This window comes from Methylobacterium nigriterrae (genome assembly GCF_037106235.1).
Taxonomy (GTDB): domain Bacteria; phylum Pseudomonadota; class Alphaproteobacteria; order Rhizobiales; family Beijerinckiaceae; genus Methylobacterium; species Methylobacterium nigriterrae.
The window spans coordinates 1-56361 of the sequence record NZ_JBAWTG010000023.1 but is presented as its reverse complement, the minus strand read 5'-3'; the positions used below and the strand labels follow the sequence as shown (position 1 = coordinate 56361).

The following is a 56361-nucleotide window of genomic DNA, read 5'->3' as shown; positions in this document are numbered from 1 at the left end:
GTGCTTCGCGCTGTTCGCGCTCGCCTTCAACCTGCTCCTCGGCTACGGCGGCCTCCTGAGCTTCGGGCACGCCGCCTATTTCGGGATGGCGAGCTACGTCAGCGCCTACGCGGCCAAGACCTGGGGCTTGAACCCGGAAGTCGCGATCCTGTGCGGGACGCTCACCGCCGCGCTTCTCGGCCTCGTCTTCGGCTCGCTCGCGATCCGGCGCCAGGGCATCTACTTCTCGATGATCACCCTGGCGCTCGCGCAGATGGTGTTCTTCTTCTCCCTGCAGGCCAAGATGACCGGAGGCGAGGACGGCATTCAGGCCGTGCCGCGCGGCAAGCTGTTCGGCCTCGTCAGTCTCGCCGACGACCGGGTGCTCTACGTGCTCGTGGCGCTGATCTTCTTCGGCGGCATGCTGCTCATCTACCGGATCATCCACTCACCCTTCGGACAGGTGCTCAAGGCAATCCGCGACAACGAGCCCCGGGCGGTCTCGCTCGGCTACCGCACGACCCGCTACAAGCTCGCGGTCTTCGTCCTCTCGACGACGCTCGCGGGGCTCGCCGGTGCCACCAAGGCGATTGTGTTCCAGCTCGCCTCGCTCACCGACGTTCACTGGTCGATGTCGGGCGAGGTGGTGCTGATGACACTCGTCGGCGGGATGGGAACGGTGTTCGGCCCGATCGCCGGCGCCTTCGTGATCGTCGCGATGGAGAATTACCTCGCGGAGTTCGGCGCCTGGGTGACGATCATCCAGGGCTTCGTCTTCGTGGTCTGCGTGCTGCTTTTCCGCGAGGGCATCGTGGGCCTGATCGCGCGCAAGATCCGCAAGCCGCTCTAGCAAGGGCGCCCCCTGCCCGTGGCGGCCGAAACACGTCGCGAACAAGCGGTTGAGCGATGAAGATCGACGGCAGCACCATCCTTGTCACCGGCGCGGCCTCCGGCCTTGGAGAGGCCGTCGCGCGGCGTCTCGTCGGCCTCGGCGCCCGTGTCGTCGCGACCGACATCGACGAGCGTGGGGTATGGGCAACGGCCGAGACGCTCGGACCCAACATCCGCGTGGTGCGCACCGACGTGACGAGCGAGGATGACGGGCGCGCCGCCGTCAGCGCCGCCCTCGACGCCTTCGGCCAGCTCTCCGGCCTCGTGAACTGCGCCGGCATCGCCACGAGCGAGCGCGTCCTCGGCCGTTCAGGACCGCACGCGCTGGCGAGCTTCGCGCGGACCGTCCAGATCAACCTCGTCGGCAGCTTCAACATGATCCGCCTCGCGGCCGAGGCCATCGCGCGCGGCGAGCCCGGTCCCGAGGGTGAGCGCGGCGTCATCGTGAATACGGCCTCGGTCGCGGCCTTCGACGGGCAGGTCGGCCAGGCGGCCTACGCGGCATCGAAGGGCGGGGTCGCCAGCATGACCCTGCCGCTGGCGCGCGAGCTGTCGCGCTTCGGCATCCGGGTCGTCACGATCGCGCCCGGCGTGTTCGAGACGCCCATGATGGCAGCGATGCCCGAGGACGTGAAAGCCTCGCTCGGCGCCTCCGTTCCCTTCCCGCCCCGCCTCGGCCGCCCGGACGAGTACGCGTCACTCGTTCAGCACGCCATCGAGAACCCGATGCTCAACGGCGAGGTGATCCGCCTCGACGGCGCTCTCCGGATGGCGCCGCGCTGACCGACAGGAGACCGCCATGCAGGATCCAATCGTCGTCGTGGGGGCGGCCCGGACCCCGATCGGCGCGCTCCAGGGGGCCTTCGCGGACCTGCCGGCCCCGCGCCTCGGCGCGGCCGCGATTCAGGCGGCGCTCGTGCGCGCCGCGCTGCCCGCGGACGAGGTGGACGAGGTCGTGTTCGGCTGTGTGCTCCCGGCGGGCCAGGGCCAGGCCCCGGCGCGCCAGGCGGCGCTGGGCGCCGGGCTCCCGCTCGGTGCGGGCGCGACCACGATCAACAAGATGTGCGGATCCGGCATGAAGGCGGTCATGCTCGCCCACGACGCCATCGCGATCGGCAGCACGGGCATCGCGGTCGCGGGCGGCATGGAGAGCATGACGAACGCCCCCTACCTCCTCGACCGCGCGCGCGCCGGCTACCGCATGGGCCACGGCACAGTCCGCGACCACATGTTCCTCGACGGCCTCGAGGACGCCTATGACCGCGGACGCCTGATGGGGACCTTCGCGGAGGATTGCGCCGAATCCTACCAGTTCACCCGCGAGGCCCAGGACAACTACGCCCTCGCCTCCCTCGCCCGGGCCCGGGAGGCGACCGAGGTGGGACGCTTCCGGGACGAGATCGTGCCCGTGAGCGTCGGCGGCCCGAAGGCCGACCGCGCGATCGCCGAGGACGAGCAGCCGGCAAAAGCGCGTCCCGATAAGATCCCCTCACTCCGTCCGGCCTTCCGCGAGGGCGGCACCGTGACGGCGGCGAACTCGAGCTCGATCTCGGATGGCGCGGCGGCGCTCGTGCTGATGCGGGCGTCGGAGGCCGAGCGCCGCGGGTTGACCCCCCTCGCGGCGATCCGTGGCCACGCCTCGCACGCGCAGGCCCCGAACCTGTTCACTACGGCCCCGGTCGGCGCCATGCGCAAGCTCCTGCAGCGGGTCGGCTGGACGGCCGGGGATGTCGACCTCTACGAGATCAACGAGGCCTTCGCGGTGGTCGCCATGGCGGCGATGCGCGACCTCGACCTCGCCCACGACCGCGTCAACGTCCACGGCGGCGCCTGCGCGCTCGGCCACCCGATCGGCGCCTCGGGCGCGCGCATCCTCGTGACGCTGCTCGCCGCGCTGAAAACCTACGATCTCAGGCGCGGCATCGCCAGCCTCTGCATCGGCGGCGGCGAGGCGACCGCCGTCGCGGTCGAGCGACTGACGATTTAGCACGATGTCGCGGTGGCTCACCGCATCGTGCCTGGATCGGAGCGGACGCCCTCTCTCCCGGTTCGGGAGATGGAGCGCAGCGCGAGCTCGCCTCGCCGAGCGCGCTGCGTGAGCGCGCAAGCCTCGCAGGTCGCCTGAACGGCTCGCTACGTCTTCTCCTGGCCTTCGCGCAGCTCCGGAAAGTCGGACTGCTTGAAGGCGATGCCCCGATAGACGTCCTCGGTACGGCCCTCGTGCTCGAGGCGGCGGAGTTGAACGCGACGGATCTTACCCGAGATGGTCTTCGGCAGTTCCTCCACGAACTCGATGCCGCGCAGGCGCTTGAACGGCGCGAGACGGGCGTTGGTGAAGCGGAAGATAGCGAGTGCTATCTCGCGGCTCGGCTCGGCGCCCCCGACGAGGGAGACGAAAGCTTTCGGGATGGCCGAGCGGATCACGTCCGGCGCCGGGATCACCGCGGCCTCGGCGACCGCCTCGTGCTCGATGAGCACGCTCTCGAGCTCGAACGGGCTGATGCGGTAGCCCGACGACTTGAAGACGTCGTCCGAGCGCCCCACGAAGGTGAGGTAGCCGTCCTCGTCGAGGAAGGCGACGTCGCCGGTGCGGTAGACCGCGCCTGCAACGGGCGCGACCCCACCGGTCTCCGTCTGATAGCCCTGCATCAGGCCGGCCGGCCGGTCGGCGCCGAGCGCGAGGCAGACCTCGCCTTCCTGCGCCGGGTGGTCGTCGTGGTCGAGAATGCGCACCCGGTAGCCCGGCAGCGGCCGGCCCATCGCCCCGACCGTAACGGGCTGGCCCGGTGAATTGGCGATCTGGGCGGTGGTCTCGGTCTGGCCGTAGCCGTCCCGGATGGTGAGACCCCAGGCATGACGGATCCGCTCGATCACCTCGGGATTCAGGGGCTCGCCGGCCGCGCAGACCTCGCGCAGCGCCAATCTGTCCGCGGTCAGGTCCTCCTGGATCACCAGCCGCCACACGGTCGGCGGCGCGCACAGCGTGGTGACGCCGCAGCGAGCCATCACGGCGAGCAGGGCCTTGGCGCTGAACGGCGCCTGGTTGCAGATGAACACCGTGGCGCCGGCATTCCAGGGCGCGAAGAAGCAGCTCCAGGCGTGCTTCGCCCAGCCGGGGGAGGAGACGTTCAGGTGCACGTCGCCGGGTCGCAGGCCGAGCCAGTACATGGTGGAGAGCGCGCCGACCGGATAGGAGCGGTGGCTGTGGCGGACGAGCTTCGGCTTCGCGGTAGTGCCCGAGGTGAAGTAGAGGAGGAGCGGTTCCTCGGCCCCGGTCGGCGCGTCCGGCGTGAAGCGCTCCGAGGCCGCGTCGGCCTCCGCGTAGGCGTGCCAGCCCGGCGCCGCCGGGCCGGTCACGACCCGGATCACGCCCTCGGTGTCGAGCGCGTCGCATTTCGCGACCTGCTCGGGACCCGCGACGATCATGCGGGCCCGGCCGCGATCGAGCCGATCGGCCAGTTCCTCGGCGGTGAGCAAGGTCGTGGCCGGGATGACGACGACGCCGAGCTTCATCGCCGCCAGCATCGTCTCCCACAGGGGCGGAACGTTGCCGAGGAGCAGGAGCAGGTGGTCGCCGCGCTCGAGTCCGAGCGACCGCAGGTGATTCGCCACCCGGTTCGAGCGCGCGCTCATCTCGGCGAAGCTGACCTTCGTCTCGGCACCCGAGGCCGCATCGACAATCCAGAGCGCCGCACGGTCGCGACTCTCTGGATTCCCGGCGAGGTCGGCGTCGAACCAGTCGAGCGCCCAGTTGAACGCGGCAGCGTCCGGCCAGCGGAAACCGTCATAGGCGGTCTCGTAATCGGTGCGATGCGTCAGCAGAAAATCGCGCGCCTCACGAAAGCTCGGCATGGCCGTTCTCCCAGATCTTTTTTGGATATTATTGCATCAATTCATCGCATCATGTCTGCTCTCGAAGCAGTCTCGGTCCCTCGGAATCAGCACAATCTCAGGCGTTCCGGAACTTCGGCTGGCGCTTCTCCACGAAGGCGGCCATGCCCTCCTTCTGATCCTCGGTGGCGAAGGTGGCGTGGAAGACGCGGCGCTCGAAGCGGATGCCCTCGGTGAGCGTCGTCTCGTAGGCGCGGTTGACCGCCTCCTTGGTCATCATGGCGATCGGGAGCGACATCGAGGCGACGGCCTCGGCCGTGCGCATCGCTTCGCCGAGGAGCTCGTCGGCCGGCACCACGCGGGACACGAGGCCCGAGCGCTCGGCCTCGGCCGCGTCCATGTTGCGGCCCGTAAGGCACATCTCCATGGCCTTGGACTTTCCCACGAACCGGGTCAGCCGCTGGCTGCCGCCGATCCCCGGCATCACGCCGAGCTTGATCTCGGGCTGGCCGAACCGTGCGGTGTCGGCGGCCAGGATGAAGTCGCACATCATGGCGAGCTCGCAGCCGCCCCCGAGGGCGTAGCCGGCCACCGCCGCGATCACCGGCGTGCGCAGGGCCGCGAACCGCTCCCAGGCCGCGAAATGGTCGCTCGCGTACATCTGCGCGTAGCTCGCGTCCTGCATCTCCTTGATGTCGGCGCCGGCCGCGAAGGCCCTGTCCGAGCCCGTCAGGACGATGCATCCGATATCCGGGTCGGCGTCGGCCTCGCAGGCGGCCGCGATGAGTTCCTCGGTGAGCTGCCGGTTGAGGGCGTTGAGCGCCTTGGGGCGGTTCAGCGTGATCAGCAGGACGCGCCCGCGCGTCTCCGTGAGGATCGTCTCGTAGGCCATCAGCCCTGGTCTCCCGTGTCGCGGCCCCGGAGCAGGTTGATGATGGCGGAGAAATCGTCTCCCCCGTGCCCGAGGCCCTCGAACAGAGCGTAGAGTTGCGCGGCCTCCGCGCCCAGCGGTGTCGAGGCCCCGGCCGCGCCGGCCGCGGCCTGGGCGAGGCGCAGGTCCTTCAGCATCAGGCTCGCTGCAAAGCCCGGCCTGTAGCCGCTATTGGCGGGTGAGGTCGGAACCGGCCCCGCCACCGGGCAATAGGTGGTGAGCGACCAGCACTGTCCGGACGAGACCGACGCGACGTCGAACAGGGCCTGGCGCGACAGGCCGAGCTTCTCGGCCAGAGCGAAGGCCTCGCAGACGCCGATCATCGAGATGCCGAGGATCATGTTGTTGCAGATCTTGGCGGCCTGGCCCGCGCCGGCCCCGCCGCAATGGAAGATCGCGCGGCCCATCGCCTTGAGGATCGGCTCGGCCCGCGCGAAGGCGGCCTCGGAGCCGCCCGCCATGAAGGTCAACGTCCCGGCCTTTGCGCCGCCGGTGCCGCCGGAGACCGGCGCGTCGATCGATGGACAGCCGCGCGCGTCCGCCAGCGCGTGCGCCCTGCGGGCGCTGTCCACGTCGACGGTCGAGGAATCGATGAGCAGCGTGCCGGCCGGCAGGTTCCCGGCGAGCTGCGTCCAAACCTCGACCACGTGCCGCCCGGCCGGCAGCATGGTGATCACGGTCTCGGCGCCCTCGGCCGCCTCCAGCGCGGAGCCCGCCACCGCGATCCCGGCTCCGCGAGCGGCCTCCAGCGAGGCCGGCGCGAGGTCGAAGCCCCGTACGGAGAATCCCGCCTTCGCGAGGTTCGCCGCCATCGGCCCGCCCATGTTGCCGAGCCCGATGAACCCGATGGTCCCAGCCATCCCTTGTCCTCCCTGCTACGTCGTGTGCGCCTCCCACCGACGGCCTGATCCCGAGGTGCCGTCGCGCAGCGGGCCTCGAAGGAATCCTCCTGACATCGCGCGCCCGCTGGAGCCCTCCTTCGAGGCCGGCTGCGCGGGCGCCTCCAGGATGAGGGCGCGGGTCCTGAAGTCGGTCTCCCGTCAGATCGGTCCGGTACGCGCCTTTGAAAACACCGGCTCGGCCCGCGGCTCCAGCCAGCGCGCGATCCGGGCCGGGTCGACGGCGCCCAGCGTCGCCGGCGACCAGCGGGGCCTTCGGTCCTTGTCGATCACCGCGGCGCGGATGCCCTCGCGGAAGTCGCCCTCGGCGAGAAGCGCCAGCGAGGCGTGGAACTCGCGCTCGAGGCAGGCTTCGAGCGAGGGCGCCCCTCGCCCAAGCCTGAGCAGGCAGAGCGTCAGGACGAGGCTCGCGGGGGCCTTCGTGAGCAGCGTCTCGCGGGTGCGGAGGGCGAAGTCCGATCCGTCGGCGGCGAGCGCGCTCAGGATCTCGTCCACCGCGTCGTAGGCGAAGCAGCGGTCGATCAGCGCGCGGGCCTGCGCGAGCGGCGCGGGACCGGGCGCCTGCGCGTGATCGTCGAGAAGGGCCCGCACGCCGTCATGGCCGGCGTCCGGGGAGAGGCGCGCGAGCGCCGCGACCAGCTCCGGCAACGCCGCGCCCGGCACCATCAGGTCGGCGAGGCCCGCGTAGAGGGCATCGGCCGCGCCGGCCGGCTCGCCGGTGAGCCCGAGATAGGTGCCGACCTCGCCCGGCGCCTGCGGCAGCAGCCAGGTCGCGCCGACGTCGGGCAGGTAGCCGATGCCGGTCTCCGGCAGCGCGATCCGCGAGCGCTCGGTGACGACGCGGTGGCGGGCATGGGCCGAGACGCCGACGCCGCCGCCCATCGTGATCCCGTCCATCAGGGCCACGAAGGGCTTCCCGAACCGGGCGATGCGGGCATCGAGCCGGTACTCGTCGCGCCAGAAGTCTTCCGCGAAGCCCGTGCCCTCGCTCTCGTAGAGGGAGCGCAGGTCGCCGCCCGCGCAGAGGCCCCGCTCGCCCTCTCCGCTCAGGAGCACGGCGCCGATGGCGGGATCCTCGGCGAAGCGGTCGAGGGCTGCGTCGATGGCGCCGATCATGGCGTGGGTGAGCGCATTGAGCGCCTTCGGCCGGTTCAGGCGGATGCGCCCGAGGCTCCCCGTCGCCTCGACGATGACGTCCTGGCCCATCAGCGCCCCCCGAGGAGCGAGCGGGCGATGATCACCCGCATGATCTCGTTCGAGCCTTCCAGGATCTGGTGGACGCGCAGATCGCGGACGATCTTCTCGATGCCGTATTCGGTCAGGTACCCGTAGCCGCCATGGAGCTGTAGCGCCTCGTTGGCGACCGCGAAAGCCGCGTCGGTGACGAAGCGCTTCGCCATGGCGCTGAGCCGGGTCACGTCGGGCGCCGGGCTCCCGGAGGTCTTGGCGTCGAGCGCCGATGCCGCGCGCCACAGGAAGGTGCGCGCCACTTCGAGGTCCGTCGCCATGTCGGCGAGGCGGAATTGCAGGGCCTGGAACTCCGCGAGCTGCCGCCCGAAGGCGCGGCGCTCGGCGAGATACGCGACCGACTTGTCGAGGGCCGCCTGCGCGCCGCCGAGCGAGCAGGCGGCGATGTTGAGGCGCCCGCCGTCGAGCCCGGCCATGGCGTAGCGGAAACCCTCGCCCTCGGGTCCCAGGCGGTTCTCGGCCGGCACGCGGGCGTCGCTGAAGATCACCGCGCGGGTGGGCTGCGCGTTCCAGCCCATCTTGTGCTCGTTCGCGCCGAAGGAGAGGCCGGGCGTGTCCTTGGGCACGACGATCGCCGAGATGCCCCTCGGTCCCTCCCCGCCAGTGCGCACCATGCAGAGGTAGAGATCACTCGCGCCCGCGCCCGAGATGAACTGCTTCTCGCCGTTCAGGATGTAATTGTCGCCCCGCCGCTCGGCCCGCGTGCGCAGGCTCGCCGCGTCGGAGCCGGAGCCCGCCTCGGTGAGGCAGTAGCTCGCGATCGAATCCATGGACATCAGGCCGGGCAGCCAGCGCCGGCGCTGCTCGGCGTCGCCGAAGACGTCGATCATCCAGGCGCACATGTTGTGGATCGACAGGAAGGCCGCCACCGTCGGGCAGCCGCTCGCCAGCGCCTCGAAGATCAGCGCCGCGTCGAGGCGGGTCAGCCCCGAGCCGCCGTGCTCCTCGCCGACGTAGATGCCGGCCATGCCGAGCGCCGCAGCCCGCCGCAGGGTATCGACGGGGAAGTGGCGCGCCCGGTCCCATTCGATGGCGCGCGGCGCCAGTTCCTCCGCGGCGAATCCGGCCGCCATCGCGCGGATCGCGGCCCTGTCCTCGTCGAGCTCGAAATCCACGGCACGCCTCCCGTATTCGTTCAGCGCATGGTCGGGATCGAGAACTCGGCGCCGCTCTTGATGCCGGAGGGCCAGCGCGACGTCACCGTCTTGGTCTTCGTGTAGAAGCGGATCGCGTCCGGCCCGTGCTGGTTCAGGTCGCCGAAGCCCGAGCGCTTCCAGCCGCCGAAGGTGTGGTAGGCGATCGGCACCGGGATCGGCACGTTGACGCCGACCATGCCGACATTGACCCGGGCGGTGAAATCGCGCGCCGCGTCGCCGTCCTGGGTGAAGATCGCGACGCCGTTGCCGTACTGGTGCGTCGAGGGCAGCGCCAGCGCCTCCTCGTAATCCTTCGCCCGCACCACCGAGAGGACCGGGCCGAAGATCTCCTCCCGGTAGATCGTCATGTCGGGGGTGACGCGGTCGAACAGCGAGCCGCCCATGTAGAAGCCGTTCTCGTAGCCCTGGAGCCTGAAGTCGCGCCCGTCGACCGAAAGCTCGGCGCCCTCGCGCAGGCCGGTGTCGATGTAGCCGCGCACGCGCTCCACCGCCTCGCGGGTGACGAGCGGGCCGTAATCGGCGGACGCATCGTGCGAGGGGCCGATCTTCAGGGACTCGACCCGCGGGATCAGGCGCTCCATCAGCCGGTCGGCCGTGGCCTCGCCGACAGGCACCGCGACCGAGATCGCCATGCAGCGCTCGCCGGCCGAGCCGTAGCCGGCCCCGATCAGGGCGTCGACCGCCTGGCCCATATCGGCGTCGGGCATCACGATCATGTGGTTCTTGGCGCCGCCGAAACACTGGGCGCGCTTCCCCGTCTGGGCCGAGCGCACGTAGATGTATTCGGCGATCTGGGACGAGCCCACGAAGCCCACCGCCCGGACGTCCTCGTCGTCGAGGATCGCGTCGACGGCCTCCTTGTCGCCGTTGACGACATTGAGGATGCCCGGAGGCAGCCCCGCCTCCAGAAAGATCTCGGCGATCCGGATCGGCACCGACGGGTCGCGCTCGGACGGCTTCAGGATGAAGGCGTTGCCGCAGGCGATGGCGGGCGCGCATTTCCAGAGCGGGATCATCGCCGGGAAGTTGAAGGGGGTGATGCCGGCGACGACGCCGAGCGGCTGGCGCATCGAGTAGACGTCGATGCCGGTCCCCGCCCCTTCCGTGTACTCGCCCTTGAGGAGGTGCGGGATGCCGGCCGCGAACTCCACCACCTCGACGCCGCGCTGGATGTCGCCCTTGGCGTCCGGCACCGTCTTGCCGTGCTCGCTCGCCAGGAGTTCCGCGAGGGAATCGATCTCGGCGCGGATCAGCTCGAGGAAGCGCATCATGACGCGGGCGCGCTTCTGCGGGTTCTGCGCGGCCCAGGCGGGTTGCGCCTGCGCGGCATTCTCGATCGCCGCCCGCATCTCCCCGGCGCTCGCCAGCGCCACGCGAGCCTGGACCTCGCCGGTGGTCGGGTAGAACACGTCGGCGTAGCGCCCGCTCGTCCCCTCGACCTGACGGCCGCCGATGAAATGCCCGATCGCGCGCATGGCCGCGCTCCTTCTGCCGTTTCCCCGGACCCGGGCCGATCGTGCGGCCCGGTTTTACGTGAGAGGGTAGCAGCAATCCGCGCACGATAAAGCGCGTCCGCTTCCCATCCATTGTGCATCGATGCACAGTGCCGGCCCGAGCCGACATGGTCCGTCATGGATCGACGAGGCACCGATGAGCAGCCGGAAGCCGGGCCACAACTGGGACGACCTGCGCTTCTTCCTGGCGGTGGCACGTGCCGGCACGCTGACGGCCGCGGCGGTGCGGACCGGCACCGAGCACACCACGGTAGCGCGGCGCATCCTGGCGCTGGAGGAGCGCCTGAACAGCCGCCTCTTCCACAAGAGCCACGTCGGCTACGCCCTGACGGAGGCCGGCGAGGGCCTGCTCGCCGCGGCGGAAGCGATGGAGAGCGCCTTCGTGTCGGCCACCGCGGCGGCGGGCAGCACCGGCCGCACGATCGTGGGCACCGTGCGCATCGGCGCGCCGGACGGCTTCGGCAGCATGTTCCTGGCGCCCCGGATGCACCGCCTCGCCGAGCGGCATCCGGGGCTGGAGATCGAGATCATGGCGACTGCCCGGATCTTCAGCCTGTCGAAGCGCGAGGCCGACATCGTGATCAGCCTGTCGAGCCCGGACCAGGCGCGGGTGGTGGCGCGCCGCCTCACCGACTACCGGCTCTTCGTATACGGGGCGCGCCGCTACCTCGACGCGGCCCCGCCGATCCGGACGAGCGCCGACCTCGTCCGGCATCCCTTCGTAGGCTACATCGAGGACATGCTGTTCGCCCGCGAACTCAACTACCTCAACGTGATCGGCCCGGACGTGTCGGCCCGCCTGCGCAGCACCAACCTGCTGGCTCAGGTCTACGCCACGCTCGCGGGCGCCGGCCTGTGCATCCTACCGGCCTTCATCGCGGCATCCCACCCGGACCTCGCCGTCGTGCTGCCGGAGTCGCTCTCCCTGACGCGCACGTTCCACATGCACATCCACGAGGACCACCGGAAGGCCGCCCATATCCGCGAGGTCGCGGCCTTCATCGGCGCCGAGGTCGCGCAGGCGCAGGCCCTCTTCGCCTGGCCGAGGGGATGACGCCGCGCGGCGCGCGCGGCGCTCCCGTCCGCGGGCGTTTCAGCGCGCCGACACCGTCAGCGGGCAGCCGCTCTCCTCGGCCTTGGCGAAGGCCTCGGCGCCCGGAATCGTGGCGAGGTGCTTGTAGAGATCCCACTCGCCCTTCGATTCGGCGGGCTTCTTCACCTGGAACAGGTACATGTCGTGGACCATGCGCCCGTTCGGCAGGACCTTGCCGCCATGCGCGAAGACGTCGTCCACCGGCAGCGAATGGAGTTGCTTGTTCACGGCGTCGGTCTCGTCGGTGCCGGCGGCCTTCACGGATTTGAGGTATTGCAGCACCGCCGAGTAGGTGCCGACATGGACCATGTTCGGCATCTTGCCGGTGCGCTTCATGAAGCGCTGCCCGAAGGCGCGGCTCTCGTCGGTGAGGTCCCAGTACCAGCCCTCCGTCAGGGTCAGCCCCTGGGCGACCTTGAGGCCGAGGCCGTGCACCTCCGCCAGGGTGAACAGGAGCGCGGCGAGGCGCTGGTTGCCCTCGGTGATGCCGAACTCCGAGGCCTGCTTGATGGCGTTCGCGGTGTCGTTGCCGGCGTTGGCGAGCCCGATCACCTTCGCGCCCGAGCCCTGCGCCTGGAGCAGGAAGGAGGAGTAATCCTGCGCCGAGAGCGGGTGGCGCACGCTGCCCAGGATCTTTCCGCCCTTCGATTTCACGTAGCGGCTCGTCTCCTCCTCGAGCGAGTAGCCGAAGGCGTAGTCGGCCGTGAGGAAGAACCAGGTGTCGCCGCCCTGCTGCACCAGGGCACCGCCCGTGCCGACCGCGAGCGCGCGGGTGTCGTAGGCCCAGTGGAAGCCGTAGGGCGTGCATTGCCTGCCGGTGAGCTCGCTGGTGGCCGCGCCCGTCACCATGGTGATCTTCTTCTTCTCCTTGGACAGGCCCTGTACCGCGAGCGCCACCGAGGAGGTCGTCAGATCCACGATCGCGTCGACCCCGTCCCGGTCGTACCAGCTGCGCGCGATCGAGGAGGCGATGTCGGGCTTGTTCTGGTGATCGGCCGAGAGGATCTCGATCGGGATGTCGTTGAGCTTGCCGCCGAAATCCTCCACCGCCATCTTGGCCGCCTCGACGGAGGAGCGCCCGCCGAACTCCGCGTAGGTGCCGGACTGGTCGTTGAGGACGCCGATCTTGATGGTGCCGCCCGAGAAGGCCGGATCCTGGGCCGCTGCCGGAAGCGTCGTCGCCGCCGTTCCCGCCAGCATCGCTGCGAGCGCCAGGCCATTGCGTCGTGTCATCGTGAAAGATCCTCCCATGGCTGCCCGGGGCCTCGGCTCGCGCGAACGCGGTTCGGGCGGTCGCCGGGAACGGTCCTGAGGATCGTCCCCGGGGCGTCGGCCACCCGCGGGCGGGTCCGGCGGCTCTCGTTTCAGGCTGGCCGCCGGGGCGTGATCTTGGCCTGCGGATCCGCGAGCGACAAGGACGAGAATTATTAATACAGCAAATCCGGCCTGGCGCTGTAACCCGACGCAGCCGAGACTCGCGACAGGCGACTTGCTCGGTCGGTCGGCGACCGGTGCAGCCTCGGTCGGACAGCTCCGCACGACTGTCCGGACCGGCCGAGTCGGCGGATGATCACGCGCCGGGAACGCCGTTCTACTTCGGCGTACTCGCGTTCGCCCGCACCCGTCCTCAAAAATGCAGATGAGATCCATTCCTGCCGCGTCCGAAGGCAGGAGATCCGCGGGCGTGATCCTCGTCACAGCCGCCGGGGCGCGATGGCGCGATGCTCGCGGCATGGAAGAGGAGATGGCGATGACGCTCACCATCATTGACCCCCGCGCCGGCACGCACGTGAAGATCTGGTACCCGGACCTGCCGCCCGTGCGCCAGGCGAGGCCGGCCATCGTGGTCCGCCATCCCCGCTTCGCCGTTCCTCACGGGAGCGGCCATTCCGCCGGCGAGGAGAGCGCCCGCGAGCGGCATCAGAACGCCTGAGCCCGGCCGCTCAGAGCCCGAACGGGAAGGTCTCGGGCGTGCCTGCCCGGGTCTCGGGCCCCAGCGGCGTGACCGCCCGCGTCTCGGCGAACCAGATCCAGGCGTCGAACTGCTCGGGCGCGGAGGCTTCGAGGTAGTGGCTCCAGCGCTCGGTCTCGGGCCGGTAGATCACCCCGATGAAGCGCTGCAGGCGCGGATCGAGCAGGCGACGGCGGAGGGCCTCGTGCCGCCCCGCGCGCAGGTCGAGCAGGAAGGACGGCTCCCCGGATTCGCGGCACAGGGCCTCGAAGCTGTCGCGCAGGGCCGGGCGCACGCGCTTGATCTCGAGGATGCCGTCCCAGTCCGACGCCGCCGCCACGGTGCCCCGATCGGTCCCGAAGCCGATCAGCGCGGCATCCCGGCCGAAATGCTCGCGGCAGCATTGGCCCAGATTGATCTCGTCGCGGACCACGCCCATCTCGGTCGCGGCCGCGTTGCCGATATGCGAGTTGTGGGCCCAGACCACGGCCCGCGCCTCCGTTCCGCCGGCGTCGAGCAGGTTGCGGAGCGTCTCGAACATGTGGCGGTCGCGCAGGTTCCAGGATTCGTCCGAGCCGTAATACATCGCGCGGTAATAGTGCTCGGCCGCCGCGATCAGGCGCGCGTTCTGGGTCGCGTCGAACAGGGCCTCGCGCGCGGCCTCGGCCTCCTCCAGCCGGCGGGCGAGGAGATCGCGCAACGCGGCGACGACGGCTTCCTCGCAGAGCGCGTAGCCCGCGCTCAGGGCGGCGCGGCCATAGGTCGAGGGATCGTGCTGCCAGCGGGTCAGGCACCCGTAGCGTTCGCGGGCGACGCGGGCGGCCTCGGAATCATGCTCGTCGAGGTAGGCGAGCACCGCCTCGATCGAGGCCGAGAGACTGTAGAGGTCGAGCCCGTAGAAACCCGCGCGCAGCGACGCCTCGGGCATCGCGAAATTGTGCTCCCGCAGCCAGCCCAGGAAATCCCGAACCTCCGCATTGCGCCACATCCAGGTCGGGAACCGCCCGAAGGGAGCCGGCCCGCCCCGGCGCGGGCGCCCCCGTACGTAGGCGTCGACGGTCGCCGCGTCCGGCCAGTCGGCCTCGACCGCCACGATCCTGAAGCCGTGCGCCTCGACGAGGCGCCGGGTGATGGCGGCCCGTGCCCGGTAGAACTCGGAGGTTCCGTGGGTCGCCTCGCCGAGGAGCACGACGCGGGACCGCCCGAAGCGGTCGATCAGCCGGCCGAAGGCCGGATCGTCGAGGTTCGGCAGCGGCTCGGCCGCCTCTCGGATGAGCTCGGGCAGCGGCGCGGCGGGCACCGGCCCGCGCCGCGCCCGCCTTGCCTGCATCGGTTCGGCGCGCGACGGCTCGGCCGCAATGCCGTCGCTCCAGCCGTGGGCGCCGATCAGCGGGACGAAGCTCACCGGCCCGAGAGATTCCTCGGCGAATGCATCCTCGCCCAGACGCACCACCTTGACGAGGGTCTGGGCGTGCTCGCGCGAGCCGACCGGCATGACGAGGCGCCCGCCCAGCCGGAGCTGGCGGCGCAGCGTATCCGGCACGGAGGGTCCGCCGGCCGCGGCCACGATCGCGTCGAAGGGCGCGTCCTCGGGCGCGCCGAGGGTGCCGTCCCCTTCCCGCACGGTGGCGTTGTCGTAGCCGAGCCGGGCCAGGCGCCCGCGCGCTTCCTCGGCGAGCACCCGGTGCCGCTCGATCGCCAGGACGCTTCCCGCCAGCCGGCTCATCACGGCGGCCGCGTAGCCAGAGCCCGCTCCGATCTCGAGGACGCGGTCATCCGGACCGATCTCGGCGGCCTCCAGCATCAGGGCCACGATGTAGGGTTGCGAAACGGTCTGGCCGGCCGCGATCGGCAGCGGGCCGTCCTCGTAGGCGAATTCCCGCATGTCCTCGGGTACGAACGCCTCTCGGGGCACCGCGCGCATCGCGTCGAGCAGGCGCCTGTCGGCGATGCCGCGCCCCTCGATCTGGCGCGCCAGCATGCGCTCGCGCGCGCGGGCGAAATCCGCCACCTGCCACTCCCGTCGGCCGCGTTCCGTCGCGTGTCACAGGCGCAACGCGCGCGGACGGAAACCTGTTTCGGAAGAGGTCGAAATTACGCCGATCGATCTTCAGCGGATGAACTTATACTCACGCTTTTCTGCGGCTCTACTGTATCGACCGCACTCCCCTCGACGTGACCCTCCTCGGTCCCGCGGGCAGGAGTTGGCGGTGGGGCGGTGCAGGAGACGCCGCCGAGCCTCGCGCCGCGCTTGCCGGACGCCTCTCGCCCGCCCGCGCGGATCAGGGCGCTGCCGCGCCCATGCGGGTCTCCTCGACGAAGCGCTCGCTGGCGTCGTCGAGCGAGGCCCGACCCCTCCGTCCCTGCGGCGGGTGGATGTAGAGCGCGCGCGGGTCGATCTTGGCGACCGCCTGGGCCGGCGGCGGCCGCATCGCGTAGCGCACCTCGCGGGCGTGATCGGCAAGCTGCAGGCGCGGGTCGAACACGCTGTTGAACTTCCACAGCATCCGCAGGAAATTGGTCTGTCCGCGCATGAGGTGGCGCGCCGAGATGCCGGCGGTGGCGGCGAGCGCGCGCCAGCCGAGATGCTTCCGGTTGAGGACCTGCTGCGTCTTGACGAGCTCGGCGTAGAATTCGTGCAGCGGCAGCTTCGTCGGCAGCACCGCGTGCTGGATGTCGTAGAGCCGGTAATCGAGGCTCTGCAGGGGCCGCGTCTCGGTGCGCCAGATCTCGGTGCCGGGATAGGGCGTGTTGACGCTGATGTTCACGATCTCGGGGATCTCCAGGCACCATTGCCGGATGGTCTCGAAACGGTCGTGGTCCCAGTCCGGGTCGGCGATCAGGTTGATCGCCACCGTGATTCCGAGGGAGCGGGCGAATTCGAGCGCCTCGAAGTTCTTGTCGAGCGCGATCCGCTTGCGGAACTTCTTCAGGCCCTCCTCGTCCACCGCCTCGAGCCCGATGAACATGTACTTGAGCCCGATCGTGCTCCAGAAGCGGAACGCCTCCTTGTTGCGCAGGAGCACGTCGCCCCGGGTCTCGAGGTAATATTCCTTCTTGATGCCGCGCCGCGCGAGGCCCTCGCCGATGGCGAGCCCGTGCTTCTCGTGAACGAAGGCGACGTCGTCGACGAGGAAGATGCCGGGTTCGGCGATCGAGGCGACCTCGTCCACGGCGCGCTCCGGGCTCATCGCCCGATAGGAGCGGCCGTAGAAGGTCCAGGCCGAGCAGAAGGTGCAGTCCCACGGGCAGCCGCGCGCGAACTCGACGGAGGCGCAAGGATCCAGCACGCCGATGAAGTACTTGCGCCGGTGGCGCAGCAGATCGCGCGCGGGCCGGGAATCGTCCAGCGAGGCGACGAAGCCGGGGGCCGGGCCCTCGCCGTCGAGGGTGACGGCGCCGGGCACGCTGGAGACCGCCTTGCGGTCGTGCTCGACGGCCTCCAGGAAGGCCGGCAGCACCGCCTCGCCCTCGCCCTTCAGCACGCAATCGACCGCGCCCTGCGCGTGTTCGAGGAGTTCGTGCGCGGTGAAGGAGGCGCTGTGGCCGCCGATGAAGACGAAGGCGCGCGGCACCTCGTGCTTGGCGGCCTTGGCGAGGTCGATCACCTCGGGAACGTTCGCGAGGTAATTGCACGAGAAGGCGATCACGTCCGGCCGGAAGGAGCGCACGAGGCGGTGGAAATCCGCGTGCGTCTCGACCTGCAGGTCGATCAGCCGGACGTCGTGTCCGGCGCTGCGGGCCGCCCCGGCGACGATCTCGAGACCCAGCGGCTCCAGGCGCAGGAAAATCTTCGTGTACATCAGGCCGCTGGGATGGACCGCGAGAACCTTCATTCCGCTCACTCCTCGCCAAGGGGCCGAGCCCCCGAGACCAGGGACGCCCGGGCATCGCATGTTCGCCCAGGCGTTCCGCCGATGGCAACCGCGCCGCCGGAGGCCGGTCTCCGGTCGCCGGGACCGTACGGAAACGGACGGCGGGCGCCGCGGCGAACGAACCCCGCCGAAGCGGTATGGCCGGCGGCGAGGCCGGCGGGCGGGCGTAACGACCGAACGGATCCGGGCGAATGCCAGTTGGCACGAGCCACCGGCCCAGCGCGCTGGTAGGATGCGCACGTGCTGTGCGGAGGATCTTTCCGGATCGCCGGGCGGCTCCTGAACGGTCCTGAGCGATGCTGACCCTGACGCCCGGATTCGCCCCGTTCCACTACGCGGACCTTCCGGCCTTCACGCGCTTCGACGAGGTGCTCGACGAGGCCCTCTACCGGCCGCTGCCGGACGACTGGACGATCGGGCTCTGCGACATCGTCGGATCGACCCGGGCCATCGAGGCGGGGGCGTACCGCTCCGTCAACTACGCGGCGGCCGCCGTCATCGCGGCGGTGAAGAACGCGCTCCCGGGCACCGACCTCCCCTTCGTGTTCGGGGGCGACGGCGCGAGCGTCCTGCTCGCGCCCGGCGAGGACGACGTCGTCCGCCCGGTCTTCTCCGCCTGCATCACCTACGTGCGCGAGCGCCTCGGCCTCGACCTGCGGGCGGCCCTCGTGCCGATGCGGACGGTGCGCGCGGCCGGCTACGACGTGCGCGTCGCCCGCTACGCGCCATCGCCGGATGCCGCCTACGCGATGATCCGGGGCGGCGGGCTCGCCTGGGCGGAGGCCGCGATGAAGCGCGGGCTCGAGGCGCTGCCGCCCGCGCCGCCCGGAACGGAGCCGGACCTCACCGGCCTGATGTGCCGCTTCGAGGCGACGCGAGCCCGGAACGGCGTGATCCTGTCGCTGATCGTGGTGCCGGAGGCGGGCGCCGACCCGGCGGCTCTGCGGCAGGCGATCGGCGCGGTGATCGATCTCGTCGAGGCGGATCCCCGGATGGGCCATCCGCTCCCCGACCGCGGCCCGCGCCTGGGCTGGCGGGCGCGGCGCGTCGCGCTGAAGGACGGGCCGGCCCGGCCCGCCACGCTGAGCCGCCTCGCCGAACCGCTCCGGCGCGTCGCCCGGACGCTCGCCTCCACCGCCCTCTTCCGGACCAGCCTGTCCCTGCCGGGCTTCTCGCCCCGCCGTTACCTGCGCGAAGTCGTGGCGAATTCCGATTTCCGCAAGTACGACGACGGCTTGCGGATGACGGCCGATTGCACGCCCGGGACGGCGGCGCGGATCGAGGAGCGGCTCGCGGCGGCGGAAGCCGCGGGCCTCCTCCGCTTCGGCCTCGTGCGCCAGGATTCGGCGGTCGTCACCTGCTTCAGCCCCGCCCGCCTCGGGCCGGGCCACCTCCATTTCGTCGACGGCGGCGCGGGCGGCTATGCCGGGGCCGCCACGGCACTGAAGCGCAAGGCCGCGGAGTTGGTCGGATGAGCGGCGCCGACACCCTGATGCGCGCCGCCTACCGCGTCCCCTTCCTCGACGGGCTCGACGACGCGACGGCCGAGGCCATCCGGCTGCGGCTCGAACCGCTCGCGATTCCGGGCGGACGCATCCTGTTCAAGGAGGGCGAGGAGGCCGACAGCCTCTACGTGCTCGTTTCGGGGGCGATCGGCGTCGCGAGCCACGACCCGGCCACGGGTGCGGCCCACCGCATCGCGCGGCTGCGACCGCCCGAGACCGTCGGCGAGGTGGCGCTCCTCTCGAACGGGCCGCGCTCGGCCACCGCCACGGTGCTGCGCGACTCCCTTCTCCTGCGCCTGAGCCGGGACGCCTTCGACGATCTCGCCCTGCGTCATCCCGGGGCGATGCTCTACTTCGCCCGGCTGCTCGCCGACCGGCTGCGCCGCGGTGCGGCGGCGCGGCCGGCGCTTCACGCCCCAATGACCTTCGCGGTGATCGGCGTGACGCACGGCGTCTCGGCCGTGCGCTTCGGCCAGGCCCTCGCGCGGGCGCTCGGAGCCCGCACCGGCTGGCTCGCCGCCTGGCCGGACGGGGCGGACGAGACCTGGTTCCACACCTTCGAGACCGAGCACGCGCGCGTCGTCTACGCGGCCGACGATCCGGTCTGCGCCTGGACCCGCCTCTGCCTGCGCCGGGCCGACCACGTCCTCCTCCTCGCCGCCCCCGGAGAGCCGCCCTTCCCGGCCCTGAAGGGCACCGACATGGGCTCGCCGGACGGCTGGCGCCGCTGCGACCTCGTGATCGAGCAGGCCGCCGACGCCCCCTCGCCGCGCGCGGCCGACCCGGCGATCGACGCGCTCGCCGTGGCGATGCGCCATCAGGTCCGGGCGGGCCATGCCGGCGATCACGAGCGCGTCGGCCGGCTCGTGAGCGGGCGGGCGCACGGCCTCGTCCTCGGCGGGGGCGGCGCGCGGGGCTTCGCCCATCTCGGCGTGCTGCGCGCACTCGCGGAGGCCGGGCACGCCATCGACTTCGTCGGCGGCACCAGCATCGGCGCCGTGGTGGCCGCAAGCCTCGCGATGGGCTGGAACACCGACGAGATCCAGAATCACATCCTGCAGGCGTTCGTGTCGAGTTCGCCGCTCAACGACTACACCCTGCCGGTGCTGTCGCTGACCCGAGGGGTGAAGGTCGACACGCGCCTGCGCCAGCATTTCGGCGACGTGCGGATCGAGAACCTGTGGCTCCCCTTCCTGTGCGTCTCGGCGAACCTCACGACGGGCTCGGCCATGGTCCACACCCGCGGCGATCTCGTCCGGGCGCTGCGCGCCAGCATCGCGATCCCGGGCCTGCTGCCGCCCGTGATCACGGATGACGGCGTCCTCGTCGACGGCGGAACCATGAACAACCTGCCGGCCGATCTCCTCGCCGACCTCGAGCGGGGCGCGGTGCTCGCCGTCGATGTCGGCAGTGACCTCGCCTTCGAGAAGATGCCGATGCGCAGCTGGCGCGGGCGCGCGATCCGGCGACTTCTCGGCGCATCCGAGGCGACACCCGGCATCGCGCAGCTCCTCCTGCGGGCCGCCACGGTCTCGAGCGACGCGCAGGCGGCGATCGCGCGCGAGCGTGCCGCCGTCGTGATCCGCCCTCCCCTGGCGGGCATCGACCTGCGCGACTGGGCGGCCTACGCGATGGTGGTGGAGATCGGCTACCGGCACGCGGCGCAGCGTCTCGCCGTCGACGGCCTGCGCCCCTGGGCGGATGCCGCTGAGTGCGGACGGTCAGGCGATGCCGTCGATTCGGATCTCGAGCCCCGCGGGGCCGCGCAGGGCCGCCCCGGGCCGGTAGGGCGGCGGGTCCTCGGCGAGGCGCGGCCCGATCAGGCGCCGGCATAGGCTCACCAGGGCGATCTCCACCTCGATCCGCGCGAGCGGGGCGCCGACGCAGTAGTGCAGGCCGCCTCCGAAGCCGAAATGCTGGTTGTCCTCCCGGTCCGGGTCGAACCGGTCCGGATCGCGGAAGCGCTCCGGATCGCGGCTGCCCGCCGCGAGTGCCAGCACCACGGCCGAGCCCTTCGGGATCGTCTCGCCCGCGATCTCGATGTCGCCGGTCGCCTTGCGGGTCCGGAAATGCACGGGCGGCTCGTAGCGCAGCAATTCCTCGATCAGGCGCGGCGCCCGCTCGGGGTCGGCGCGCAGCCGCTCCAGCTCGTCGGGATGGCGCAGGAGCGTCAGCATGCCGTTGGTGATGAGGTTCACGGTGGTCTCGTGGCCGGCCACGAGGAGCAGGACCGCGGTGGCGATCAGGTCGTAGAGCCCCATGCGCTCGGTCGCCGGATCGGCGTGGTTGGCGAGGCCCGACAGCATGTCGTCGGCGGGCCGGCGCCGTTTCTCGCGGATGAGGGAGCGCATGTAGGCCGAGATCGCGTCGAAATTCGCCGCGTTGGCGCGTCGCGTCGCCTCGTCCCGCCTGGCGTCGGGCTCGAGTGCGGTGGAGAGCTGCGTAGCCCAGGCCTGGAATTGCGGCTCGTCCGTCTCCGGCACGCCGAGCAGTTCGCAGATCACCGCGACGGGCAGCGGGTAGGAGAGATCGTTGACGAGGCAGACCCGGTCGCGCCCGCGGCAGCGCTCGATCAGAGCGTCGACGACCGTCTCGATCCGGCGGTGGCTCGCCCGGACCCGCTCGACCGTGAACTGATTCATCACGAGGTGGCGCAGGGCGTCGTGCGCCGGCGCGTCGCGGAAGATCAGGGGACGGTGCGCGTTGGAGATCCGGTCCTTGATGCGGTTCAGGACCCAGTCCCTGAACGGGTTGCCTGTGTTCGGGCGGCGCGACGGCGGGATGTCCTCGGAGCTGAGGCGCGGGTCGAACAGGAGGCTGCGGATCGCCGCGTGGCGGCTGACCACGTACGTGCCGTCGCGCTGGCGCGACACCGGCGTCTCGCGCAGGCGGGCGTAGAGCGGATACGGGTTGGCGCGGTTGGCCGGGTCCATGACCTGCGCGAACAGGGTGTCGTCAGGCATGGAGCCCTCCCGGTGCGGGCGCCATCCGCATCGCTCTCGGCGGCGGGAAGCCCGGCGGCAGCGCCTCGATCCCGGGCTGGTCGGTGGCGTCGAGGATCGGCGGGAAGGCCGCGCCCGCCGCGATGCGGCCGGCATAGGACGGCAGCCAGCGCGCCTGGTCGAAGGACACGGCCGCGATGCTGTGCCCGGCCCGCCCGTAGACGGCGAGGAAGCGACCCGAGGCGCGCGAGCCCTGCACGATCGTCACCGCGTCCGCCCCCTCGGTCAGCCCGACGGCCTTGATGTTGACGCCGAACTGGCTCGACCAGAAGGCCGGCAGGTGCGCGTAGGGCGCCTGGTCCTCCGGGCCTGACAGCATGTTGCGGGCGGCGTGCTCGGCCTGCTCGACGGCGTTGCCCCAGTGCTCGACCGATACGAGGCGTCCACCGTAGAGCGGGTTCGGCCAGCGCGCGACGTCGCCCGCCGCGTAGATGTCCTCGGACGGCGTCCCGCCCGCGTCGAGCACCCGGCAGGCGCCGTCGCAGGTCACGCCGCCCGGATCGGCCATGAGGCCGGCGCCCGCGAGCCAGCCGGTGCTGCGCACGGCGCCGAGGGCCACGATCACGAGATCGGCCTCGATCGCGCCGCCGCCCGCGAGATGCGCCCGGCGGACATGGCCGGACGCGTCCCCCTCGAGAGTCTCAACCTGGATTCCGGGGCGGAACGCGACGCCCGCCCTCGCCATCAGCGCGACGACGGCGCCGCCGATCGAGGCGCCGAGGGAGCGGGCGAGCGGCGTCGGGTTCGGATCGGCCACCGTCACGGCCAGCCCGAGATCGCGGCAGCAGGAGGCGGCCTCGCAGCCGATCAGGCCGGCGCCGATGATGAGGATGCGCTCCGGTCCCCGCACGAGCGCGGCCCGGAGCGCGGCCGCATCGTCGCGACCGCGGAGCGTGAACACGCCGGAGAGCGCGCCGCCATCGGCCTGCGGCCAGGGCCGCGCCCGCGCCCCCGTCGCCACGAGGAGCCGCGCGAACGGGATCTCCGCCCCGTCGGCGAGCCGGATGCGGCGCGCCTTCCGGTCGAGCCCGACCGCCGCCTGCCCGAGGCGCCATCGCGCCCGGAGCGGCAGGAGGTTCGGCAGGCCCGTCGCGTCGGGCCGCAACTCGCCGGCGAGGACGTGCTTCGACAAGGGCGGCCGGTCGTAGGGGCGGTGCGGCTCGTCGCCGACGAGCGTGAGCGGTCCCGCGTAGCCCCGGCGGCGCAGGGCCTCGGCGCCGCGCAGGCCCGCGAGCGAGGCGCCGACGATGACGATGCCGGCCTCGTCGCCGGGCTCCGCCGACGCGCTCACGGCTCGGCTCCGGGCTCGGCCTCGGACAATTGGGCGCTGATGGCGCGGACCGGGCAGGCCTGGACCGCCCGGGCGATCTCGGCCCGCTTCTCGGCCGGGGGCTCCGGATCGTAGAACAGGATCTCGTGCCCGCGCAGGACGAAGTGCTCGGGCGCCGCGTAGCAGCACTGCGCGTAGCCCTGGCACCGGTTCAGGTCGACGACGACGCGCATGGCAGCCAGATCCCCTGCGGTGTTGCTCGGCGGCACGGCCCGAGACCGGCGCGCAGCCGCCTGCAACTCGCGGGCCGCGCGCGAAAGTTACGCGGCCCGGCAGTGTGGACGAGGGGCCGCGCGCTGGCGAGGCCGCGTCAGCAAGAAGACCCTCGCGCGGATCCTCCCCGGCGGCCGCTCTCAGCCCCGCGCCTCCGGGTCGTTTTCCAGCACGATCGGCTGCCCGTGCGGCGTCGCGGCGGCGGCACGCGCGAAAGCGGCTCGGCGCCCCGCCAGGGCCTCCGGGCTCGCGATGCCGCGGGCCGACAGAAGGCCCTCGATCGTCGCGAGCCACGCCGCGTAATCGGCCGGCCGGCCGCTGCGGCGGGTCTCGGCGCCGAGGGCCCGCGCCCACTCGCTCCAGCCGAACAGGCCGCGATCATGCAGCGCGACCACGAGCGCGAAGGCCTGCGCCTCCCAAGGCTCCGCGAAGACCGGCTCGGCCAAGGGCGGATCGGCCAGGATCGGATCGGCCAGGATCGGATCGTCCAAGGGCGGCTCGCCGCTCACGCGGCCGGCTCCAGGTAGCTCTCGAAGGCGTTCACCGAGACGGCGAGGCCGGGCTCGGCCGCCTCGCCCCAGATGGCCGCGCCGGAGAAGCGCACGGTGTAGAGCCATTGCGGCGCCTCGCCCGCGAGCCGAGCGTTCGAATCCGGGAAGACGAAGCCGCCGTGCACGCGCTCGACCGTGCCGACATGCCCGCGGACGTAGCGCGGCAGGCGGGTGTGGCCGCTCGGGTGGACATTTCGGGCCCGCACGCTCTCGCCGACGCCGAACCGGGGCTCCGATCCGACCGGACGGTCGCTCGGGAAGCCGCGGGCGAAGAGCGGGGCGACCTCCTCGCCCCGCAACACCCGCGCGACCGGCGCCGGCGGCGCCGAGACCGTGCCGGTGGCAAGCTCCTCGGGGCTGGCGAGGCCATGGGCCTGCACCTGCCGCTCGAGCGCCCTCAGCCAGATCGCGTAGTAGCTCGACGTCAGGTACTCGCCGGGCGGCAGCGATTCCCGGGCGGCGCGGCTGGCGTCGAGGTTCCAGGTGCCCGTCAGGCCCATCGCCATGGCGAGCCCGAAGACCCTCTTCTCCCAGGCCGCATGGAAGCGCGGCTCGTCCGCCTCCGGCGCGATGGGGCCGAAGCCGTGCATGCCGCCGAGATCCTGGCCGCCGTTCATGCCCGGATCTCGGGACGGCGCGGAAGGCCGGTGCCGATCATGGCGTCGCGCGTGACGAGGGCGGCGAGCGCCGCCTCGTCGAGCCCCTCGGTGCCGGGCGGGCGCATCGGCAGCACCATGTAGCGCAGCTCCGCGGTCGAGTCCCAGACCCGGATCCGGGTCTCCGGCGGCAGGCTGAGGCCGAACTCGGCCAGCACCGCGCGGGGCTCGATCACCGCGCGCGAGCGGTAGGGGGGCGCCTTGTACCAGACTGGCGGCAGGCCGAGGACCGGCCAGGGATAGCAGGAGCAGAGCGTGCAGACGACGAGGTTGTGCTCCTCGGGCGTGTTGGCGACCACCACCATGTGCTCGCCGCCGCGCCCCCCGACATCGAGCTCGCGCATGGCCGGCGTCGCATCCGCGAGGAGGCGCTCGCGGAAGTCGGGGTCGACCCAGGCGCGGGCGACCACCCGGGCACCGTTATGCGGCCCGACCCTGGTCTCGTAGGTCTCGATCAGCGCGTCGAGGGCCGCGGGGTCTACGTAGCCCTTCTCGACGAGGATCGATTCGAGCGCGCGCACCCGCAGGTCCATGGGCGACAGCGTGCTGCCGTGCTCGTGGTCTTGCTCGTGATGATGCGCCATGCCACGCCTCCCGGCCCGGAGAGTACGGCTCGGGCGACCCGGCGTCACCCCGGGATACGGGTCGCCAGAGCCGTCGCGGGGGCAGGCGCCGATCGGCGAGATCAACGCCCTTCTCTGCCGGAACGAGGCGAACCTCGAACCGGCGCGCGCCCGCCTCGCCAAAACCCGCCCACGGCCTCAAGGCGCCGCGGCCGTCGCGTTCCTGAATCTCTGGCGCCGAACGGACGAAACCGTACCTGGCAGCGGATTCGGGCTTCCGATCAGCCTCGGACGGGCCGAATCGTAGGGCGGCACGCTCGACCTCACCCGATCCGATTCTGGCGGCCTGCGGGCTGCCTGACGCTTCCAGCCCGGGCGCGGCCGCCCTCGTCGAGCCGGGAAGGACCTCATTGCATCTTGATGATCAGCCACTTAGGCAGATGAGACCCGCGCCGGAGCCGGAGCCGGGCCGGCCCGCCGTCGACGCCCGCCGGCCGCGTGAAACGCAACGGTTCAACGGCCGGTAGCGCATAATGAATACCGGTCTCACGAAGCGACTATCGATCCATCAATTGTTAGACACATCGTTTGATGAGGCTATTGCTTCTGAGCACTTCTTGTGCAAATAAGGGCCGTCCGTACACGGCTATACGAGAGAGCCCAGGCCGACCCCGGTCGGTTATGGCGTCGACGGAGCGACCGCCCCCGGAAGCTCCGAGGCACAATCCCGTATCGCTGGACGATCTGGAGTTCGGGCGTACGCCACGCCCGCCTAACGAGTCGGTCTCGTTCGCCTCCCGGCGAAGGTGACGGGCTCCCAGGTAACCGCGACAGATGGGGGCAGCCGAAATGCTAGAGCGGGCATTTCGTAGCCCGCCTGTCGTGGGAGTACGTGATGAGTTCCGACGAATTCTCCTATGATTTCGATGCACCGGACTCGGACTGGAATTACGAGCCGAGCCGAGCGGAACTGTTCAGGCAGATCGACGCCGCCCTCTACACCACCGATGCGCAGGGCTGGCTGACCTACTACAACGAGGCCGCCGCCGAACTCTGGGGCCGCCGCCCGGTCATAGGGCGGGAGCGCTGGTGCGGCTGCTGGCGCATCTTCCGGCCCGACGGCACGCCGCTCCCGCACGCCGAATGCCCGATGGCGGTGTCCATGCGGGAGGGCCGCGCGATCCGGGGCGAGCAGGCCGTGCTCGAGCGGCCGGACGGGACCCGGGTGCCCTTCATGCCGTATCCGACGCCGTTGCGCGACCGGTGCGGCCGGATCGTCGCCGGCTCGAACGTGCTGCTCACGATCCGGCGTCCGCCGCCGGTGCCATTCTCCGCCTTGGGCGCGCCGCGCCTGCGCGAACCCGCCTTCTGCTGACGCGGATCGGGCCGCCGTCGAACGGGTACGGGCTCAGCCCTGCCCGTGGCCCGCGCCCGTGCAATCCCGGTGCTCGGGCAGGGTCAGGCCGAAATGGCTCACCAGGTCCTGCACCTGCTGCGGGCTCAAGCTGCGCGGGTTGAGGTTGCGCAGCAGGAGGTAGAGCCGCGCGGTCTCCTCAAGCTCCTCGGTGGCGAAGACAGCGTTCTCCAGGCTCGTGCCGGCCACGACGGGGCCGTGATTGGCCAGCAGCACCGAGGCGTAGCGCCCGGCCAGGCCCCGGATCGCGTCGGCGACCGCCGGATCGCCGGGGCGGAAATAGGGCACGAGGGCGGTGCCGCCCGTGCGCATCAGGTAATAGGGCGTCAGGGGCGGCAGCACCGCCTTCGGGTCGATCTCGGGCAGCATCGAGACCGCGACCGCGTGGGTCGAGTGCAGGTGCACGATCGCCCGCGCCTGCGCCCGGCTCTCGTAGAGGGCCGCGTGCAGCGGGATCTCCTTCGTGGGCGCGTCGCCCGAGACGAGATTGCCGCGCGCGTCGAGGCGCGCGATCCGGGCGGGGTCGAGAAAGCCCAGCGACGCGTTGGTCGGCGTCACCAGCCAGCCGCCGTCGTCGAGGCGCAGCGAGATGTTGCCCGATGAGCCCGGCGTCAGCCCGCGCTCGAACAGCGAGCGCCCGTAGCGGCAGATCTCCTCGCGCAGCTGGCTCTCGCTCATGCGGTCGCTCCCTCGATCAGCTCGAAGCCGAGATCGACCGTCTCGGCGGGACCGCCGGCGCCCAGCCGCTCGGCCGCGACCTCGCCGATACGCAGGCGCGGCGTCCGGACCGTCGAGAGCGGCTGCGGCATCGCGGCGGTGATGTCGAGACCGTTATAGCCGAACAGGGCGAGCCGTCCCGGCACCGGCAGCCCGTCCGCGAGGCAGTGGAAATAGCCGCCGAGCGCCATGTCGTCGTTCGAGAAGTAGACGGCGTCGAGATCGGGGGCGCGGGCAAGGAGGCGCGCGAGCGCCGCGCGGCCCGCGGCCGCAGAGGAGGGGCAGGCCTGGATCTCGCTGGCCGCGAGCGGGTACCCCCCCGCCCGCAGCGCCGACTCGAACCCGGCGAGGCGCTTGCCCGCGCGCAGGTCGCGGTCGAGATCGTGGCCGACATAGCCGATCCGGCGATAGCCGCGCCCGAGGAGATGGCGGGCGCTGGCGCGGCCGACCTCGCGATTGGAGAAGCCGACCACGATGTCGATGCCCGGCCCGTCCGTATCGATCATCTCCGCGACCCGGACCCCGCTCCCGCGCAGGCGCGCCACCGCGCCCGGCGTGTGCTCGAGTCCCGTGACGATCAGACCGGCCGGCCGCCACGACAGCAGCGCGCCGAGAAGCGCCTCCTCCCGCTCGGGATCGTAGTCGCTGACGCCGATCACGCTCTGGAAACCCGCCCGGTCGAGCACGGCCGTGATGCCGCGCAGCAGGTCCGGGAAGACGATGTTGGTGAGCGACGGGATCACGATGCCGACGAGCTGCGACCCGGCCGAGGTCGACGAGCCCGCGAGGCTGCCGGCCAGCCGGTTCGGCACATAGCCGAGGCGCGCGACCGCCTCCGCGACGCGGTCCTGCGTGCCCTTCGAGAAGGAGCCGTGCCGGCGCAGCACCCGCGACACGGTGCTCTCGCCGACCCCCGCCTCCCGGGCGACGTCCGCCAGGGTCACGAGGCGCTGGCGCGGCTGATGGACGTTCATGACGGCGCGTCTCTCAACATCACGGGACGTCCACGACGTCCGAGCACATACCAAGCTTTGCATCCTCGAACAACATGATTGGCAGCGCTGCCAAACTCTGATACGCAAGATGCAAGCGCTGCCAAAATGCGCCACAACAAGCATAAACGCCAGCTTCGGCCCGTACGGGCCGGATGCGGAGAAGGAGGAAGCCTGATGACCGTGCAAGCCGCCCGGATGCCGGGAGCTGCCGCTCCCCCCGCCGATCTCGTCGAACAGACCTACACGAAGGTGTTCTGGCGGCTCGTTCCGTTCCTGATGCTCTGCTACGTGATCGCGTATCTCGACCGCGTGAACGTCGGCTTCGCCAAGCTGCAGATGTCGCAGCAGCTCGGCTTCAGCGAGACCGTCTACGGCCTCGGCGCCGGGGTGTTCTTCATCGGATACTTCCTGTTCGAGGTACCGAGCAACGTCATCCTGCACAAGGTCGGCGCGCGCGTCTGGATCGCCCGGATCATGATCACCTGGGGCCTGATCTCGGGCGCGTTCATGTTCGTGAACTCGGCCACGAGCTTCTACATCATGCGCTTCCTGCTAGGCCTGGCCGAGGCCGGGTTCTATCCGGGCATCATCCTGTACACGACCTCCTGGTTCCCGGCGCACCGGCGCGCCAAGGTCATCGCCGTGTTCATGTCGGCGATCCCGATCTCGGGCATCTTCGGCAACCCGCTCTCCGGCTGGATCATGGACGCCTTCAACGGGGCGAACGGGCTCGCCGGCTGGCAGTGGATGTTCCTGATCGAGGCGGTGCCCGCAATCGTGGTCGGCGTGGCCGTCTACCTCTACCTCGACAACCGGCCGGCGGACGCGCACTGGCTCACCGATGCCGAGAAGGCGGTGCTCGAGCGCGACATCGCGCAGGACAACACCGGCAAGGAGAAGAGCCCCCACTCGATCGCCAGCGTGTTCCGCGATCCCCGGGTCTGGTTCATGAGCCTGATCTACTTCGCCTTCGTCACGGGCCAGTACGGGCTCACCTTCTGGATGCCGACCCTCGTCAAGGCGACGGGCGTCCAGGGCAACTTCAACATCGGCCTGATCAGCGCGATCCCGTTCCTGTGCGCGGCCATCGTGATGGTGATCCTCGGCCGCAGCGCCGACCGCATGCGCGAGCGCCGCTGGCACCTCATCCTGCCGGCGCTGTGCGGGGCGGCCGGCTTCGTCGTGGCGGCGACGGCGACCAGCACGCCGATCGCCATCGCGTTCCTGTCGGTCGCGGCGGCCGGCGTCCTCACCTGCGCGCCCCTGTTCTGGTCGCTGCCCACGGCCTTCCTGGCGGGCACGGGCGCGGCGGCCGGCATCGCGCTGATCAACTCGGTGGGCAACCTCGCGGGCTTCGTCAGCCCCTACGTGATCGGGGCGCTGCGCGACCTCACCGGCACCACGGAGGCCGGCATGTACGCGCTCGCCGCGATGCTCGTGATCGGCGCGGCCTGCGTGTTCCTGACGCCCGCCCGCATGGTCAACCGCTGAGGCGCTCGCGCGCTCTCCGCCGAAGCGGTTGCCGGTTTGGTGATCAGAAAGCGCGCCAGATCAATGGCTTGGAGCATTTCCCGTGATCCGGAAATCACGGACGATGCTCGGGGAGACGGAGCGAATCCATGACCGAAACAGCACGGACGGGCCGCGCCGCGATCGTCGGCCTCGGCTCCATGGGCGCCGGCATGGCGCTCTCGCTCCTGCGGGCCGGCCTAGCGGTCTCGGCCTACGACGTGAACCCGCAGGCGCTCGCGCATTTCCGGGAGGCGGGCGGGGCCGGGGCGGCGAGCCTCGCGGACGCCGCGCAGGGCGCCGACATCGTCGTGAGCGTCGTCGTCAATGCCGCGCAGACCGAGGCGGTCCTGTTCGGCGAGGGCGGCGTCGCCGACGCCATGCCGGAGGGCGCGGTCTTCGTCTCCTGCGCCACCATGGACCCGGCCATCGCCCGCGACCTTTCGGCCCGGCTCGAGGCGGGAGGCCGGCACTACCTCGACGCGCCGATCAGCGGCGGCGCCGCCCGCGCCGCCGAGGGTGCGCTGACCATCCTGGCCTCGGGCTCGCGCGCGGCCTTCGACCGGGCCCAGCCCGCCCTCGACGCGATGGCGGCCAAGCTCTACCGGCTCGGCGACGCGCCCGGCCAGGGCGCGGCCTTCAAGATGATCAACCAGCTGCTCGCGGGCGTGCACATCGCGGCCGCCAGCGAGGCGATGAGCTTCGCGGCCAAGCAGGGTCTCGACCTTGCCAAGGTCTACGAGGTGATCACCGCCTCGGCCGGCAATTCCTGGATGTTCGAGAACCGGATGCGCCACGTCCTCGACGGCGATTATTCGCCCCGCAGCGCGGTCGACATCTTCGTGAAGGACCTCGGCATCGTGCAGGACATGGCCCGGGCCGAGCGCTTCCCCGTGCCGGTCGCGGCCGCGGCCCTGCAGATGTTCCTGATGGCCTCGGGCTCCGGGATGGGCCGGGACGACGATTCCTCCCTGGCACGCCTCTACGCGCAGGTCGCGGGCGCGAGCCTGCCGGGCCGCAAGACGAGCTGAAAGACGAGCTGAGGTCGCACCATGCCCCGCTTCGCCGCCAACCTGACGATGATGTTCACGGAACATCCCTTCCTCGACCGCTTCGCCGCGGCCGCCGATGCGGGCTTCCGGGCCGTCGAGTTCCTGTTCCCCTACGAGCATCCGCCCGAGGCGATCGGCGAGCGCCTCTCGCGCCACGGCCTCGCCCAGGCCCTGTTCAACCTGCCGCCCGGCGACTGGGCGGCGGGCGAGCGCGGCCTCGCGGCCCTGCCCGGGCGCTTCGCGGAGCTGCAGGACGGCGTCGAGACGGGCCTGCGCTACGCCGCGGCCACGGGGGTGAAGCGTCTCCACCTGATGGCGGGGCTCGCCGATTCCCGCGATCCCGCGGCGCGCGACGCCTACCGCCGCGCCGTCGCCTGGAGCGCCGAGCGGATCGGCGGGGCCGGGCTCGACCTCGTCCTGGAGCCGATCAACGCCCGCAACATGCCGGGCTACTTCCTCGCCGATTTCGGCGCCGCCGCCGCGCTGATCCGCGATCTGAATATGCCGAACCTGAAGCTGCAGTTCGACCTCTACCACTGCCAGATCCTGCACGGCGACGTCACGATGCGGCTGCGCGCGCTGATGCCGATCATCGGCCATGTCCAGACCGCGAGCGTGCCGGACCGCCACGAGCCCGGCACCGGCGAGATGGACGACGCCTTCCTGTTCGCCGAGCTCGACCGGCTCGGCTATGCCGGGTTCGTGGGCTGCGAGTACAACCCGCGCGGCAGAACGGAGGCGGGTCTCGGCTGGTTCGAACCCTACCGCATCGCCGAGGAGGCGGCCCGATGAGCGCCGCCCTCGCCCTCGGCGCGGTCGCGGACGACTATACGGGCGCCTCCGACCTCGCCAACACGCTGACGAAGGCCGGCCTGCGCACCGTCCAGACCATCGGCGTGCCCGCGGACGACCTCGCCCTGCCGGAGGTGGACGCCGTCGTCGTCGCCCTGAAGAGCCGCTCGATCCCGGCCGCCGAGGCGGTCGCGAAGTCGCGCGCCGCGGAGGGCTGGCTGCGCGGGCGCGGCGCGGCCCATATCCTGTTCAAGATCTGCTCGACCTTCGATTCGACGGAGGCGGGCAATATCGGCCCGGTCCTCGACGCGCTGCGGGCGGATGCCGGCGAGGCCGTCGCTCTCGTCACGCCGGCCTTCCCCGAGACGGGCCGCACCGTCTACCAGGGCCACCTCTTCGTCGGCGCGCAGCCGCTGAACGAGAGCCCGCTGAAGGACCACCCCCTCAACCCGATGCGGGACGCGAACCTCGTGCGGGTGCTCGCCCGCCAGAGCGGATCCCCGGTCGGCCTCGTCGACACCGCGACCGTGGCCGGCGGAGCGGATGCCGTCGCGGCGCGGCTCGACGCGCTGGCGGAATCCGGCCACGGCGCCGCCATCGCCGACGCGATCGTCGAAGCCGACCTCGAAACCCTGGGCGCGGCGGCCCTGAGGCGCCGCCTCTCGGTCGGCGCCTCGGGCCTCGGCCTCGGCCTCGCCCGCGCCCTCGTGGCGGCCGGGCGCGGCGCGGCCCGGGCCGACGCGCTGCCGGGAGCGGGGGTCGGCGGCCACACCGCCTGCCTCGCCGGAAGCTGCTCGCAGGCGACGCTCGGCCAGATCGAGGCCGCCGAGGCGGTCATGCCGGTGCTGCGCCTCGACCCGGAACGCATCCTCTCCGACCGGACCGCGATCGGGGCCGCGATCGAATGGGCGGCCGCGCGCCTGGGCGACGGCCCGGTGCTGCTGGCCACCAGCGGAACGCCCGAGGCCGTCCGCGCGCTCCAGGCCCGCCACGGCGGCGCCGAGGCCGGGCACGCCATCGAGGCCGCGAACGCCGCGATCGCCGCCGGCCTCGTCGCGCGCGGGGTGCGCCGCCTCGTCGTGGCCGGCGGCGAGACCTCCGGAGCGGTGGTCGACCATCTGGGCCTGCGCGCCTTCTTGGTCGGCCCCGAGATCGCGGCGGGCGTGCCGGTCCTGCGCACCGCAGGGTCTGAGCCCATGCTGCTCGCTCTGAAATCCGGCAATTTCGGCGGCCGAGACTTCTTTGCCCGCGCCCTCGACCTGATGCGCTGACACGGATCCACAAGGACACAGCCCATGCACGCCCTGATCCTCGGTGCCGCCGGCATGATCGGCCGGCGCCTGACCGACGCCCTCGCCCTGTCCGGCCGCATCGGCGAGGAGGCGCTCACCGCCCTCACCCTCGTCGACGTCGCGGCGCCTCCTCGGCCCGCGGGCTTCTCCGGCGCCGTCCGCACGGAGGCGGCCGATCTCACCTCTCCCGGCGCCGCGGAAGCCGCGATCGCGGGCCGGCCCGACGTCGTCTTCCACCTCGCGGCGATCGTGTCGGGCGAGGCGGAAGCGGATTTCGAGAAGGGCTACCGGGTCAACCTCGAGGCGACGCGCCTCCTGTTCGAGGCGATCCGCCGGGCGCACCTCGCCGAGGGCTACCGGCCGCGCGTCGTCTTCACCTCCTCGCTCGCGGTGTTCGGGCCCCCGCTGCCGCCCGTGATCGGCGACGACATGATCCTGACCCCGGCGAGCTCCTACGGCGCCCAGAAGGCGATGGGCGAGCTGCTGCTCTCCGATTACACCCGGCGCGGCTTTCTCGACGGGATCGGCCTGCGCCTGCCGACGATCTGCGTACGGCCGGGCAAGCCCAACAAGGCGGCCTCGGGCTTCTTCTCCGGCATCATCCGCGAGCCGCTCGCCGGGCAGGAGGCGGTGCTGCCCGTGCCCGACACCCTGCGGCACTGGTTCGCGAGCCCGCGCGCGGCGACCGGATTCCTCGTCCACGCAGCGGAGATCGACCTCGCGCCGCTCGGCCTGCGCCGCAACCTCACCATGCCGGGCATCTCCGCGACCGTCGCCGAGGAGATCGAGGCTCTGCGGCGCGTCGCGGGCGACCGCGCCGTCGCGCTGATCCGCCGCGAGCCCGATCCGGCGGTCAGGCAGATCGTCGAGACCTGGCCCGAGGCCTTCGCCACCGAGCGGGCGCTCGCCCTCGGCTTCCGGGCCGACCCCTCCTTCGACGCGATCGTGGCGCTGCACGTGGAGGAGACGGGAGGCCGCCCGCCGGCCTGAGCGCGGCCGGGCGCGGCTCCCCTGCCGGCCCGCCGCCGCTACAGCAGCGTTCCCCTCAGGATCAGCAGCGCCACCGAGAAGTAGATGACGAGCCCGGTCACGTCGACGAGGGTCGCCACGAAGGGTGCCGAGGCGGTGGCCGGGTCGAAGCCGATCCGCTGCAGCACGAAGGGCAGCATCGATCCGGCGAGCGAGCCGAAGGTGACGATGCCGACGAGGGCCGCCCCGACCGTCGCGGCCACGAGTTGCCAGTGCGGGCCGTAATCGTACAGGCCCGTCTTCTGCCAGATCGCGATGCGCACGATCCCGATGACCCCGAGGATCGCCCCGAGGAGGAGCCCCGTCGGAAGCTCGCGCAGGGCCACGCGCCACCAGTCGCGCAGGCGCACCTGGTGAAGCGCCAGCGCCCGGATCAGCAGCGAGGTGGCCTGCGAGCCGGAATTGCCGCCCGACGACATGATGAGCGGGATGAACAGGGTCAGGACGATCGCCTTCTCGAGCTCCCCCTCGAAGCCCTGCATGGCCGAGGCCGTCAGCATCTCGGAAAGGAACAGGGCGCAAAGCCAGCCCGCGCGCTTGCGGATCATCGTGAAGAAGCCGATGTCCATGTAGGGCTCCGGCAGCGCCTCCATGCCGCCGAAGCGCTGCACGTCCTGGGTCTGCTTCGCCACCATCGCGTCGATCATGTCGTCGACCGTGACGATGCCGATCACGTGGCCGACCGCGTCGACCACGGGCAGGGCCAGGAGGTCGTATTTCGAGATCAGGCGCGCGGCCTCCTCGCGGCTCGCGGTGGGAGAGACCGCGAGCGGGCGCCGCCCGGGGGCGACCGACAGCACGTTGTCGTCCGGGTTGCCCGAGATCAGGCGGCGCAGCGGCACCGACTTCGTCAGCGCGCGGGTGCGCGGGTCGAGCACGAAGATCGCGTAGATGGTCTCGCGGGTCTTCTCGACGTGGCGCACGTGGTCGAGGGTCTGCGCCACGCTCCAGTTGCCCGGCACCGCGACGAATTCCGTCGTCATCAGCGAGCCCACCGTCTCCTCGCCGTAGGCGCTGAGCCGGTCGACGGCGCCCCGCGTCTCCGCATCGAGGCGGGCCCTCAGGTCCGAGCGGCCCGGCTCCTCGATCTCGCGGAAGATGTCGGTGACCCGGTCGGCCGACATGCCGGAGAGATAGGAGGCGACCCGGTCTCGGGGCAGCATCTCGACGATGTCGGCGGCGCAGTCGAGCTCCGGCTGGTCGAGCACCTCGACGGCCCGGTCGTGGGGCAATCCGAGCAGGATCGCGGCCGCGACCTCGGGCGCCTCCTCGTTCAGGGCCTCGACGATGTCCGGCGCGCGCTCGTCCGAGAGCCGCGCGGCCAGGACCGAGGGGTCGATGCGGGTGTCGAAGGGGGCGATCTCGTTCATGGGCCTCGCCTGTCTTCCTGGGCTTTGAGCGCGCCCGGCCGTGACCGGCGGCGCGCGAGGCCCGCGGGAGGCCTCAGGGGCTCAGGCGGGCGCGCGGCACGGGGCCGGACACGGCACGGACGATCGATCGGGACTGTCGCTGGGCATCACATCGGCTTCGGGACGGGTGCCCCGGACCGGCTGGCAGCCGGGGCGCCAGGGTGGTGCGCCCCGCGCGCGGAGGCGTCAAGCCGAATCGTGCGCCGGGGACGGATGCGGCGCCTCCATGATGCCCGTCCCGACCCACGCCATCGCGCTGGAGGAGGTTCCACGACAAGCGACACCATATCACTGATATCGTTCGAAATTTTGTGCTGGTTCCGGCGCCGGCCGCCGCTCTCGTCGGCGTCTATGAGAAATATAAGTGTAGGGCCCACTTGTATTGTGCCCAACACATCGCCTATCTTCCGGCCATCGAAATCGAGGAGAGACGCCATGAAGTGGTCCGCCCCCGTCGTTCAGGAAATCTGCGTCGGCATGGAAGTCACCAGCTACGAGTCGGCCGAGATCGACACCTTCCACTAAGTCGACGCTCGCTCCGGCGATCGTCCTGCCGGGCGCCGCTTCCGAGAGGAGGCGGCGCCCTTTTCGTTGGCCTGCTCCGAGCGGTCGGGCGCTCCGTCCAGCGTGGACCCGCGCTCACGCGGAGAGCCGGGCGGCCATCGGGCCGTCCGGCTCTCCGCGCGTGGAACAGGCGGGACGGGGACATGCCCCGCGGGGCGGTCCGCGGAACGCTGCCGGCCCTGGGGCCGGGCCGCGGGATCGGGCGCCGCCTGCCCGGCTGCCTCATACGGCGTGCGCTCGATCCCTTCGGTGTGAGTGCGGGCTCCCACCTCGACCTCATCCTGAGGAGCCGCAGCGCAGCGGAAGCCTCGAAGGAGGGCTCCAGGGAGCGCGGGGCCCGCTGGAGGCCTCCTTCGAGGCCGCTGGCGCGGCGCCTCAGGATGAGGGCGAGGGTGGGATGCGGTCGTGGGCGGGAGCCCGCACCCGCACCGAAGGGATCAGCCGGCGACGGTATCAGAGCCGATAGCGGATCTGATCGGTCCAGAACCGCTCCAGGCGGCCGAGCGCCTGGTTGAGGCGGCCGAAATCGTCGTTCGAGATGCCGCCGATCGGCTGGATCGTGCGGGCGTGCTTGTCGTAGAGGCCCTGGATGATGTCGTGAACCTGGCGGCCCTTGTCGGTGAGGCTGATGCGCACCGAGCGGCGGTCCGTCTTCGAGCGGGCGTGGTGGAGATAGCCCGCCTCGACGAGCTTCTTGACGTTGTAGGAGACGTTCGAGCCGAGATAGTAGCCCTTGGTGCGCAGCTCGCTCGCGGTCAGCTCCTTGTCGCCGATGTTGTAGAGCAGCAGGGCCTGGACGCTGTTGACGTCCTCGCGTCCGCGCCGCTCGAACTCGTCCTTGATCACGTCGAGGAGCCGGCGGTGGAGACGCTCCACGAGGTGCAGGGCCTCGAGATAGGAGCCGCTCGCGGCGCCGGCCTCGAGAGCGGTGTTGGTTTCGACAACCTTGACGGCCTGGGACTTCATCGTGTGCCTCACCCGATTTGTTGTGCCGGTCACCGTGAAGTCCGGCGCCGCTTATGAGCCCAAGCTACGGGTGGGGAATGAAAAGCGGTTTAAGCGACAGGATGAATTTGCGATTTACTTCTGTAGGTAAATGCAAAATGAAGCCGTCGCCGTAACCTCCCGTTTACCGGACCTCGCGAGCCGCCAGCCAGGATAAAATGAAGTAAATCGCGATAATACTTCCCTGTGCTGCGATCAACGGCAGCGGCAGCGGCAGCAATTGCGGCGTGAGGATTGCGAGCGTCAGCGCGGAGGTGGCGGCGAGCAGCCACACGACGCCGCCCCAGGCGCTCGTCAGCCAGAGCCCGACCGCAGCCATGACGTCGATCACCGCGAAGTAGACGATCACGGCCTGGCGGCCCACCGGCTCGGCCTCGAAGGGCTTGGCGCCCGGCACCACGTCGAGGATCGAGGCCCAGGAGAAGACGCCCTTGGCGAGCCAGGCGAGCGCCGTGACGCGCATGAACCAGACGAGCGCCGTGTCCCAGGTGGTGCTCGGCGCGCCGGCGCTGCGCTCGATGCGGTCGCTCGCGGCGGCGCCGACGCCGCGGCCGGTCTTGATGGGCCCGCGCATCTCAGGCGAAGCTCGGCTCGGGGCGGTCGAGGGGCGCGAAGGTCGCGGCGATGGCGGCCGGATCGACCGCCTCGAGCTGCGCGGGCTGCCAGGCCGGCCGGTTGTCCTTGTCGATCAGCACCGCGCGCACGCCCTCCAGGAAATCGTGCGAGCCCGTGACCCGGGTGGCGAGGCGGTACTCCGTCAGGATCGCGTCGGGCAGGCTGAGGCCGGGACCGCGCCGCATCTGCTCCAGCGCGATGCACAGGCTCGTGGGCGAGCGGGTGCGGATGAGTTGGCCCGTCTCCGCCGCGAAGGCCGCGTGGGCGGAGGCCGCCACGTCGAGGCGGCCGAGGATGTCGGCGACGCTCGCGCCCGCGAAGCAATCGTCGATGAGGCCGCGCTCCGTCACGAGCGGTCCGGGCGCGGGCGGCGGCGCCGCGTGGGCGGCCAGCACCGCCTCGATCTCGGCGCCCGCCGCGAGGCCGTCGAGGATCGCGTCGAAGTCGCCGGAGCGGACGTGGTGCGTCGCGAGCCCGACCGCGAGGGCGTCGCCCGCCCCGATCCGGGCGCCGGTCAGCGCCAGGTAGGTGCCGGTGCGGCCGGGCAGGCGCGGCAGCAGGTAGGTCATGCCGATATCGGGAAACAGCCCGATCCCGACCTCCGGCATCGCGAAGCTGTAGCGCTCGGACGCCACCCGGTAGCCGCCATGCACCGAGATGCCGACGCCCGCGCCCATCACGATCCCGTCGATCAGCGAGAGATAGGGTTTGGCGTACCGCGCCACGTAGGCGACGAGCCCGTACTCGCCGCGCCAGACCGCGTCGGTCTCCGCCGCGCGGCCGGCGGCGGCCGCCGCGTGGATGCGGCGGATGTCGCCGCCCGCGCAGAAGGCCCGGCCGCCCGCGCCCCGCACGGCGACCCGCGTCACCGCGGGATCGGCCGCCCAGGCCTCGAGCTGGGCCTGCATGTCCCGGATCATCCCGAGCCAGAGCGCGTTCAGCGCCTTGGGCCGGTTGAGCGTGACGAGCCCGAGGGACCCGCGCCGCTCGAACAGGATCTCGCCCTCAGCCTCCGCCATCGTGTCCGACCTTTCCCGTTGCGCGCCGGTTAGAGGGCGCTTCGGCCCCCGCCGTCAACCGCCGGACCGCCGGCGCCGCGCGCCCGCGGGTTTCGCCGCATCCGGCGAAGTGATAGGCCCGGGACGCCGGACCAGCACCCGGCCCCGCGCATCAGAGCCCGTGACGCCATGTCGAACGACACGCCCCAACCCCGCCCGCTCGCTGTCGAGACCGCGCGGGAGGGCGCCCGCGTCGAGGGTCTGAAGATCACCCAGCGCCCCCGCCGCAACCGCAAGTCCGAGTGGTCGCGCCGCCTCGTGCGCGAGCACACGCTCACGCTCGACGACCTGATCTGGCCGCTCTTCGTGATCGAGGGGACGAACCGCCGCGAGCCGATCGCCTCGATGCCGGGCGTCGAGCGCCTCAGCGTCGACGAGGTCGTGCGCGAGGCCGAGCGGGCCGCGCGCCTCGGCATCCCCTGCGTGTCGTTCTTCCCCTATACCGAGCGCAGCCTGCGCGACCCGCGCGGCTCCGAGGCGCTCAACCGCGACAACCTGGTCTGCCGGGCGGTGCGGGCGGTGAAGCGGGCGGTCCCCGGGATCGGCGTGATGACGGACGTCGCCCTCGACCCCTACACCAGCCACGGCCATGACGGGCTCCTGGAGGACGGCGCCGTCCTCAACGACGAGACCGTGGCGCTCCTCGTCGAGCAGAGCCTGATCCAGGCCGAGGCCGGCACCGACGTCATCGCACCCTCCGACATGATGGACGGGCGCGTCGGCGCGATCCGGGCCGGCCTCGACAAGGCGGGCTTTCGCGACGTCCAGATCATGGCCTACGCGGCGAAGTACGCGAGCGCCTTCTACGGGCCATTCCGGGACGCGATCGGCACGCAGGCGGCGCTCGTCGGCGACAAGCGCACCTACCAGATGGATCCCGGCAACGGCGCCGAGGCCCTGCGCGAGGTCGCCCTCGACCTCGACGAGGGCGCCGATTCCGTGATGGTGAAGCCGGGCCTGCCCTATCTCGACATCATCCGCCGGGTGAAGGACGCGTTCGGCGTGCCGACCTTCGCCTACCAGGTCTCCGGCGAGTACGCGATGATCGAGGCGGCCGCCCGGAACGGCTGGCTCGACGGGGAGCGGGCGATGACCGAGAGCCTGCTCGCCTTCAAGCGGGCGGGTGCCGACGGCGTGCTCACCTACTACGCGCCGAGGGTGGCCGAGCGCCTGCGCGCGGGCGCGTGAGCCCGCGCGGCCTCCGCGGGCTCCTGCTCCTCGCCGGCGTCGTCGGCTCCCTGACGGGGCTCGCCGCCTGCGAGAGCTCCGTCCAGCGCCAGCGCGTGGCGCTCTGCCGGCGGTCGGTGCCGGCGCTCGCCCCGGGCGAGACCGAGCTGCGGCTCCTGCGGGCGGGCTCGGGCGCCGAGCCCGACAGCGTGCGTGTCGACTACACGCTCGGCCCGCGCCCGCACTGGGCGCTCTGCCGCTTCAACGCCGGGGCCGAGCTCGTCGGCATCACCACCGACCGCGGCCGCCTCAACGGCGCGGCGCTCTACCTCCTCAAGCGCTACTATCTCGACACGCCGGACGCCGAGGCCGCCGACCCTGCGCGCGCGGGCGCGCAGCCGTGAGGCTTGCCATCTTGCCGCGCGGGTGTGCAGCCGTGAGGCCTGCCATCTTGCCGCGCGGGCGCGCAGCCGTGGGGCTGGCCATCTTGAGCGGCGCCTGCCGGCTCCCCACCTGAACCGCGGCGACCCTTCTCGCCTTCAGGACGCGACGGCCATGCTCAATCCCCCGCCCGGTTACGCCGAGCGCCTCGATGCGCCCGGCTACCTGCCCCCGATGCCGGTTCCGACGGTGCGCGCGAGCCTCGGCGCGCGCTGCGTCGCCTACCTCCTCGACATCCTGTTCATCTTCGGCTTCACCCTGATGCTCTGGGTCGCCATCGCGGTGATCGGCGTCATCACCTTCGGGCTCGGCTGGACGCTGTTCGCGGTGCTGCCGGCAAGCGGCATCCTGTACAGCGCGATCACGGTCGGGGGCGCCCGCCAGAGCACGATCGGGATGCGGCTGATGGGCCTGCGCGTGGTCGCGCCCGAGAGCGGCCGGCGCGTCGACGTCCTGACGGCGGCGGTGCACGCGCTCCTGTTCTACGTGGCGATCTCGACCTTCCTGCTCTGGTGCGTCGACATCCTGTTCGGCCTCGTGCGCAGCGACCGGCGCCTCGGCCACGACCTGCTCCTCGGCCTCGCGGTGGTGCGCGGCTGAGCGTACGCTTGCGCGCACCGAAATAGTCGGGCGCGAGCGCGCACGAACAGTTGAGCGGAGCCGTGGCGGCGCTACACTCATGGCGGGTACGGGCCTCCGTGCCTGCCGAGGGCATTCCAAAGCGTGACGAGCCACCCGCGCGACACCCCCCAGTTCTATCTCACGGCGCCATCCCCCTGCCCCTATCTGCCGGGCCAGGAGGAGCGGAAGGTGTTCACCCATCTGGTCGGGCGCCGGGCGCGCGACCTCAACGAGATCCTGACGCAGGGGGGCTTCCGCCGCTCGCAGACCATCGCCTACCGGCCGGCCTGCGAGACCTGCCGCGCCTGCGTCTCGGTGCGCGTGGTGGCGGAGGATTTCCGGCCGACGACGAGCCAGCGCCGCATCCTGCAGCGCAACGCCGACCTCGTCGGGGCCCCGGAGGCGAACCGGCCGGCCTCCGAGCAATATGCCCTGTTCCGCCGCTACCTCGACGCGCGCCACGGCGACGGCGGCATGGTCGACATGACCGTGCTCGACTACGCCATGATGATCGAGGACAGCCACGTCGACACGCATCTCGTGACCTACCGCCGCCGCGGCCCCGACACCGCGATCCACGGCCGCGGCACCGGCGCGCCGGTCGCCCTCTGCCTGACGGACGTGCTGTCGGACGGGCTCTCGATGGTCTACTCGTTCTACGATCCGGACGAGGCGAGCCGCTCGCTCGGCACCTTCATGATCCTCGACCACATCCGCCGCGCCCGCGCGCTCGGCCTGCCGTACCTCTACCTCGGCTACTGGGTCGAGGGCTCCCGCAAGATGGACTACAAGGCCCGCTTCACCCCGCAGGAGCGGCTGCTGGCGCAGGGCTGGGTGCGGGTGGAGTGAGGCGCGGCCGCGCCGCGCGGCCCGCCTCCCGTCCCGGATCGTAGTCCCACCCGCGACCTCATCCTGAGGCGCCGCAGTGCAGCGGAGGCCTCGAAGGAGGCCTCTCAGAACCGCGCGATGATCTGCGCCCGGATGGTGCGCGGCGCGCCCGGCGAGATGTTGTTGTTGTTGTCGGCCGTGTAGATGTAGCGCCGGTCGAAGACGTTCTCGATATTGACCTGCGCCCGCACGAACTCGTTGACCTCGTAGAACAGGCCCAGGTCGAAGCGGTTGTAGCCCGGCAGCCGGATGGTGTCGTCCGAGGATGCGAAGGTGTGCGTCTGGTAGATGTACCCGATGCCGATCGAGAACTGCTTCGTGACCGCGAACTTGTTCCAGAGCGAGACCGAGTTGAACGGCACCAGTCCGACCGTGTTGCCCTTGACGATCGTGGCCGAGGTCGCGCTCTCGATGCGGGCGTCGGTGAGCGCGTAGCCGCCCGCGATCTGCCACCAGTCGGTGACGTAGCCGTTGGCGCCGATCTCGATGCCCTGCGTGTTCGTCTGGCCCGACAGGATGAAGAAGCCGGGGTTGTTCGGGTCGGGGAGGCGCTGGTTGCGCCGGTCGAGGTTATAGGCCGCGAAGGTGACCTGGAAGGCCGGGTTGACGTCGTACTTCACGCCCACCTCGAGGTTCTGGAACTCCTCGGGCTTCGAGATGACGAGGCCGCGGCTGAAGGCGCCGATCTGGTCGCCCGAGCTCGGCAGATAGGAGACGCTGTAGCTGCCGTAGAGGGCGAGGTTCGCCAGCGGCTTGATCACGAGGCCGGCACGCGGCGACATGAGGTTGTCGACGCGGTCGTTCGTGACGAGGGTCCGCTGATCCGTCGAGGCGAAGTTGAAGTAGTCGTAGCGCAGGCCGCCGATGATCTGCACGTAGGGGTTCAGGTCGATCTGGTCCTGCGCGTAGACCGCAGCAGTGTTGAGGCTGTAGCGGCTGTTGGCATCGGTGGTGCCGTTGTTGCGGAAGATGACAGGCGCGCGCGTGATCGGCGAGAGCGGGTTCACCACGACGCTCGTTGCGAAATTGGGGGCGAAGAGCGCGGTCTGCCGGAAGGTGGTCCCCTCCTGGTATCCGAGTTCGAAGCCGCCGAGCAGGGTGTGCTTCACGTCGCCGGTGAGGAACTTGTAGGTGAAGTCGTTCTGATTGAAGTAGTTCGTCCGCGGCGTGTCGTTCCTATAGCCCGTGATGCTCACGGCCGTGCCGGCATTGTTCACCGCGCTGCCCGGCAGCGTGTTCTGGTAGAAGCGTTGATAGTCGGCGAACCGGAGCTGGCTGTGCATCTGCACGCCGTTGTCGAACAGGTGGTCGAGGGTCGCGGTGGCGATGTTGGCGTCGACCTTGGTGAAGTTGACGTCCGGGTTGCCAAAGAAGGTGCTGATATTGTTGCGGTAATTGTAGGCCCGGCCGAATTGCGAGGGGATGCCGCGGTCGGGGAAGCGGTTGTCGTGGAAGTACTCGTAGGAGAGCTTCAGCGTCGTCTGCGGATCGATGAGGAAGGTCATCGTCGGGTTGACGCCGTAGCGCGTGAGCTCGCCGAACTGCCGGAAGGTGCCGCTGTCCTCGAACACGCCGTTGAGGCGGAAGAAGGCGCTGTCGCTGAAGCGGTCGCCGACATCGACGGCGACGCGCTTGTCGCCGAACTGGCCGCCGCCCGCGACGATCTCGCGGATCCGCAGGCCGTCCGCTTCCTTGAGGATCCGGTTGATGATGCCGCCGCCGCCGCCGCGCCCGAAGATCAGCGAGTCGGGCCCCTTCAGCACCTCGACGCGCTGGACGTTGTAGAGGTCGCGGTAATACTGGACGTCGTCGCGCATGCCGTTGACGAAGAAGTCCGCGCTCGTGTTCTGGCCGCGGATGATCGCCTGGTCGCGGTTGCTCTCGCCCTGCGCCGGGATGACCCCCGGCACGTAGCGGAGCTGGTCCGTCAGGTTCTGGAAGTTCTGGTCCCGGATCTGCTCCTGGGTGATGATGGTGATGGATTGCGGCGTGTCGAGGAGCAGCGTGTCCGTCTTCGTCGCGCTGCGCGTCGCCTTGGTGAGGTAGCCCACCGTAGCGCCGCCCTGCCCCTCGACGCTGAGCTGGTCGAGCGTCACCGCCGGGGTGCCCGCGACCTCGACGGGTTCCTGCGCCTGCGCCGCGCCCACCAGAAAAGTCCCTGCCAGCAGAGTCCCGATGAACTCCGCGCTGCTCCACCGACCCATGGCCCGGCCCCGTAGTTTAGTGTAATTCCAGAAAGCATCGGCCCGGTTCTTCTTGTAGGCCGACGGCTCTGCTCTACGCGGGCCCGCCGCATCGGCAAGCTGCGCGCGCGGCCATGTCCGGGACAATCTTTTGAAAGCCTTCTAAGAACGAGTACAAGGAACCCGCTAAGTGCGGACGTAACGCGAAAAATCCGAGCCCGGAATCAATCCTGGATCTTTTCCAGACTGTTTCGCATTCCGCCGCGCGTTGCTTTCCCGCAACAGTTGCGTGCCGCCGTTCCCGCGTTGAGCCGTCCGGGCGCCCGTGCTAGGCGCGCCCCGGGACGTCATCCCGAGACGTCCTCCGGCGCGCAATCCCGCGCGCAGAAGTCCGAGGCCTCCGATGATTCCCCGCTACAGCCGCCCCGCGATGACGGCGATCTGGTCGCCGGAATCCCGCTTCCGGATCTGGTTCGAGATCGAGGCGCATGCTACGACCGCGCTCGCCGAGATCGGCGTGGTGCCGAGGGAGGCCGCCGAGAGGGTCTGGGAGAAGGGCCGCGACGCGGTCTTCGACGTCGCCCGCATCGACGAGATCGAGGCGGTGACGAAGCACGACGTCATCGCGTTCCTCACCCATCTCGCGGAGATCGTGGGCCCGGAGGCCCGCTTCGTGCACCAGGGCATGACCTCGTCGGACGTGCTCGACACCTGCCTCAGCGTGCAGCTCGTGCGCGCGGCCGACATCCTGATCGCCGACGTCGACGCGCTGCTCGCGGCCCTCAGGCGCCGCGCCTTCGAGCACAGGCTGACGCCGACGATCGGCCGCTCGCACGGCATCCACGCCGAGCCCGTCACCTTCGGGCTCAAGCTCGCCCAGGCCTATGCCGAGTTCGAGCGCAACCGGGCCCGGCTCGTGGCGGCGCGCCAGGAGATCGCCACCTGCGCGATCTCGGGCGCGGTCGGCACCTTCGCCAACATCGACCCGCGGGTGGAGGCCTACGTGGCCGAGCAGATGGGCCTGACGCCGGAGCCCGTCTCGACGCAGGTCATCCCGCGCGACCGGCACGCCATGTTCTTCGCCACCCTCGGCGTCGTCGCCTCCTCGGTGGAGCGCCTGTCGATCGAGATCCGCCACCTGCAGCGCACCGAGGTGCTGGAGGCCGAGGAGTTCTTCTCGGAGGGGCAGAAGGGCTCCTCGGCGATGCCGCACAAGCGCAACCCCGTGCTCACCGAGAACATGACGGGGCTCGCCCGCATGGTGCGCGCCTACGCGCTGCCCGCGATGGAGAACGTGGCGCTCTGGCACGAGCGCGACATCTCGCACTCCTCCGTCGAGCGCATGATCGGGCCGGACGCGACGGTGACCCTCGACTTCGCGCTGGCGCGGCTCACGGGCGTCGTCGACAAGCTCCTGATCTACCCCGCCAACATGCAGAGGAACCTCGACCGGCTCGGCGGGCTCGTGCACTCGCAGCGGGTGCTGCTCGCGCTGACCCAGGCCGGGCTCTCGCGCGAGGACGCCTACCGGCTCGTCCAGCGCAACGCCATGCCGGTCTGGCGGGGCGAGGGCGACTTCCTGACCCTGCTCAAGGCCGATTCCGAGGTCGCGGCGGCGCTCGGGCCGGAGCAGATCGAGGCATGCTTCGATCTCGGCTACCACTTCAAGCACGTCGACACGATCTTCGCGCGCGTCTTCGGCGCCGGGACCTGAATCTCCGGCCGGGGATTCCAGTCCGGTTCCGGACGACGCCCCGCCGGCGCTTGACGGCAGGCGGGGCCGCCACAACCTCTCAAGGAGCGGATTGTAGTCCTGCGCCTTGAGGTTGCGGCGTGCTGATCGACCGTATCCTGGAGAGAGCCTTCGCGGCCGGCGGACTCGTCGGCCGGCTGACGGTCACGACCGCGAGCGGATACCGTTTCCGAGCCGGCGACGGGTCCGGCCCCGAGGTCGCGATCCGCTTCGCGGACGCGGCCGGCGAGCGCGCGCTGCTCCTCGATCCCGAGTTGCGCTTCGGCGAGCTCTACACGGACGGGCGCCTCGTGATCGAGCGCGGCAGCCTGCCCGACCTCCTCACCGTGCTCATCGCCCGCAACCACGGCTCGCCCGCCTTCTGGCCGGTGCGCAGCCGCGGCCTCGCCCGCCGGCTGCGCCGACGCCTGATCGACCGCAACGGCCCCGAGCGCGCCCGCCACAACGTCGCCCGCCACTACGACCTCGACGACCGGCTCTACGGCCTGTTCCTCGATTCCGACCGGCAATATTCCTGCGCCTACTACGCCGAGCCCGGGATGAGCCTCGAGGCGGCGCAAGCCGCCAAGAAGCGGCACATCGCGGCCAAGCTTCTCGCCGGCCCTGGCCTCAGCGTCCTCGATATCGGCTGCGGCTGGGGCGGGCTCGCCCTCTACCTCGCGGAGGTGGCGGGCTGCGATACGGTGCACGGCATCACGCTCTCGTGCGAGCAGCAGGCGCTGGCCGAACGACGCACGCACGCTCAAGGTTTGTTCCGACGCGTGCACGTCGCCCTGGAGGATTACCGGGCGACGACCGGCACCTTCGACCGCATCGTCTCGGTCGGCATGTTCGAGCATGTCGGGCCCGCCCATTACGATGCCTTCTTCCGCACCTGCCGCGAGCGCCTCGCCGAGGATGGAGTGATGCTCCTCCACACGATCGGCCGGACCGGCATGCCGGCGGCGACGAGCCCCTGGATCACCCGCTACATCTTTCCCGGCGGCCACCTGCCGACCCTCTCGGAGATGATGCCGCCGATCGAGGCTTCAGGCCTGATGCTCGCCGATCTCGAGGTGCTCCGCCTCCACTACGCGGAGACGCTCCGCGACTGGCGCGCCCGCTTCCTGGCACGCCGCGAGGACGCTGCCCGCCTCTACGACGCCCGCTTCTGCCGGATGTGGGAATGGTATCTCGCGAGCGCCGAGGCCGCCTTCCGCCACGAGGACGCCGTGGTGTTCCAGCTCCAGCTGACCCGCCGCAACGACGTCGTTCCCCTGACGCGGGACTATGTCGTGCAGGCGGAGGCGCGCCTGCGGCAGGCGGAGGACGCGCTCACCAGGATCCGCACCGTCCTCCCGGCGCAGGCCTGAACCCGCGCGCCGGGGCTCGGGACCTGCACGATTCCTGCAACGCGGATTGTCACCGAACGCACTTGCGGCGGCCGGATGCGGGTGCTTGGAAGGGCGCTCGCGGCCCGGCCGCACCCTCCGGCGATCCCGAGGAGATCCGATGTCCCGCACCGTGTACCTCAACGGCAGCTTCGTCCCGTTCGAGGAGGCGCGCATCCCGATCATGGACCGGGGCTTCCTGTTCGCGGACGGGATCTACGAGGTCTCGGCCGTGCTCGACGGGCGCCTGGTCGACAACGAGGCCCATCTCGCCCGTCTCGACCGCTCGCTCGGCGAGATCGGCATCCGCAACCCGCATACGATCGCGGAGTGGATCGGGCTCGAGACCGAGCTCGCGGAGCGCAACGGGCTCGACGAGGGCGTCGTCTACATGCAGGTCACCCGCGGCGTGGCCGAGCGCGACTTCGCGTTCCCACCGGCCGACACGCCGCCGAGCGTCGTGATGTTCACGCAGAAGAAGGCCATCGTGTCGAGCCCCCTGGCCGAGACCGGCGCCAGGGTGATCACCGTCGAGGATCTGCGCTGGAAGCGGCGCGACATCAAGTCGGTGGCCCTCCTCGCCCAGGTGCTCGCCAAGCAGGCGGCGGCCGCTGCCGGCGTCGCCGAGGCCTGGATGGTCGAGGATGGCGCGGTCACGGAGGGCTCGTCCTCCACGGCCTTCATCGTGACGAAGGATCGCCGCATCGTGACGCGCCCGCTCTCGACGGCGCTCCTGCCCGGCATCACCCGGGCGGCGGTCCTGCGGCTCGCGAGCGAGGCCGACCTGGCGATCGAGGAGCGGCTGTTCTCGGTGGAGGAGGCGCATGATGCGGCCGAGGCCTTCTACACCAGCGCCTCGGCCTTCGTGATGCCGGTGGTCAGCCTCGACGGCCGCACCCTCGGCGACGGCCATCCGGGACCGCTGACGCGGCGCCTGCGCGCGCTCTACATCGAGATGGCGCGCGCCGGATAGATGCCGCGCGACGCGCCCGGCCCGAAACCGCAGGAACGGATTCCGCAGGCAAGGGTTCCTCTCGGAACGTCAGGAGTCCGAGAGAGAGGTTCCGATGCCGAAACTGTTGCCAGGGCTCATCGCGGGGACCGCCTGCCTCGCGGCTGCGGCCGCGTTCGCGCAATCCCCCGATGCGCCGCTGAAAGGTCGCGACACCGACCCGAACCTGCCGGCGCAGAGCCAGACGCCTCCCGAGAAGATCCGCCCGGATGACGGCGCCGGCCCGAGCGGTGACCCGACGCTCAGCGAGAAGCTGCGGAGGAACGACGGCGTCATCAAGCCGCCCGGCAACGCCGCACCGGGCATGGTGGTGAAGCCGCCGGACCCGGATCCGGGCTCGATGCCGGTGATCAAGCCCGGCGAGTTGCCCGGCCAGAAGCCGAACACGGAAGCCAAGTAGCCACCAATCAGCGCTCCGCCGGGCCCGCCCATCCCCTGCCGGATGGGCGCTTTGCTTGATTTTGAGGGCCGGATCGCGGAAAGACCCTTGCGACAACGGGTTAACCCGCGGCCCGAGGCCGGGGGCCCGTCCTGCATTGCGGCATGGGTTTTTGAGCGAATGGCGAACGTCGTCGTCGTAGGCGCCCAGTGGGGCGACGAAGGCAAGGGCAAGATCGTCGACTGGCTCTCCGAGCAGGCCGACATCGTGGTGCGGTTCCAGGGCGGCCACAATGCCGGCCACACGCTGGTGATCGGCGAGGCGGTCTACAAGCTCTCGCTGCTGCCTTCGGGCGTGGTCCGCCCCGGCACGCTCGGCGTCATCGGAAACGGCGTCGTGCTCGACCCCTACGCCCTCGTGGCGGAGATCGATCGTCTCGGCGAGCAGGGGGTGCGGATCAGCCGCGAGAACCTGCGGGTCGCCGACAACGCGACGCTGATCCTGTCGCTGCACCGCGAGCTCGATGCGCTGCGCGAGGACGGCTCGCCCGGCACCAAGATCGGCACCACCAAGCGGGGCATCGGCCCGGCCTACGAGGACAAGGTCGGCCGCCGCGCGATCCGCCTGATGGACCTGTCGGAGCTCGACGCGCTCGCGCCGAAGATCGAGCGGCTTCTCGCCCACCACAATGCCCTGCGACGCGGCTTCGGCCTTCGCGAATTCTCGCACGACGCGATCTACGAAGAACTCGCCGGCATCGCCGATCGGGTCCTGCCCTACCAGGATACGGTCTGGCATCTGCTCGACGAGGCGCGGCGCGCCGGCAAGCGCATCCTGTTCGAGGGTGCGCAGGGCGCGTTGCTCGATGTCGACCACGGCACCTACCCGTTCGTGACGTCCTCCAACACGGTGGCTGGCCAAGCGGCGACGGGCTCCGGTCTCGGGCCGGGCGCGATCGGCTACGTGCTCGGCATCGCCAAGGCCTACACGACCCGCGTCGGCGAGGGCCCGTTCCCCACCGAGCTTCACGATGCGGTCGGCGAGCGCATCGGCGAGCGGGGCCGCGAGTTCGGCACCGTCACGGGCCGCAAGCGCCGCTGCGGCTGGTTTGACGCCGCGCTCGTGCGCCAGACGGTGCAGACGTCCGGCATCGACGGCATTGCCTTGACCAAGCTCGACGTGCTCGACGGCTTCGACGAGATCCGCATCTGCACGGCCTACGAGATCGACGGCACCCGCATCGACCATCTGCCGGCGAGCCAGGGCGCGCAGGCGCGCGCAGTGCCCGTCTACGAGACCTTCCCGGGCTGGGGCGAGACCACGGCAGGCGCCCGCTCATGGGCGGAACTGCCGGCCCAGGCGATCAAGTACGTGCGCCGGATCGAGGAATTGATCGGCGCTCCCGTCGCTCTGCTCTCGACCTCGCCGGAGCGCGACGACACCATCCTGATGCACAATCCCTTCGAGGACTGAGCCTGAGAATTCCTCGTCCGGCGGTGTCCCAGGAAGCGGGAGCGCTGCGCTGAGGGGGGGCGGCAAGAGGGCGGATCCAGGCACGATGGCCGATTACTATCCGTTGCTGGCACGGGCGCTCGACGCCCTGCCCGACCGTTCGCCCGCCATGCGCAAGGCGGTCTACGACCGCGCGCGAGGCGCCCTGATCGGCCAGCTCCGGTCCCTCGAGCCCCCGCTCTCTCAGGATGACATCGACCTCGAGCGCAAGGCGCTCGACGCGGCGATCGACCGGCTTGAGGTGGATTACGGCGGCGCGCCGGCGCCGGCGAACGATCCGGCGCCCGCGCCGCCATCGACGGCGCCCACGCCCGAGCCGATCGCTGCCACCGAGCCGGAGGACGGACTGTTCGAGCCGGAGCCGCCGCGTTCGCAGGCCGAGCCCGTGCTGCCACCGGCTCCGCCGCCCGATCTCGGCCCTGCGCCGGCCGCAGCCAGCCTGCCCGAGCCGGAGACGGAGATGGACACGGCGCGCGAGGCGCCCCCGATCCCGATCGCCGCGCGCAAGGCAAAACCGCCGACCTTCGTGCCGAACGCGGACGCTGGCCCGAAGACCGGGCAGGACGACACGGAAGCCGAGGCGCGGGCCGAGCCTGAACCCGGCGCGGGCCCGGCAGATGCCGTCAACCCCCGCCAGCGCCCGCGGATCGACGTCGTTGCGCCCCGCAACGGGCGCTCGAAGGGCTTGCGCAACGCGTTCGTGGGCGGTGTCCTGGCGGTGGTGATCGGCCTCATCGCGGTCGCGGCCTTCCTCCTGCGCGACAAGCCGGCGGATCTCCAGCCGAGCGGCGCCGAGACATCCGCCCCGTCCGAGGGCGCCGACACGAAGTTCGCCGACCGGGTGGGCGGCGAGCAGGCCCCGGCCGCACAACCGGCGCCGAGCCAGGGCGCCCCGTCGGCGCCCGCTCCGGCTCCGCTATCGCCGGCCGAGCTCGCCGTGGCCCAGCGCGCGGTCCTGATCGAGGAGAACACCTCGGCGCAGAACAACCAGCCCTCGACAACCAGCGGCCGCGTCGTCTGGCGCCTCGATTCGGTGAGCGGCGAACAGGGCCAGCCGCTGGAGACGGCAGTCATCGCCAGCATCGATTTCCCGGATGTCGGTCTCGGCCTGACGATGACGATCCAGCGCAATCTCGACGCGACGCTTCCGGCCTCGCACACGATCAAGCTCGCCTTCACCGATACGGGCGCGGAGGGCGAGAAGCGCGCGGTGCAGGATGTCGGCCTGCTGCAGGCCAAGGATGACGAGAATTCCCGCGGGTCGCCGGTTTCCGGCCTGCCAGTGCGGGTGCGCGAGAACCTGTTCCTGATCGGATTGTCGTCGCTGCGCAACGATGTCGAGCGGAACAGCGATCTCCTGCTGCACAAGAACTGGTTCGATCTCGCCGTGCGCTACGCGTCGGGACAGCGAGCCGTGATCACCTTCGAGAAGGGCAATTCGGGCACGCAACAGATGCAGCGCGCCTTCGACCAGTGGCGTTGAGCGGGCACCGTCATCGGCCTGCCCCTCGCGAGGGCAGGCCGCCCGATGCTCGGATGGGCACCACGGTTTTCAGGCGCCAGTGCCCGCCCGCGGCAGTTCGCGGCTGGCAAGGTTGCGCTTGACCGCCTCCTGCACCTTCTCGAAGGCCCGCACCTCGATCTGGCGGACGCGCTCGCGGGAGACGCCGAACTCGCCGGAGAGATCCTCCAGGGTAATCGGGTCATCGGCGAGCCGCCGCGCCTCGAAGATGCGCCGCTCGCGCGGGTTGAGCACGCCAAGCGCGTCGCGCAGGGCCGAGAGGCGGTTTTGCCCCTCCTCCTCGCGCGCCAGCACCGTCTCCTGGCTCGGACTGTTGTCCACGAGCCAGTCCTGCCACTCGCCCTCCCCCTCCTCGCGCAGCGGCGCATTGAGGGAGGTGTCGCCCGATAGGCGACGGTTCATGTCGATCACGTCCTGCTCGGGCACGCCGAGGCGGGTCGCGATGTGCTTGACCTGATCGGGTTTCAGGTCGCCCTCGTCGAGGGCGGAGATCCGACCCTTGGCCTTGCGCAGGTTGAAGAAGAGCTTCTTCTGGTTCGCGGTGGTGCCCATCTTCACAAGGGACCAAGAGCGCAGGATGTATTCCTGGATCGCAGCCTTGATCCACCACATCGCGTAGGTCGCGAGGCGGAAGCCCTTGTCCGGATCGAAGCGCTTGACGGCCTGCATCAGGCCGACATTGCCCTCTGAAACGACTTCGCCGATCGGCAGTCCGTAGCCGCGATAGCCCATGGCGATCTTGGCGACGAGGCGCAGATGCGAGGTGACGAGCCGGTGGGCTGCCTCGCGGTCGCCCGCGTCCCGCCAACTCTTGGCGAGGGTGAACTCCTCGGCCGGCTCAAGCATCGGGAACTTGCGGATCTCATCGAGGTAGCGCGACAGACCACCTTCATTGGCGAGCACGGGCAATGCGCCTGCCATGGTATACCTCCTTGGACTGTCCCCCATACGGGCGGACGAAAGCGCGGAGGGCCGCTCCTTGAGCCGGCCGTCCGATTCCCCATCTGTACTGAGGAATTCCCCGATCCGGTAGCGGTCCGCGACGCGAACGTCGTCATCAACGCGCGAACGGTTCGATTGGTCGATCCTGGCACGAAAGGTCGAAGGCCGAGGTGTGATGGCGCACCGCGACACCGCCCCGGCTTGACTGTGCCCTCACCGTCACAAAGGCCGGCTCTCGTCGCTTTTCGCGTGCGCGGCAAGACGGTTACACGCCGGCTGCGAGGGACCTCGTCAGCGCGTCGATGTCGGGCGGCAACGGGCTCTCGAAGCGCAGGGATTGGCCGGTTCGCGGGTGCGCGAAGCCGAGGAGCGCGGCGTGGAGGGCCTGGCGCCCGAGAGCGCCGAGGGCGGCGCGGGCGCCTTCCGGCAATCGTGCGGCCTTGGTCTTGAAGGCGCTGCCGTAGACGCCGTCTCCGAGGAGAGGATGGCCGCGGTGGCTCAGATGGACGCGGATCTGGTGAGTCCGACCCGTCTCGAGCCGGCAGCGGACCAGCGCGACCTCCGGGCCGAGCGCCGATTCGACGCGGTAATGCGTCACTGCGTGTCGGCCCTCCCCCACCCGCACTACGGCGATCTTCTCCCGATTGCGCTGACTGCGGGCGAGATTCGCATCGATGATGCCGGTGCGAGGCTCGGGCATGCCCCAGACCAGGGCGAGATAGGCTCGCTCCAGCGGACCATTGCGGCCGTGATCGGCGAACTGCGCCGTCAGCCCCCGATGCGCCCGGTCGTTCTTGGCGACGACCATCAGGCCGCTCGTATCCTTGTCGAGGCGGTGCACGATGCCGGGCCGGCGCACGCCCCCGATCCCCGAGAGGCTTGCGCCGCAATGAGCGATGAGCCCGTTCACCAGCGTCCCGCCCTCGTGCCCCGGAGCCGGATGCACGACGAGGCCGGCCGGCTTGTCGATCACGATGAGATCGTCGTCCTCATGGACCACGACGAGGGTGAGGCGCTCGGCCGCCGGCTCGGCCGGCACGGTCTCCGGAACGGCGACCGTCAGCACGGCGCCCTGCCCGACCTTGAGCGCGGGGTCGAGCACCGTCAGACCGTCCCGTCTGACATGGCCCGCCCGCACCAGATCCTGCAGCCGCGACCGCGAGAGATCGGGAAAAGCCTGGGCGAGGGCCCTGTCGAGGCGTGCCGGCCCGCCCTCCGCCGCGACCACTGCCCGCCGCTCGTCCCGATCCGACACCATGCCCTGCAAGGCCGCCCCCGATATGCTGTGCCGTGAGGCTCAAAAAGGCGCGACACGGCCCTTGCCCCCGCGCAGCCACGTCGGTATACGAACGCCTCCCGACCGGAAAGCTCCCATCGTCTAGCGGTCTAGGACGTCGCCCTCTCACGGCGAAAACAGGGGTTCGAGTCCCCTTGGGAGCGCCAGTCCGGCGCCAAGGCGTTGAAGTCTCAGAAACGGTTGGTTCTCCAAGTGCTTGCTTCGCGGCGCGTGCTACACTCGCGTGCTACGGGAACCAAGTACGATGGGCCGTATGAAGTACGTCCAGCGCCGCGCCAACCGCTTTGAGTTCCGCTTCCCGCTTCCCGATGATCTGACCGGCAAGCCGGTCCCGGCGCTCTGGCCCGAGGTCCTCGCGCCCCTCGTCAATGCCCGGACAGGCCGGTTCAAGACCGAGCTGATCCGCTCACTTCAGACGAACGACGGTCGGACGGCTGAGCGCCGAGCCCTCGCTCACATTGCTGAGGCGCACGCACTTGTGGATCGGTCCCGCGTTTTCCTGCGGGACGGCCCATCGGCCAGCATCAGCCTTGACCAGGTTGCTGCCCTGGCCCGCGAGCACGAGATCGAGCTGCTGGGGCGCGACGAGGCGCTGCGGGAGGCAGGCTTGGGGGTCAACTTGGCTCGTCCCGGTGCTCGCGTGCACCACGATGGGCTCGGGATGACCGACGATGACCTAAGCCTCTACAGCTACCTGCTCGCTGACCTCGTCCGTGAGGTGCGCAGCCAGGCCGCCAAGATGCGGCCCGATGACGCGGTCGGGTTAGCGGTCAACCGAGCGGTCGCGAAGCGGGGCCTTGTTCTCCACCCGGACGATCCAGCCTGGCGGCAACTGGAGCTCGGGTTTGTGAAAGCCCGGCGCAGCGCATTTGCGAGCATCAAGGCGAGGCTGGAAGGCGACGACGTTCGGGCACCGCAGCCCCTGGTTGTGGCTGCAGGCGAGACAATCACAGGTGCCTTGAAGCGCTGGTCTGAGGGCGGAGGACGCGGAGCGCGAAAACCGCGATCTGGGTCAGCGGCCGAGGCCCGTCAGGCTGTACAACGTTTCGTCGAGCTTCACGGTGACCTCCCGGCCACAGCTATCACCAAAGCCCATGGGCGCGCGTATAGGGACGCCTTGGCTAAGCTGCCGAAGGCGCTGCCGAACCGCTTCAATCGGCTGAGCCTGCCTGACCTCCTGAAGCAGGATCTCAGCAAGTTCCCGAAGCGGAATGCGCAGACGGTGAACAAAATCCTGGCACTGCTAGGCGGCATCCTGACCCGAGCCGAGCGGGACGGCTTCTTTGAGGCCCTCCCGGCCTGGTCCAATCCCTTCCATGTTCGCTTCGAGATCGCCCACTCCGAGAAGGAGCCGTATGAGCCCTTCACGATGGACGAGTTGCGGCGCCTGCTCGCATCCCCAGTTTTCGCCGAGAACGCCCGACCCCAGGGCGGGCGCGGGGAGGCCGCCTTCTGGTTCCCGTTGATTGCGCTGTTCAGCGGAGCCCGCCGAACAGAGATAGCCCAGCTCAAAGTGGGTGATGTGCGCCAAGGTGAGGCCGAGATTTGGTATTTCGATTTTACGAGCGAGGGCGAGGATCAGAACCTCAAGACCGTCTCCTCGGCGCGCTCCGTGCCAATCCATAAGGAGCTAATTGGCCTCGGCCTACTGGACGTCATAGTCGCTCGGGCCAGCACGCAGGCTGCCGGTGCTCCGCTGTGGCCGGGATTTGAGCCGCCTATCGACCCGAAGGCGAAAGCGTGGACGAAGTGGTTCGGGCGCTACCTCGGCGCGCACGTCGTAGACCATCCGGCCAAGACATTTCATTCATTCCGGCACACCTTCAAGAGAGCATGCCGCGAAGCGGGTTTGAGCGAGGAGGTGCATCATGCGTTGACCGGCCACGCGGGCGGTGGGGTCGGGCGCCGCTACGGCCGCGAGCGAAGAGCTGACGGCTCACTTGACCGCGGCATCTCCCTCCAGCGGCTCCACAGCGAGATCAACAGGGTCTCGTATGGCGACCTGTCACCATACCATTTCAGCCCGTGCCGGGATGTCACGCACAAGAGCCAAGAAAGCCCCCGTGAGGCGAAGCGCCTTGGCCCTGATCAAGGTCTGTAAATACCGCAGGGCAGGCGCAAAAAAGCCTGCCGAACCTTGTCACCATGGTGGATCGAGAATGGCTGGCGTGGGTGGAACGTGAGACTCGAGCCTGATTGAGCCGCTTCGATCACACCGCTGCTTCGACTTGGCGCGTCCGGAGCACGTCAAGGCGATACTTGTCGGATCGCGCCTGATGCACGACGTATAGAAATTCGTTCGACCGCTCGATGAACAGCCCCGCTGCCTCGTCGCCGGTCAGAGGGTAGTGCGTCTCGCCCGTCCAATGCACCAGGACGACATCGCCCTGCGGACGAAGGCTGCAACGCACGCGCCAAACCAAGCGAGCAACAGCGGCTGCGTCCAGGTAGTAGACGACCTCTGACAGCAGGATCAGGTCGAACGTGCTTGCCGGCCATTCGTCCGGTACCTGGGCCAGTTCGAAGCGAACATACTCTACGGCCTGTTAGCTCTTGAGCCAGTCCAGAGCGGCTGCGAGCGAGAGAACGCCCATGAAGCTTGAAGCTGTCTTCTCGTAGCGGGTTGCGATGGCA

Annotated in this window: 49 protein-coding genes, 1 tRNA gene and 1 pseudogene (1 of these 51 only partly in view); 26 read left to right on the top strand and 25 right to left on the bottom strand. The window is 70.7% G+C overall.

What is annotated here, in order from left to right:
* The 3 genes in view from WDW90_RS14395 to WDW90_RS14385 are tightly spaced (at most 56 nt apart) and all read left to right on the top strand, a layout consistent with a single transcriptional unit that may run on beyond the window.
* Positions 1 to 829 carry the 3' portion of a branched-chain amino acid ABC transporter permease gene (locus tag WDW90_RS14395; protein ID WP_336488082.1) on the top strand. The gene continues 161 nt to the left of window position 1, outside the view, so only the last 829 of its 990 coding nucleotides appear in the window; its start codon lies beyond the left edge, outside the window; its stop codon occupies positions 827 to 829.
* A gap of 56 nt (positions 830 to 885) precedes the next feature.
* Positions 886 to 1653 (top strand): 3-hydroxyacyl-CoA dehydrogenase, encoded by a 768-nt coding sequence (locus tag WDW90_RS14390; RefSeq protein ID WP_336488081.1) that lies wholly within the window; start codon positions 886 to 888, stop codon positions 1651 to 1653.
* A 16-nt stretch (positions 1654 to 1669) separates the two neighbouring features.
* Positions 1670 to 2857, top strand: a complete 1188-nt coding sequence (locus tag WDW90_RS14385; protein WP_336488080.1) for an acetyl-CoA C-acyltransferase — start codon at positions 1670 to 1672, stop codon at positions 2855 to 2857.
* A gap of 146 nt (positions 2858 to 3003) precedes the next feature.
* Here the strand turns inward: WDW90_RS14385 and WDW90_RS14380 are convergent, their stop codons facing one another.
* From WDW90_RS14380 to WDW90_RS14355, 6 genes are all read right to left on the bottom strand, one after another.
* Positions 3004 to 4722 carry an AMP-binding protein gene (locus WDW90_RS14380; protein WP_336488079.1) on the bottom strand — a complete coding sequence of 573 codons (1719 nt, stop codon included), beginning with the start codon at positions 4720 to 4722 and terminating at the stop codon, positions 3004 to 3006.
* Between the two features lie 97 nt (positions 4723 to 4819).
* Complete coding sequence (locus WDW90_RS14375) at positions 4820 to 5593, bottom strand: enoyl-CoA hydratase (RefSeq protein WP_336488078.1); 774 nt, start codon at positions 5591 to 5593, stop codon at positions 4820 to 4822.
* Positions 5593 to 6492, bottom strand: a complete 900-nt coding sequence (mmsB, locus tag WDW90_RS14370; protein ID WP_336488077.1) for a 3-hydroxyisobutyrate dehydrogenase — start codon at positions 6490 to 6492, stop codon at positions 5593 to 5595. The genes WDW90_RS14375 and mmsB overlap by 1 nt, the downstream gene beginning before the upstream one ends.
* Positions 6493 to 6672: 180 nt before the next feature.
* Positions 6673 to 7737 (bottom strand): enoyl-CoA hydratase/isomerase family protein, encoded by a 1065-nt coding sequence (locus WDW90_RS14365; RefSeq protein WP_336488076.1) that lies wholly within the window; start codon positions 7735 to 7737, stop codon positions 6673 to 6675.
* Positions 7737 to 8894, bottom strand: coding sequence for an acyl-CoA dehydrogenase family protein (locus WDW90_RS14360; protein ID WP_336488075.1), 1158 nt, complete (start codon positions 8892 to 8894; stop codon positions 7737 to 7739). The genes WDW90_RS14365 and WDW90_RS14360 overlap by 1 nt, the downstream gene beginning before the upstream one ends.
* Before the next feature lie 20 nt (positions 8895 to 8914).
* Positions 8915 to 10411, bottom strand: a complete 1497-nt coding sequence (locus WDW90_RS14355) for a CoA-acylating methylmalonate-semialdehyde dehydrogenase (RefSeq protein ID WP_336488074.1) — start codon at positions 10409 to 10411, stop codon at positions 8915 to 8917.
* 175 nt (positions 10412 to 10586) lie between these two features.
* On the opposite strand from WDW90_RS14355, the gene WDW90_RS14350 reads away from it, so the two are divergent.
* Complete coding sequence (locus WDW90_RS14350; protein WP_336488073.1) at positions 10587 to 11504, top strand: LysR family transcriptional regulator; 918 nt, start codon at positions 10587 to 10589, stop codon at positions 11502 to 11504.
* A 39-nt stretch (positions 11505 to 11543) separates the two neighbouring features.
* Here WDW90_RS14350 and WDW90_RS14345 read toward each other — a convergent pair whose 3' ends face one another.
* Positions 11544 to 12776, bottom strand: coding sequence for an ABC transporter substrate-binding protein (locus WDW90_RS14345; protein WP_336488072.1), 1233 nt, complete (start codon positions 12774 to 12776; stop codon positions 11544 to 11546).
* Between the two features lie 451 nt (positions 12777 to 13227).
* Here WDW90_RS14345 and WDW90_RS14340 point away from each other — a divergent pair, with 451 nt between their 5' ends.
* Positions 13228 to 13476 (top strand): hypothetical protein, encoded by a 249-nt coding sequence (locus WDW90_RS14340; protein WP_336488071.1) that lies wholly within the window; start codon positions 13228 to 13230, stop codon positions 13474 to 13476.
* Positions 13477 to 13486: 10 nt separating this feature from the next.
* On the opposite strand, the gene WDW90_RS14335 is transcribed toward WDW90_RS14340, so the two are convergent.
* Both WDW90_RS14335 and hpnR read right to left on the bottom strand, forming a co-directional pair.
* Entirely contained in the window at positions 13487 to 15505 is a 2019-nt protein-coding gene (locus tag WDW90_RS14335; RefSeq protein WP_336488070.1) for a protein-L-isoaspartate(D-aspartate) O-methyltransferase, read from the bottom strand.
* Between the two features lie 271 nt (positions 15506 to 15776).
* A complete protein-coding gene (hpnR, locus tag WDW90_RS14330) occupies positions 15777 to 17330 on the bottom strand; it encodes a hopanoid C-3 methylase HpnR (RefSeq protein ID WP_336488069.1) in 1554 nt (517 codons plus the stop codon).
* 335 nt (positions 17331 to 17665) lie between these two features.
* Between hpnR and WDW90_RS14325 the strand changes: the two genes are divergently transcribed.
* Together WDW90_RS14325 and WDW90_RS14320 are read left to right on the top strand one after the other, a co-directional pair.
* A complete protein-coding gene (locus WDW90_RS14325) occupies positions 17666 to 18844 on the top strand; it encodes a DUF3095 family protein (RefSeq protein WP_336488068.1) in 1179 nt (392 codons plus the stop codon).
* Positions 18841 to 20709, top strand: coding sequence for a patatin-like phospholipase family protein (locus WDW90_RS14320; protein WP_336488067.1), 1869 nt, complete (start codon positions 18841 to 18843; stop codon positions 20707 to 20709). The genes WDW90_RS14325 and WDW90_RS14320 overlap by 4 nt, the downstream gene beginning before the upstream one ends.
* On the opposite strand, the gene WDW90_RS14315 is transcribed toward WDW90_RS14320, so the two are convergent.
* The 6 genes from WDW90_RS14315 to nthA all read right to left on the bottom strand — a co-directional run bounded on the left by WDW90_RS14315 (position 20596) and on the right by nthA (position 25210).
* Complete coding sequence (locus WDW90_RS14315) at positions 20596 to 21837, bottom strand: cytochrome P450 (RefSeq protein WP_336488066.1); 1242 nt, start codon at positions 21835 to 21837, stop codon at positions 20596 to 20598. The genes WDW90_RS14320 and WDW90_RS14315 overlap by 114 nt on opposite strands.
* Positions 21830 to 23167 carry an NAD(P)/FAD-dependent oxidoreductase gene (locus WDW90_RS14310; RefSeq protein ID WP_336488065.1) on the bottom strand — a complete coding sequence of 446 codons (1338 nt, stop codon included), beginning with the start codon at positions 23165 to 23167 and terminating at the stop codon, positions 21830 to 21832. The genes WDW90_RS14315 and WDW90_RS14310 overlap by 8 nt, the downstream gene beginning before the upstream one ends.
* Positions 23164 to 23379: a ferredoxin gene (locus tag WDW90_RS14305; protein WP_336488064.1), complete on the bottom strand. Its 216-nt coding sequence runs from the start codon at positions 23377 to 23379 to the stop codon at positions 23164 to 23166. The genes WDW90_RS14310 and WDW90_RS14305 overlap by 4 nt, the downstream gene beginning before the upstream one ends.
* Before the next feature lie 180 nt (positions 23380 to 23559).
* The gene (locus WDW90_RS14300) at positions 23560 to 23880 is read right to left on the bottom strand and encodes a nitrile hydratase accessory protein (protein WP_336488097.1); all 321 of its coding nucleotides are present in this window, start codon (positions 23878 to 23880) and stop codon (positions 23560 to 23562) included.
* A 44-nt stretch (positions 23881 to 23924) separates the two neighbouring features.
* A complete protein-coding gene (gene nthB, locus WDW90_RS14295; protein WP_336488063.1) occupies positions 23925 to 24587 on the bottom strand; it encodes a nitrile hydratase subunit beta in 663 nt (220 codons plus the stop codon).
* Positions 24584 to 25210, bottom strand: a complete 627-nt coding sequence (gene nthA / locus WDW90_RS14290) for a nitrile hydratase subunit alpha (RefSeq protein ID WP_336488062.1) — start codon at positions 25208 to 25210, stop codon at positions 24584 to 24586. Before nthA ends, nthB begins: the two co-directional genes overlap by 4 nt.
* 874 nt (positions 25211 to 26084) lie before the next feature.
* Here nthA and WDW90_RS14285 point away from each other — a divergent pair.
* Positions 26085 to 26564, top strand: a complete 480-nt coding sequence (locus WDW90_RS14285) for a hypothetical protein (protein WP_336488061.1) — start codon at positions 26085 to 26087, stop codon at positions 26562 to 26564.
* A gap of 33 nt (positions 26565 to 26597) precedes the next feature.
* On the opposite strand, the gene otnC is transcribed toward WDW90_RS14285, so the two are convergent.
* Entirely contained in the window at positions 26598 to 27281 is a 684-nt protein-coding gene (otnC, locus tag WDW90_RS14280) for a 3-oxo-tetronate 4-phosphate decarboxylase (RefSeq protein WP_336488060.1), read from the bottom strand.
* The gene (locus WDW90_RS14275) at positions 27278 to 28294 is read right to left on the bottom strand and encodes a LacI family DNA-binding transcriptional regulator (protein WP_336488059.1); all 1017 of its coding nucleotides are present in this window, start codon (positions 28292 to 28294) and stop codon (positions 27278 to 27280) included. Before WDW90_RS14275 ends, otnC begins: the two co-directional genes overlap by 4 nt.
* A 195-nt stretch (positions 28295 to 28489) precedes the next feature.
* Here WDW90_RS14275 and WDW90_RS14270 point away from each other — a divergent pair, with 195 nt between their 5' ends.
* From WDW90_RS14270 to denD, 5 genes are all read left to right on the top strand, one after another.
* Positions 28490 to 29806: an MFS transporter gene (locus tag WDW90_RS14270; protein WP_336488058.1), complete on the top strand. Its 1317-nt coding sequence runs from the start codon at positions 28490 to 28492 to the stop codon at positions 29804 to 29806.
* 128 nt (positions 29807 to 29934) lie between these two features.
* Positions 29935 to 30855 carry an L-threonate dehydrogenase gene (gene ltnD, locus WDW90_RS14265; RefSeq protein ID WP_336488057.1) on the top strand — a complete coding sequence of 307 codons (921 nt, stop codon included), beginning with the start codon at positions 29935 to 29937 and terminating at the stop codon, positions 30853 to 30855.
* Between the two features lie 21 nt (positions 30856 to 30876).
* A complete protein-coding gene (gene otnI / locus WDW90_RS14260) occupies positions 30877 to 31668 on the top strand; it encodes a 2-oxo-tetronate isomerase (RefSeq protein ID WP_336488056.1) in 792 nt (263 codons plus the stop codon).
* Positions 31665 to 32939, top strand: a complete 1275-nt coding sequence (gene otnK, locus WDW90_RS14255) for a 3-oxo-tetronate kinase (protein WP_336488055.1) — start codon at positions 31665 to 31667, stop codon at positions 32937 to 32939. The genes otnI and otnK overlap by 4 nt, the downstream gene beginning before the upstream one ends.
* A gap of 24 nt (positions 32940 to 32963) precedes the next feature.
* Positions 32964 to 33950: a D-erythronate dehydrogenase gene (gene denD, locus WDW90_RS14250; RefSeq protein WP_336488054.1), complete on the top strand. Its 987-nt coding sequence runs from the start codon at positions 32964 to 32966 to the stop codon at positions 33948 to 33950.
* A 38-nt stretch (positions 33951 to 33988) separates the two neighbouring features.
* Here denD and mgtE read toward each other — a convergent pair whose 3' ends face one another.
* A complete protein-coding gene (mgtE, locus tag WDW90_RS14245; protein WP_336488053.1) occupies positions 33989 to 35359 on the bottom strand; it encodes a magnesium transporter in 1371 nt (456 codons plus the stop codon).
* A 474-nt stretch (positions 35360 to 35833) separates the two neighbouring features.
* Here mgtE and pqqA point away from each other — a divergent pair, with 474 nt between their 5' ends.
* Positions 35834 to 35923: a pyrroloquinoline quinone precursor peptide PqqA gene (gene pqqA / locus WDW90_RS14240; RefSeq protein WP_336488052.1), complete on the top strand. Its 90-nt coding sequence runs from the start codon at positions 35834 to 35836 to the stop codon at positions 35921 to 35923.
* 492 nt (positions 35924 to 36415) lie between these two features.
* Here the strand turns inward: pqqA and ldtR are convergent, their stop codons facing one another.
* The 3 genes from ldtR to WDW90_RS14225 form a co-directional block, all read right to left on the bottom strand.
* A complete protein-coding gene (gene ldtR, locus WDW90_RS14235; RefSeq protein ID WP_336488051.1) occupies positions 36416 to 36928 on the bottom strand; it encodes a transcriptional regulator LdtR in 513 nt (170 codons plus the stop codon).
* 163 nt (positions 36929 to 37091) lie between these two features.
* Positions 37092 to 37541 carry a DUF6163 family protein gene (locus WDW90_RS14230; RefSeq protein WP_336488050.1) on the bottom strand — a complete coding sequence of 150 codons (450 nt, stop codon included), beginning with the start codon at positions 37539 to 37541 and terminating at the stop codon, positions 37092 to 37094.
* 1 nt (position 37542) lies between these two features.
* Entirely contained in the window at positions 37543 to 38601 is a 1059-nt protein-coding gene (locus tag WDW90_RS14225) for an enoyl-CoA hydratase/isomerase family protein (protein WP_336488049.1), read from the bottom strand.
* A 168-nt stretch (positions 38602 to 38769) separates the two neighbouring features.
* Here WDW90_RS14225 and hemB point away from each other — a divergent pair, with 168 nt between their 5' ends.
* From hemB to WDW90_RS14205, 4 genes are all read left to right on the top strand, one after another.
* The gene (hemB, locus tag WDW90_RS14220) at positions 38770 to 39828 is read left to right on the top strand and encodes a porphobilinogen synthase (protein WP_336488048.1); all 1059 of its coding nucleotides are present in this window, start codon (positions 38770 to 38772) and stop codon (positions 39826 to 39828) included.
* Complete coding sequence (locus tag WDW90_RS14215) at positions 39825 to 40211, top strand: hypothetical protein (protein WP_336488047.1); 387 nt, start codon at positions 39825 to 39827, stop codon at positions 40209 to 40211. Before hemB ends, WDW90_RS14215 begins: the two co-directional genes overlap by 4 nt.
* A 151-nt stretch (positions 40212 to 40362) precedes the next feature.
* Positions 40363 to 40848 carry an RDD family protein gene (locus WDW90_RS14210; protein WP_336488046.1) on the top strand — a complete coding sequence of 162 codons (486 nt, stop codon included), beginning with the start codon at positions 40363 to 40365 and terminating at the stop codon, positions 40846 to 40848.
* Between the two features lie 123 nt (positions 40849 to 40971).
* Positions 40972 to 41718, top strand: a complete 747-nt coding sequence (locus tag WDW90_RS14205) for an arginyltransferase (RefSeq protein ID WP_336488045.1) — start codon at positions 40972 to 40974, stop codon at positions 41716 to 41718.
* A 104-nt stretch (positions 41719 to 41822) separates the two neighbouring features.
* Here the strand turns inward: WDW90_RS14205 and WDW90_RS14200 are convergent, their stop codons facing one another.
* Positions 41823 to 43961 carry a TonB-dependent receptor gene (locus tag WDW90_RS14200; protein WP_336488044.1) on the bottom strand — a complete coding sequence of 713 codons (2139 nt, stop codon included), beginning with the start codon at positions 43959 to 43961 and terminating at the stop codon, positions 41823 to 41825.
* 382 nt (positions 43962 to 44343) lie between these two features.
* Between WDW90_RS14200 and purB the strand changes: the two genes are divergently transcribed.
* The 6 genes from purB (at position 44344) to WDW90_RS14170 (ending at position 51449) form a co-directional block, all read left to right on the top strand.
* Positions 44344 to 45654 carry an adenylosuccinate lyase gene (gene purB, locus WDW90_RS14195; RefSeq protein ID WP_336488043.1) on the top strand — a complete coding sequence of 437 codons (1311 nt, stop codon included), beginning with the start codon at positions 44344 to 44346 and terminating at the stop codon, positions 45652 to 45654.
* 119 nt (positions 45655 to 45773) lie between these two features.
* Positions 45774 to 47045, top strand: coding sequence for a class I SAM-dependent methyltransferase (locus WDW90_RS14190; RefSeq protein ID WP_336488042.1), 1272 nt, complete (start codon positions 45774 to 45776; stop codon positions 47043 to 47045).
* Positions 47046 to 47184: 139 nt separating this feature from the next.
* On the top strand, positions 47185 to 48036 hold the full coding sequence (locus tag WDW90_RS14185) for a D-amino-acid transaminase (RefSeq protein ID WP_336488041.1): 852 nt from the start codon (positions 47185 to 47187) through the stop codon (positions 48034 to 48036).
* A 94-nt stretch (positions 48037 to 48130) separates the two neighbouring features.
* Complete coding sequence (locus tag WDW90_RS14180) at positions 48131 to 48475, top strand: hypothetical protein (RefSeq protein ID WP_336488040.1); 345 nt, start codon at positions 48131 to 48133, stop codon at positions 48473 to 48475.
* A 159-nt stretch (positions 48476 to 48634) separates the two neighbouring features.
* A complete protein-coding gene (locus tag WDW90_RS14175; RefSeq protein ID WP_336488039.1) occupies positions 48635 to 49927 on the top strand; it encodes an adenylosuccinate synthase in 1293 nt (430 codons plus the stop codon).
* 85 nt (positions 49928 to 50012) lie between these two features.
* Entirely contained in the window at positions 50013 to 51449 is a 1437-nt protein-coding gene (locus WDW90_RS14170) for a histidine kinase (protein ID WP_336488038.1), read from the top strand.
* 69 nt (positions 51450 to 51518) lie between these two features.
* On the opposite strand, the gene rpoH is transcribed toward WDW90_RS14170, so the two are convergent.
* Both rpoH and WDW90_RS14160 read right to left on the bottom strand, forming a co-directional pair.
* The gene (gene rpoH, locus WDW90_RS14165) at positions 51519 to 52409 is read right to left on the bottom strand and encodes an RNA polymerase sigma factor RpoH (protein WP_336488037.1); all 891 of its coding nucleotides are present in this window, start codon (positions 52407 to 52409) and stop codon (positions 51519 to 51521) included.
* 286 nt (positions 52410 to 52695) lie between these two features.
* Positions 52696 to 53688 carry an RluA family pseudouridine synthase gene (locus tag WDW90_RS14160; protein ID WP_336488036.1) on the bottom strand — a complete coding sequence of 331 codons (993 nt, stop codon included), beginning with the start codon at positions 53686 to 53688 and terminating at the stop codon, positions 52696 to 52698.
* 109 nt (positions 53689 to 53797) lie between these two features.
* On the opposite strand from WDW90_RS14160, the gene WDW90_RS14155 reads away from it, so the two are divergent.
* A tRNA-Glu gene (locus WDW90_RS14155) sits at positions 53798 to 53873 on the top strand.
* Between the two features lie 107 nt (positions 53874 to 53980).
* Complete coding sequence (locus WDW90_RS14150; RefSeq protein ID WP_336488035.1) at positions 53981 to 55828, top strand: site-specific integrase; 1848 nt, start codon at positions 53981 to 53983, stop codon at positions 55826 to 55828.
* A 445-nt stretch (positions 55829 to 56273) separates the two neighbouring features.
* On the opposite strand, the pseudogene WDW90_RS14145 reads toward WDW90_RS14150, so the two are convergent.
* Positions 56274 to 56361 (bottom strand): annotated as a pseudogene (locus WDW90_RS14145) (IS5-like element ISMex42 family transposase); the annotation flags it as partial.

Coding starts and splice junctions, on each gene's coding strand:
- WDW90_RS14390 (WP_336488081.1), top strand. CDS start 886: ATGAAGATCGACGGCAGCACCATCCTTGTCACCGGCGCGGCCTCCGGC.
- WDW90_RS14385 (WP_336488080.1), top strand. CDS start 1,670: ATGCAGGATCCAATCGTCGTCGTGGGGGCGGCCCGGACCCCGATCGGC.
- WDW90_RS14380 (WP_336488079.1), bottom strand. CDS start 4,722: ATGCCGAGCTTTCGTGAGGCGCGCGATTTTCTGCTGACGCATCGCACC.
- WDW90_RS14375 (WP_336488078.1), bottom strand. CDS start 5,593: ATGGCCTACGAGACGATCCTCACGGAGACGCGCGGGCGCGTCCTGCTG.
- mmsB (WP_336488077.1), bottom strand. CDS start 6,492: ATGGCTGGGACCATCGGGTTCATCGGGCTCGGCAACATGGGCGGGCCG.
- WDW90_RS14365 (WP_336488076.1), bottom strand. CDS start 7,737: ATGGGCCAGGACGTCATCGTCGAGGCGACGGGGAGCCTCGGGCGCATC.
- WDW90_RS14355 (WP_336488074.1), bottom strand. CDS start 10,411: ATGCGCGCGATCGGGCATTTCATCGGCGGCCGTCAGGTCGAGGGGACG.
- WDW90_RS14350 (WP_336488073.1), top strand. CDS start 10,587: ATGAGCAGCCGGAAGCCGGGCCACAACTGGGACGACCTGCGCTTCTTC.
- WDW90_RS14345 (WP_336488072.1), bottom strand. CDS start 12,776: ATGACACGACGCAATGGCCTGGCGCTCGCAGCGATGCTGGCGGGAACG.
- hpnR (WP_336488069.1), bottom strand. CDS start 17,330: ATGAAGGTTCTCGCGGTCCATCCCAGCGGCCTGATGTACACGAAGATT.
- WDW90_RS14325 (WP_336488068.1), top strand. CDS start 17,666: ATGCTGACCCTGACGCCCGGATTCGCCCCGTTCCACTACGCGGACCTT.
- WDW90_RS14320 (WP_336488067.1), top strand. CDS start 18,841: ATGAGCGGCGCCGACACCCTGATGCGCGCCGCCTACCGCGTCCCCTTC.
- WDW90_RS14315 (WP_336488066.1), bottom strand. CDS start 21,837: ATGCCTGACGACACCCTGTTCGCGCAGGTCATGGACCCGGCCAACCGC.
- WDW90_RS14305 (WP_336488064.1), bottom strand. CDS start 23,379: ATGCGCGTCGTCGTCGACCTGAACCGGTGCCAGGGCTACGCGCAGTGC.
- nthB (WP_336488063.1), bottom strand. CDS start 24,587: ATGAACGGCGGCCAGGATCTCGGCGGCATGCACGGCTTCGGCCCCATC.
- nthA (WP_336488062.1), bottom strand. CDS start 25,210: ATGGCGCATCATCACGAGCAAGACCACGAGCACGGCAGCACGCTGTCG.
- WDW90_RS14285 (WP_336488061.1), top strand. CDS start 26,085: ATGAGTTCCGACGAATTCTCCTATGATTTCGATGCACCGGACTCGGAC.
- otnC (WP_336488060.1), bottom strand. CDS start 27,281: ATGAGCGAGAGCCAGCTGCGCGAGGAGATCTGCCGCTACGGGCGCTCG.
- WDW90_RS14275 (WP_336488059.1), bottom strand. CDS start 28,294: ATGAACGTCCATCAGCCGCGCCAGCGCCTCGTGACCCTGGCGGACGTC.
- WDW90_RS14270 (WP_336488058.1), top strand. CDS start 28,490: ATGACCGTGCAAGCCGCCCGGATGCCGGGAGCTGCCGCTCCCCCCGCC.
- ltnD (WP_336488057.1), top strand. CDS start 29,935: ATGACCGAAACAGCACGGACGGGCCGCGCCGCGATCGTCGGCCTCGGC.
- otnI (WP_336488056.1), top strand. CDS start 30,877: ATGCCCCGCTTCGCCGCCAACCTGACGATGATGTTCACGGAACATCCC.
- otnK (WP_336488055.1), top strand. CDS start 31,665: ATGAGCGCCGCCCTCGCCCTCGGCGCGGTCGCGGACGACTATACGGGC.
- denD (WP_336488054.1), top strand. CDS start 32,964: ATGCACGCCCTGATCCTCGGTGCCGCCGGCATGATCGGCCGGCGCCTG.
- mgtE (WP_336488053.1), bottom strand. CDS start 35,359: ATGAACGAGATCGCCCCCTTCGACACCCGCATCGACCCCTCGGTCCTG.
- pqqA (WP_336488052.1), top strand. CDS start 35,834: ATGAAGTGGTCCGCCCCCGTCGTTCAGGAAATCTGCGTCGGCATGGAA.
- ldtR (WP_336488051.1), bottom strand. CDS start 36,928: ATGAAGTCCCAGGCCGTCAAGGTTGTCGAAACCAACACCGCTCTCGAG.
- WDW90_RS14230 (WP_336488050.1), bottom strand. CDS start 37,541: ATGCGCGGGCCCATCAAGACCGGCCGCGGCGTCGGCGCCGCCGCGAGC.
- WDW90_RS14225 (WP_336488049.1), bottom strand. CDS start 38,601: ATGGCGGAGGCTGAGGGCGAGATCCTGTTCGAGCGGCGCGGGTCCCTC.
- hemB (WP_336488048.1), top strand. CDS start 38,770: ATGTCGAACGACACGCCCCAACCCCGCCCGCTCGCTGTCGAGACCGCG.
- WDW90_RS14210 (WP_336488046.1), top strand. CDS start 40,363: ATGCTCAATCCCCCGCCCGGTTACGCCGAGCGCCTCGATGCGCCCGGC.
- WDW90_RS14200 (WP_336488044.1), bottom strand. CDS start 43,961: ATGGGTCGGTGGAGCAGCGCGGAGTTCATCGGGACTCTGCTGGCAGGG.
- purB (WP_336488043.1), top strand. CDS start 44,344: ATGATTCCCCGCTACAGCCGCCCCGCGATGACGGCGATCTGGTCGCCG.
- WDW90_RS14185 (WP_336488041.1), top strand. CDS start 47,185: ATGTCCCGCACCGTGTACCTCAACGGCAGCTTCGTCCCGTTCGAGGAG.
- WDW90_RS14180 (WP_336488040.1), top strand. CDS start 48,131: ATGCCGAAACTGTTGCCAGGGCTCATCGCGGGGACCGCCTGCCTCGCG.
- WDW90_RS14175 (WP_336488039.1), top strand. CDS start 48,635: ATGGCGAACGTCGTCGTCGTAGGCGCCCAGTGGGGCGACGAAGGCAAG.
- WDW90_RS14170 (WP_336488038.1), top strand. CDS start 50,013: ATGGCCGATTACTATCCGTTGCTGGCACGGGCGCTCGACGCCCTGCCC.
- rpoH (WP_336488037.1), bottom strand. CDS start 52,409: ATGGCAGGCGCATTGCCCGTGCTCGCCAATGAAGGTGGTCTGTCGCGC.
- WDW90_RS14160 (WP_336488036.1), bottom strand. CDS start 53,688: ATGGTGTCGGATCGGGACGAGCGGCGGGCAGTGGTCGCGGCGGAGGGC.
- WDW90_RS14150 (WP_336488035.1), top strand. CDS start 53,981: ATGAAGTACGTCCAGCGCCGCGCCAACCGCTTTGAGTTCCGCTTCCCG.